This is a genomic window from Atopobium sp. oral taxon 810 str. F0209 (genome assembly GCF_000466405.1).
Classification (GTDB): Bacteria; Actinomycetota; Coriobacteriia; order Coriobacteriales; family Atopobiaceae; genus Olegusella.
The window spans coordinates 1-41123 of record NZ_KE952951.1; the positions used below are offsets into that span (position 1 = coordinate 1).

The window sequence follows — 41123 nt, forward strand, 5'->3', positions numbered from 1 at the left end:
ACTCTCCATGGTGTTTCCATATATGGGGGTGTTTTGCAAGCTGTGACATGGCCTCAATAAGCGCATCACGGGCCTCAGCATTTGCCGCTTCGGCATAAACGCGCACGTAGGAGCCTGATCGAGATGGACGCAACATCGCCCAAGAGCCATTTTTGAACTGCACGCGCAGTCCCTCAGCATGATTGACCGATATCGGTTCCATTCCCGCCAGAGTAGGCGGGTTGAGTCCCGGAAGCAGATTGCGCAGAGTTTGGGATGCGGCAGAATCCAGGCGTAAATCACGCCGTATATATGACATTGAACCCAAACGCTCGGAAAGCTCATCTACAAGTTCGGATAGAGGACGCTTCTCCTGTGCCAAAAGCTCCAACACCAAAAGACAACTCAAAAGGCCATCTCGTTCATACAGATGTGCTGGTATGCAGATGCCACCGTATTCCTCTGCAGCCATTACAACATCACCCTGGCGCACTTCAGCATAAAGGCGATCAAAACCTACGGGCACTTGAGTAACTTCTAAACCAAGGCGCTTTGCTTGTGAAACAGTACGCATAGAACTCGCCAACGTTGTAACCACACGGCCACGTAGTCCATGGTATTCAACGAGATAACTCAAGATTAAGGGAGCAAGATTGTGTGCAACAATCAGCCTTCCCTTTTCGTCAATAAGCGATGCACGATCGCCATCACCATCAAGCACAAAACCCACATCCGCGTGCTGACAGATAACCAGCTGCTCGCACTCATCTACCCAAGGCTCTACAGGTTTGGGATGCAAGCCATCAAAATCTTCACGCCGGTCCCCATGAATCTCAGTAACCGAGCAGCCCATCGTTTCAAGCGCGCTGTATAAAACCCCAGATGCTGCACCATACATGGGGTCAAGCACAATCCTTAACTGCGCTGAGCGAATCAGATCAGTGTCAAAGTAGGACAAAAGATTATCAAGATAAGGTTTTACTAAATCAGCTCGCTCAACCTCACCATAGGTGGGAAGAGGATTCGCCAGTACACGCCTCTCAACTTCACGCGCAAATGCAGAGGTCACGGGACCGCCATCTTTACCGCGAGCAATAATGCCGCCGTATTCACAGGGACTCTCAGAAGCTGTAACCATTAGTGCACCCGCAGCATGGCTATCGTTTGCCGCAGCCCATTCAACAGCCGGCAAAGGACAGGCGCCAAGGGACACCTGTGGCTGTAGTCCAAAAGCCGCAAGTGCCTTGCCTATAAGCAGTGCAAATGACTCGGCGTGGTAACGCCTGTCGTAGCCCACATACACACGGGCGTCACCATAGCGCTGAGACCAAATTGCACCAATAGCTCCAGCGACACGCGTGACATTGGCTTCGCTAAAGTCTCCGTCAAAGCGCCCCTGCCAACCGGAGGGAGCAAACCTAATGACGGGCATAATTCTGCCCCTTAGACCCTAGCTCCGCCGAGACCCTCAATGAAGGCGTCACGGATCGCGGGATTAGCAAGCGCCATACGGGCATTGGTAGCAGCCCAAGCAGCGGGAGTACCAGTATCACAGCCTTCGTTGGGATCTACTACAACAGCGTACATTTCTTCTTCTTCAAGAAGACGTGCCATTGCATCGGTAAGCTGAATCTCACCACCAGCACCAGGACCTTGAGTGCGCAAAAGCTCCATCACCCGGGCAGACAACAGGTAGCGACCAACAATAAAGAGATGGGAAGGAGCATCTTCTGGGCTAGGCTTTTCTACCAGACCACTAACCTTCCAGACAGCGCCAGGTTCCTCGTCGGCTGCGCCCTCAATACCAGAAAGGCTCTCAACACGCTCGCCAGCGATAATGCCATAGCGGCTCACCTGATCGGCGGGCACAGGCGCAACCGCAATGACAGAAGCACCGCCATGAGCCTCAGATACTTCCTGCATATGTACACACATCTGCTTTTCGGGCACAAAATAGTCGCCAAGCAGAACAAAGAAAGACTCATCGCCTGTCTCAGGAGCAGCACAAAGTACCGCATGACCCAGACCGCGCGGATCATCTTGATACGCAAAACTTACCGGTAGAGCGCCTGCTTCATGAACAAGCTCTGCTTCTTTACTTTTACCATGCGCGCGAAGATATTCCTCAAAATGCTTATCCACCGAAAAGTACTCGTTTATCTGCGGTTTTTCATGAGAGTTAACGATTACAACACCATCAACTGCAGAAGGCGCCAATGCCTCTTCTACTACGTACTGAATAACAGGTTTATCAAGCACAGGAAGAAGCTCCTTGGGCAGCGCCTTGGTAGCCGGAAGAAAACGGGTGCCAAGACCTGCGGCAGGGATGACGGCCTTCATAACAGAATCCTTTCGTTTGTGCTGCATTTTCTAGCAGATTTCTTTATGTATAAAGCAGAGCGCGAGAGTACCCCTACGAGCTACGACTCGATATTGAGAGAAACGCCCTTCTTCTCTAGGTAACTGACCCAGCGATCCATAGTGTCTGCAGAAAGATCGTGCTCCATGAGACAAGCTTCATCGTTTGCCGTCTCGTGGTCGACACCTAACTCTTGCTCAAGGAAAGCACGCAGCGTAAGGTGACGACGCCAGATATCACGACCATACTCGCGACCCTGGGGCGTAAGCTCGATACGACCATAGCGTACCTGCTCGACCATGCCAGCTTCTCTCAAGGCGGTCAACGCTTTGTTAACACTTGCTTTGGAAACATTCAGCTGATCGGCAACATCCACCGAGTGAACACCCTGATCGGGCTTATCGCTTGTCTGACTTAGCCTGTAGATAGATTCGAGGTAGTCCTCACTCGACATAGAAAGGCTATCAGCACCGTGAGTGTTGACCTTGCCTGACTTTGTAGTCATATGTAAAACCCTTCATTCGACATCAGTTGAGGCTAACTTTACCCACTGAAGCGGTTTGCCAAACATCACAATACCCGTGAACGGTCAAGCGGATAGAGATTACTCGCTATCAAAACTGGGATCGGGCAAATCAACACGGCGAATGACGGCGCCAACCGAGGTGAGCTTGGGAACAAAGCCTTCATAGCCTCGATCGATATGATGCACATCGGTAACCGTGGTATAGCCGTCAGCAACAAGACCAGCCATAACAAGTGCGGCACCACCGCGAAGATCAGGGGCCTTTACCTCGGCTCCCGAGAAACGCGAAACGCCATGCACAATAGCATGATGGCCCTTGATAACAATATCAGCACCCATACGCTGCAACTCGCTGGCAAACATAAAGCGATTCTCAAAGACATTCTCGGTTACAACACTGCTGCCATTAGCAAGTGCCAATAAGCACATAGTCTGCGCTTGCATATCGGTCGGAAAACCCGGGAAAGGTAGGGTCTGAATATCCGTCGGTTTAATAGGACCATTTTTGCGCACTACGACACCGTCAGAAAGACGCTCAATATCAAGCCCTATAAGCTCATATTTGCGCAAAACTAGGTCAAGATGCCGAGGGTCAAAGCCGCGTACGGTTAAAGGACCGCCAGCCAGCCCACCCATACCGATAAAGGTACCAGCTTCAATACGATCACCGACGGTACGATGCTCCACAGGATGAAGAGTTTCTTTGGTACCTGTAATCTCAATGACAGGAGTGCCTGCACCCTTAATGTGGGCGCCCATTTCATTAAGAAGATTGGCTAGATCGACGATCTCAGGCTCGCGAGCGGCATTGTCAATAACAGTCGTTCCGCGCGCATGCACCGACGCCATCATGAGGTTTTCGGTAGCGCCAACACTGGCAAACTCCAAGGCCACCGTCGAACCAATCAAGCCATTAGGTGTTGAAGCATGGATGTTGCCGTGATCGATATCAAAACTCACACCCAAAGCCTCAAGACCAAGAATATGCATATCGATTTTACGAGCGCCAATGTTACAGCCGCCAGGCATGGCAACCACTGCCTTGCCAAAACGACCCAAAAGAGGGCCAAGTACCGCTGTTGAGGCTCGCATCTGAGCTACTAATTGATAGGGTGTTTCCCACTTGTCAACACCTGAAGTATCAATACGGAGCGTATGCTCATCCGCGACCTCAATCTCAGCACCGAGACGCTTGAGTACCTTGCCCATCACATGCACATCGGCAATATTAGGCACATTGGTAAGTGTCGTTACACCGGAGGCCAAAATGGTAGCTGCCATAAGCTTTAGAGTGGAGTTTTTTGCACCCTCAACGATAACTTCGCCACTAAGGGGATGTCCGCCCTCGACTTGTATTGCTTCCATGAGGCCCTCTTTCGTCAGCTACTACTCTCCTACTGTAGCAGTCGCATCAGAGGAGGCGGCGTGCTTCAGTAGCAGGTTGCACCACTTAATCTTTTCGTCATAATACGCATTGCTGTGGTCATCTGCGGCAAGCTGCTCTTTTGCATCAAAAGCTTTTTGACGCGTCTGTCGCACAACATCGGGTTCAATATCATCCGAGCGACGCGCGTGGTCAGCCAAGATGATGACCGTGTCATTGCTAATTTCGGCATAGCCACCCGAAATAATAACATTCATCTGACCACCGCCCTCTTCGTCGACGGGATGCAGGCGCACCACACCGTCACCAAGAGCGCAAATTTCAGCGGCATGCCCAGGCCAGACACCTACCTCACCCGAAGGGGTGAGGAGGGTCAAATCCTTGGCGTGTCCTTCAAAGAGAAGTTTGTCTGGACGGACAAACTGGCAGGTAATAGAAGACATAGGCGTCCTACTCCCCCGCTACAGAGTTTTCTGCCATCTTGGCGGCACGAGCGCGCACATCATCAATCGAGCTTGCATAGCGGAAAGCCTGCTCGGGAAGATCGTCGCACTTGCCATCAACAATCTCTGCAAAAGAGCGAACGGTTTCTTCAATGCTGCAGTACACACCTGCATTACCTGTGAATTTTTCGGCAACATGGAAGGACTGAGACAGGAATTGCTGAATTTTACGCGCGCGAGCAACAACTAGCTGCTGCTCTTCGGAAAGTTCGTCCATACCCAAAATGGCAATAATGTCCTGCAGGTCGGAGTATTCCTGCAAAATCTCCTGGACAGCTACAGCAACACGATAATGTTCCTCGCCAACAATGCTGGCATCCAGCGCAGAGCTAGAACTTGCAAGAGGATCAACTGCAGGATAGATGCCCAGAGATGCGATAGAACGCGAAAGAACCGTCGTGGCATCCAGGTGGGTAAAGGTTGTTGCAGGTGCGGGGTCGGTCAAGTCGTCTGCAGGAACATAGACGGCCTGAACAGAGGTAATAGAACCTTGCTGTGTCGAGGTAATGCGCTCTTGCAAATCACCCATCTCGGTAGCCAGCGTAGGTTGGTAACCAACAGCAGATGGCATACGACCAAGCAACGCGGAAACCTCAGAGCCCGCCTGCGAGAAACGGAAGATGTTGTCAATAAAAAGCAGTACGTCTTGGCCTTTATCGCGGAAGTACTCAGCGGTAGTTAGACCGGCCAGGCCAACACGCAAACGCGCTCCAGGCGGCTCGTTCATCTGACCATAGACCAAGCAGGTCTTCTCCAAAACACCAGATTCTTTCATCTCAAGATAAAGGTCAGTACCCTCACGAGTACGCTCACCAACACCAGTAAAGACTGAGGTGCCACCATGCTCTTGTGCAAGGTTGTTAATGAGCTCCTGAATCAAAACAGTCTTGCCAACGCCTGCGCCACCCAAAAGACCCGTTTTGCCACCGCGAACATAGGGCTCAAGCAGGTCAATCGCCTTGATACCCGTCTCAAAAATCTCTGTCTGGGTGGTCAGTTCGTCAAAGGATGGTGCGGGATGATGGATAGGATAATACTCAACATCATCGGGTATGGGTTTGCCATCAACAGGCTGACCCATGACATTCCACACGCGACCCAAGGTAGACTGGCCAACAGGCATCATCATGGGGTGTCCGGTAGCCTTGACCTTAACGCCACGCTGCAAGCCGTCAGTCGACGACATAGCGACGGTGCGCACGACATGATTGGGCAACTGAGACTCGACTTCGAGAATAGTCGAGATGTGACCCATGGGCGTATCGGCTTCAACCGTAAGTGCGGTATAGATGCTTGGCATACGATTGCCAAACTGTACGTCTACGACAGGGCCGACGATACGAACAATAGTGCCTGTACCAGCGGTACGAGACATCTGCTGAACCGCAGCATCCTCAAGAGCACTGTGCTCTCTCGTAGTTTCCATAGACATTAGTCACTTTCCTCCAATGCGGCTGCACCACCGATAATTTCGTTGAGCTCAGTGGTAATTGAACTCTGGCGCACGCGGTTGTAGGTCCTCTCGAGACCACTCAAAACTTCCTCTGCGTTATCAGTGGCCGACTGCATAGCGCGACGACGAGCGCCGTGCTCTGCTGCAGCCGAATCGAGAAGCGCATGGTAAATCACCGTTCGGATGTAAGAAGGAATGAGATAGCCCAAAACTTCTGAAGCCGAAGGCTCAAAGGTAAAGTCCGGATAGCGTTTTACCGCTACCTCCCCCATTGCCTCGGGATCTCGTGGCGCGTTGGGCATCATGAGACTCTCGCGCGACAAGGGCAGCAGTTGCTCGGTTACAAGCTCCTGCTCCATGCGGTTTTTGGCATGCCAGTACTTGATGACAACACGGTCTACCCTGCCCGAGCTGTAAGAATCCATCACATAGGAAGCAATACGCTCTGCTTCATCGCGTGTAGGCTCGGCAGAGATCCCTACAAAGGAAAGTGCGGGAATCATCTTGCGGTAGGTAAAGTACTCAGTAGGCTTGCGACCACAAGTAATAACACTGGTTTTCTTGCCCTGAGAGGCAAGTTTTTGCATCTCACGCTCTACCTCGCGCTGAGGCACGATATTAAAACCGCCAGCAAGACCGCGGTCTGAAGCTATCAGGACAAAGAGTACGCTCTGTTCCTGCGGACGCTGAATGAGTAGCGGGTATTCAGACAGTGAACTTGCTGCAGCAACATTGGCAAGGATATTGGTAATTGCATCCTTGTACGGTCCTGCTTCCTCAGCTCTTTGAAGTGCACGCTGAATACGCGCCGTGGAGATCATCTCCATCGTGCGCGTAATCTGCATAGTGCTCCTAATGGAGGACATGCGATGCGATATTTCACGAAGATTCGCCATAGCTACCTTTACGCCTTGCCCTGCTTTTGGGAGTCATCGGTATCCTGTGCATCCTCAGAGATGCTCTCCACATCAATCTCCTCATGGTTGGGATGATTGACTAGGAACTTCTCCTTGAAGTGCGCAATATGAATCTTGAGACGCTCTGCTTGCTTGTCGCTGATCTTTCCCTTGATGATCTCACGGCGCAGGTTGTCATGACGGTCGGTCATGTACTTTGCCAGCTCGTCACGGAACACTACGACGTTCTCAAGATCAATGTCATCAAGGAAGTTTTCCTTGGCAGCAAAAATCGAGATAACCTGGTCGGCAACAGGAAGGGCTGCAAAGCGTTTTTGCTTGAGCAACTCCATCATGTGTGCGCCGTGGTTGAGCTGATAGCGGGTCGTCGCGTCAAGGTCAGAGCCAAACTGTGCAAAGGCCTGCTTTTCGCGGTAGCTTGCCAAATCCAAACGCAGCGTACCAGCAACCTGCTTCATAGCAGCAAGCTGTGCGGCACCACCAACGCGGGACACCGAAATACCCACGTCAACGGCAGGACGCTGACCCTGGAAGAAGAGGCTCGACTGCAGATAAATCTGACCGTCAGTAATCGAAATTACATTGGTCGGAATGTAAGCAGAGACATCGCCTTCCTGCGTTTCAATGATGGGGAGTGCCGTCATAGATCCGCCGCCGTTGGCGTCGCTCATCTTTACCGCACGCTCCAGCAGACGCGAATGCAGGTAGAAAATATCGCCCGGATACGCCTCGCGTCCAGGCGGACGATGTAGTGTCAGGGACATCTGACGATATGCCACCGCCTGCTTTGACAGGTCATCGTAGACAACAAGTACGTGTCCGCCGGGATGTTCAGCATCAGCAGGATTGCCATTGGCATCGTTGTACATGAAGTACTCACCAATAGCAGCGCCTGCCATAGGGGCAATGTATTGCATAGGAGCAGAGTCAGCAGCGGTAGCAGCGACAATGATTGTCTTGTTAAGAACGCCGCGCTGTGCCAGCTCCTCGCGAATGGCGGCGACAGTCGATGCCTTCTGGCCGATTGCGACGTAAATACAAATCATGTCGGTCTCGCGCTGATTGACGATGGCGTCAATAGCAATGGCAGTCTTGCCCGTTTTGCGGTCACCGATGATAAGTTCGCGCTGGCCACGTCCAATGGGCACCATAGCATCGATGGCCATAAGCCCAGTCTGCACAGGTTCGCAAACGGGCTGGCGCTCCATAATGCCCGGCGCCTTAAACTCAATAGGACGACGATGTGCCGTGTTGATGGGACCTTGCCCGTCGATGGGCTGACCCAAAGGATTCACCACACGACCAAGCATGGCATGTCCTACAGGAATATCCATAACACGACCAGTGGTATGGCACTCATCGCCCTCTTTGATGGTGTCGACCTCACCAAACAAAACCGCACCGACAGAGTCAGTATCAAGATTTTGAGCCAGACCGTAGACCGAGTGAGCGCTACGAGAGCTGGTAAACTCCAGCAGCTCACCTGCCATAGCAGTCTTGAGACCATCAATACGAGCAATACCGTCGCCTACCGACGTAACAACAGAGGCCTCATTGAGATCAACTGTTGCACCAATATGCGCCAGCTTGTCACGCAAGGCACTCATGACCTCGCTGGAGCTAATGCTATTTGTCATTGTCATCAACTCCGATAAAGGTAGTTGAGAGCTGCCTGCGGATGCTGGTGAGTTGTGCACGCACCGATGCATCAAAACGCTTGCCACGCTGCTCGAGAATAATGCCACCCAAAATCTCAGGCTCTACTCGCTCAACGAGGTAAATGGGGCAGCCGAGGTCCTTTTCAACCTTAGCCTTAACCTTGGCACGCAGTTCATCATCGAGAGGAACTGCTGTGGTCACCGTAACGTTGACCGTGTCATCGCCGCTATCAATGAGTTCTTTATATTCCTTGGAGACAGCATCAATAAGCTCCAAGTCACCTGCGCGGTGCATAGCACCCAGCGCTTCAAGAACCTCAGGTGAGAACTTTCCTGCATGCAGCCACTGCACGAGGTCAGCATTGGGACGACCCTCTGCGCGACCTGCTTCAATCAGCGCGCGAGCGTACGCCTCAACCTTCTGCCTGTCGTCGCTACTCTTCGTCATTATTCTTTCCCACTTCTGCCAGATACTTCTCAGCGAGTGCGCGCTGCTGATCTTGAGAAAGCTCATTGCCGATAATCTTGCCTGCAATTTCAACAGACAGATCAACGACAGAACCAGACAGCTCAATCATTGCCTTACGGCGCTCGCCCTCGAGAGCCTCATGGGACTTAGCGATAATGCCCGAAGCTTCTTTTTGCGCCTTAGCAAGTACCTCAGAACGCACAGACTCAGCATCCTTCTTTGCCGCAGCAACAATCTCACCAGCCTCACGCTGAGCTTGGTCAACGCGAGTAGCATATTCCTGCTTTTCCTGCTCTACCTCTGCGCGCGTGCGCTCAGCAGCATCTAGGTCGTCTTGGATCTTTGCCTGACGATCATCCAAGGTCTTGATGATTGTGGGCCAGGCGAACTTTGCCAGCAAGAACCAAATGACTAGGAAGGCAATGAGTGCAGGAATAAATTCCGCAGGCTTGGGGATCAGGATGCTCGCGCTTTCTGGCATGCTGCAACCTGCAAGCGAAACTACACTCAGTGCAGCGACACTCAACGCAGCAAACTTACGGGCGCCCTTCGGCGTCTTGTTATCCATATTGCTAGCCTCCGTCCGAAATGTCCGTGTCACCCTGTGCTTATTTAGCAATCAAGGTAACGACGAAGCCAATCAGAGCCAGAGCCTCGACAAATGCGGACGCGAGAATAAATACGGTAAACAAACGGCCCTGTACCTCAGGCTGACGCGCCATTGCGCTCGTAGCACCAAATGCAGCCAGACCAATGCCCAAACCGGCACCAATAACGCCGAGGCTGTAACCAATAACTCCCACGGTTCCTCCTTATGACTTACGAAAGACGTGCGTGTTTTTTTCTTACACGCTATGCCAAGCGGGTCTTATACCCGCGAAAGGCCAATTTATACCGCGATTTACGGTAAAAATGGTGACTAGTCGCCTTCCTCAGCAGAGTTAATATAAACGGCAGTCAAAAGCGTAAAGACATATGCCTGAATGGCTGCGACTAGCATCTCTACAAGGTAGATAATGATGAGAACGAGTACCCACGCAATTGACGCAAGACTACCTGCAGCGTTTGCAGGATTAAAAGCTGTCAGCAAGGGCTGGAAAAACATTGACGCCAAAACGGCAAAGGTACCCATAACAATATGGCCTGCGTACATATTGCAGAACAGACGAATAGCCAAAGTAATGGGACGCAAGAGAGTAGAAAAAATCTCAATAACCCACACAAGAAGAGCTAGGGGCAATGGCAAGCCTTCTGGTGCGAGACTCTTTAAATAACCCCAGCCACCCTTGGCTTTCACGCCCATCCAAATAAAGTAAATAAAAGATACAAGAGCAAGAGCTGCAGTAGTGCCAATGGTACCAGTGCCAGGATGCATACCAGGCACAATACCCACTACGTCATTTACCAAAACAAAGAAAAACAATGTTGCGATATAGGGAAAGTGCTTGCGCCACTTATCACGACCAAGCATGCCAATGCAGAGATCATCACGCACAAACTCAATAAGAAGTTCCATACCATTGACAAACTTACCTTTGGGGGCAAGCGATTTTGCCTGAGCTTTAGTGAAGACTGCCATTAAAATAAGCAACAAAATGCAGGAGAGATACAACCAGAACGAGTACTGAGTAATTCCAAAGCCTAGGTTGCCAAAAGCCGGCGTAGAATCAAAGCTCTTTACGAGCTCATCTACAACCGCTGGCAGCTTATCAAAGACTTCCACAGCAAGTCCTTTCCCCAACCCGACCCTTAGCCCTTTTGGGCATCTTGCCAGGCACGTACTGCTTCGACAGTCCAAAGACTGAGATACGCAGCTACTAACGCAATCCCAAAACTCAGCTCTTGTTTTGGTGCAACCACCCACACGAAAAAAAGAGCAAGTTCAAATACACAAAATGACACAATAACACTCAGTAGCCCTAAAGTGATACTCACTTTCTCGCGCCGTTGTATAGCGCGCTCAAACAGATATGCCTGTGGGAGAGCTCCCACTATGCCACATATAGCACCTACAACTGCTGCACTCCATGTCTCCAAGGCGCTATTCCTTACCGTAAATCAAACCAGACGGCAGTATAGTTCTCGTAAATTGTACTCTATCTGAGCTATGCACGAACTTACGCCTTCATCACATAAGTCTGAAACTCTTTTATGAATTCCTTGCTTACCTTATCATCAAGATTGGGCGCAGATAATAGTAGGCTACCCGAGAACAGGACTTCTTATGCTGCATTGCACAGACTGCGAGTTTGGCAAATTCGAGCGCAACGAGCACTCTGGCCGCTGGCGTGGAACCTGCATGCGTGGCTATGTTTTGGCAAATCCCCATATAGCTGAGGGTCCCGATCATTATTTTGCCGATAGCCCTGAGGAGCTAGTACCCATCACCGACCCGCGCGGCCGTGAATACTTGCGCACCAAGGCCATTTGTGACAAGTATGTGCATATCTCTGAGGTTGATAAAGCACAGGACGGCCGTGGTGGCATCCTGCGCTTTCTCAAAACCAAATCGCGTAAAAAAGGCCAATAAGGCTTGTCGCCTTATTTACTTGGTGCCATAAATGCGGTCGCCTGCGTCGCCTAGGCCAGGAAGAATGTAAGCGGCATCATTGAGCTGGCGATCGAGAGCACAGGTGTACAGACGAACCTCAGGGTCAAAGTCGAGAACAGTCTTGACGCCCTCTGGAGCCGATACAAGGGTCAAAGCGCGGATATCTTTGACTCCTGCATCACGTAGGAACTGAATAGCTGCGGTAAGTGAGCCACCGGTTGCAAGCATGGGATCCACTATCAGGCAGGTACGGTTCTCGATATCCTGAGGGAACTTGCAGTAGTACTGATGTGGCTCGTGAGTCTCAGGGTCACGGTACATGCCAACATGGCCAACGCGAGCAGAGGGGACAAGGGATAGGATGCCATCGACCATGCCCAGGCCTGCACGCAAGATGGGAATAATAGCAACCTTTTTACCCGAGAGACGCTTGCATACGGCAGTTTCAAGCGGAGTCTCAACCTCAACGTCCTCTAGCGGGAAATCGCGCATAGCCTCATAACCCTCAAAAATTGCTAGCTCGCTAACAAGCTCACGGAACTGCTTTGTAGGGGTGTTCTTGTCGCGCAGAATATGCAATTTGTGCTGTACGAGGGGGTGATCAATGATGGTAAGACGGCTCTCGTCAAACTCGATTGCCATGGGCGATCCTTTCTTTCGCGTGAACTGCAACACACCTGATGGGTTCTTGCAGTCCCCTGATACCTCCCAAATTCTAGCGCAGGACAGCATATACATGACACATTCGATAGAAATGGCAGATAGAAATAGCCATGGTCTGGGCCTCTTAGAGCGAAGAGGGGCATGAACGAACTACCTTAATATCCAAGATGAGCCATAAGGTTTATCTACAGATGGTTCAAGCTTCGGTCTATCCATCCACAAAACAGCTGGTCAGTATTTATGAAAACTCGAAGGATGAACCATCTGTGCTGATGGATACCGAAAAATGAACCATCTGAAATGTTGGGGCTAAGTCTCATCATAACTACCCGCATAGCGGATGAACTTCTTGTCTTGCGCATAAAACGCGCGAGACTGGGTTGATGACACGTATAAAAACGGACGCTGTCATGAAACAGCGTCCGTTTTCTGCGCAGTGATGATTTTGCTTTTAATTTGCTGGCACTTCAACATCATTAATCAATTTAAATAATTTATCTTTATGTCCAAGTAAGAAATTGACGATGTTATTGCATGAAAAAACTTGGATATCACGCATTGATGAGGTTGAGTAAAACGCTGCATGGGGAGTAATAATAACGTTATCCCTACCTACGAGCGGATGATGAGCAAGGTCGGGAGTCTCGTCATACAAAACATCGGCACCAAAGGCACGGATTTGACCCGAATCAAGCGCCGCGACTAAAGCTGGTTCGTCAACGCTAAGACCTCGACCCAAATTAATTAAAATAGGCTGTCGTCTCATTAAAGAAAATGCTGCTGCATCAAAGAAGCCTCTGTTGCCTTCATTTAGACTCATATGGCATACGATTGCATCTGCTTTTTCATATAATTCCTCGACAGTTTTTGCTTGGGTGACGCTACGCGCCATGAATTCCACCTCATCGACGTAGGGGTCATATGCAATAATGTCATGCACTAAATTTTGTGCTTTGCCCGCCGTACAGCGACCTATCTTTCCAAATCCCACAATGCCAAGCGTTTGGTCTTGCAAACGCGGATATTGAGGAGCAGCAGCAAAATCCCAAACATGATTTTCTTCAATTTGTTTGGAATAAAACTTGAGATGTTTGTTGAGAGCAAAAAGATACGCGATGGCACTTTCCGAAACATCCCAGGTGCAATACTCCCCTATAGGGCATATACCAATCCCCTGTTTCGTAGCAGCCTCTACATCTATATTGTCCCAACCAGTTGCATTAATGCCAATAACTTTCAACTTGGGAGCATGCTTACAAGCCTCTTTATTCATGGGGATAAAGGCGGTAAGCAACGCATCCACATTGGAAAGTTTTTCGTAAAACTCCGTTCGCGTTTCATCGGTATACGGAAAAACTTCTATTTCTAGGTCTTCACCAAGACCTTCTCTTAACGTTTTGATTTCGAGAGAATGCTCAGGCATCATGCTTTCAAAATAATCACTGATAAGCACTTTCATGGTAGCCCACCTCCTCAAAAAAGGATGCCCGCCCACACAGGCGAGCATCCAAGAAACTACGACTAATCTAAGGGCGCTCAATGGGCTGAGTAAGGCAGTGAGGTCCACCACCAGCATGCAAAATCTGATCAAACGGCACATCAATGACCTCAATACCCAAGGCACGCATCTTGTCATTAATGTGTTTGTTCTTCTCGATTGCGATGACCTTGTTGTTGCCGATGCACTGCACATTGCAGCCATGTTTGTACATGTCTTCGCTTGCAACGGGGATAAGCTCAAAATTACGACGCTTGAGCATTTGAAGGAAGTTATATGGCAATTGATCAATGCAAGCCAGCGCCACCTGAGGAGCCACAATATTAAAAATCATATCGAGGTGCAAATTCTGCGGCGGGCAAGGTACACCTACAACGGTGTAGCCAAACTTTTCAAGCTGATGGCGCAGGCTTGCGACGCCCTGATCGTCGGTTCTGTCAACCATACCAAAGGCGAGCGTATGCTCATCAAGCATCCAGAAGTCGCCACCTTCCATGCAACCTGCATTGACACGCGCAATGATAGGGACGCCCATCTCTTTTAGCTTTGCCTCATACTGTTGAGCCTCAACCTGGCGAACAGGATGGCGGAAGTGTCCCATAATGGCGCCTTCCCTCACCATGCAGCCATAATCACGGGCAAAAGTCATCACCTGAAACTCGGGTTTTGCTTCGACTTCTACAACCTCAATTCCGTTGTCATGGTAGGCATCCACCAAGGTCTGCCACTCAGCGACCATAACATCGTTTTTCTCGGTATCGCCCTTCTTCATCCACTCAGAAGTGATGACGTTAATACCGTTGAAGGTGTAATACTTGGGTGAGCAAACCATAACTTTCTTCAGCGGGTTTGTAGCATTGGAGACATAGACTTTCTCTTCAGACATTTCTTTCCCTTCCTGCTCAATTACAAATCTCTAACAAGTCGCGCGCCTTGGTATGCACCTATCCGAGAGTCACGCCAATTACGAGCGTTATGCAGCAGATGACAAAAATCATTCCAATAATGGGGAGGATTTTCTTAATCCAGTCGGCATAGCTAATATGTGCCGCAGAAGTACAGGTCATAACAATGACTGAGGTTGGTGTCACCATCTTTGCCATACCTAGAGCCATGCACATGATCGTGACCATCAGATGCACAGGTACATTGGCAAAACGAGCCAATGCGGCCATGATTGCCATAGTTGCAGCAGCCAAACCTGTAGAACTAGGAATAAAGAATGCAATTGCAAAGTAAAACACCAGAGACACGATGACAAAGACAATGGGAGGCAATGACGAAAGGGTCATCTCACCAAAGTGAAGAATGGTGGGAGTAATTTGGCCTGCATCCATGACCACCTGAATGCCTCGAGCCATAGGAACTACAAAGGCTGTCGACACCAGAGCAGATGCGCCCTTCATAACAATACCGATGATTTTTTCGATGTCATAACCCATGACAAAGCCAATAACGATAGTCATAACAAAGACAAGCGTGGTGAGCTCATTGAAATACCAGCTACCAAAGGGGGTGATGTCTTTACCAATGACAGTGCCAAGCACAGGAACCTCTGCAATGGCTTTTGCAAAATCATCAAAGAAGGTCCAAGATGGATTAATTGATGTCCAGGGAATAAAACCAAAAATCATAATGGTAAAAACCAAAACAAAAAGAATCAGAGCTGTACGCTGCTTGCTTGTTAACTCTTCGGCAGCACCATCATCAGTACCGGCAAATTCTGCCAAGTCTTTTTCACGACGGAAGAACTGGGTAGAAAGTTCAGGGTGCGTCTTAATTTTGTCTGCATAGCGGCAAATCACAAACGAAGCGAGGGCAACAAGTACAATCAACAGGATTGCACGCAGAGCCAAGCCCTCACCACTGGAAACACCAGCAATACCTGAGGCAACACCAACTGAAAATGGATTTACCGTTGAGGCAAGGCAACCTACCTGGGTTCCAATAACAACAATCATGACCGCAACAACGGTGTCTAATCCCAAAGATAAGATGACAGGAACAAACATCATGTAATACACAATGCCTTCCTCATAAGCACCTTCAAGAGTGCCAAAGAAAGCCATGATAGCAACCAGAGCAATGATCAATACATGCATATTGCCCTGACTCTTGGAAGTCACCTGACCCAAAAAGGACTTAATAGCGCCGGTGTTATCCATCATCTCGAGGAAGCTACCAAATGCCATGATGGTTAGCGAAATGGCAATGGCAGCAGATGTACGAGCAGAACCAACCATACCGATAATGGGTGCAAGAAAAACATCCCAAATACCTTGGGGATTTGCATCTACCGCATGATACGTACCAGAAATTGCCTGACCAGCTTCATTGAGATCATAGGCACCTCCTGGAATGAACCATGATAAAGCTGCGATTCCTAATGTGACAAAGAACAAAATGACATAGGTATTGGGACTCTTAAGCTTGCGAGGTTTTTTCTCCTCAGCTTGCTGCGTAGTAAGTTCAGCCACGGCAAACCTCCTCCCTTGGCCCATCTTCTGACGAGCCATCTTGATAAAAAATTTGATTTACTGGCACTTCGCCCCTCGAGGTCGGCGAAGTTAAAGACAAGACTTAGCTAGACAGAGGGGATATATAGATTCCCCAGCGTTGCAGCCATAATCGCCTTAATCGTGTGCATGCGATTTTCTGCCTCTTCGAATTGATGTGCATGCCCTGAATAAAAAACATCGTCGGTAACTTCCATAGCAGAGATACCGAACTCCTGTTTGATCTTGTCAGCATATTCGGTCTCAGCATTATGGAAGGCAGGTAAGCAGTGCAGGAAAATCCAATCTGGATTTTTAACATGGGAAACAAGTTCTGCATTCACCTGATAGGGACTCATTTGCCGCACACGCTCTGCAAACTTGGACTCCTCACCCATAGCCGCCCATACGTTGGTATAGATGGCATCAGCATCAACAACTGCTTCGATAGGGTCGTTCGTAACGCGAATGGTGGCTCCACTTTCCTTGGCAAACTGCTGGGCAGTTGCAACAATCTCGGGGTCAGGCTCGAGCTCAGCTGGTGTCGCATTGGTGTAATTCACGCCAAGAATTGCAGACGTAATCATCAAAGAATTCTGAACGTTGTTGCGACCCTGACCACAATAGGTAAGGTTAATACCCTCAAGTTTGCCAAAATGCTCTTTGATGGTCATGAAGTCTGCCAGCATCTGCGTGGGATGCTCACGGTCAGTAAGACCGTTCCACACAACAACACCAGAGTACTCTGCCAACTGCTCAACATGCTCCTGCTTGAAACCACGGAACTCGATACCGTCAAACATCGATCCCAAAACTTTAGCGGTATCCAAAACTGTTTCTTTGTTACCTAGCTGAATATCGTTTTTCCCAAGGTATTCTGGATGAGCGCCCAAATCAATCGAGGCGGTAGTAAAAGCTGCACGGGTACGTGTTGAAGTCTTCTCAAAAAGCAAAGCGATGTTTTTCCCCTCAAGATAATGATGGGGAATACTGCGTTTCTTCAAATCTTTGAGATGCTCCGCAAAGCCAATAAGCCATTCAAGTTCGGCACGGCTGAAATCCCTTGTTGAGAGTAGGTGACGACCTTGAAAAATAGATGTAGACAAAACAAGCCCCTTTCGACTTGGCTAGAGCCCGTCTCTTTCCCGACGGACATCACCCAAGACAAAAGGCGACCCCTCCTGGCAGACCGAGAACATCTCCCGCCATTGCTGACAGACCGTCCCGAAAACCAGCATGTGCTCACGCACATGTGACACAAGCAATTCCAGATTGCTTGTAGCAGAGTCTAAGTGCAAGCCTAGGAGCTCAGCAATGGAGGAACTACATATAAAGCCATCAAGGTCTTGTTGCTTCTTACAAATATGCTGGTAATTGCTGCGATTTTGATAGCAGAATTCATTTGAAGGGCGAGGTTAAAGACCGCTTAACACTATCTTAGCTACCGCTCACAGAGAGGGGCAGTAAAGCTATCGAAAGCACGGTCGCCAAGAACCTATCCGACTCGTCTTCCATATTCAGCAAAGCTTTTAGCTTTTTGAGTCGATAACGAATAGTGTTGGGATGCTGCCGCAAAGCATATGCGGTTTGAGAAATACTTCCTTGATAAGAAAGGAAAATCCTGAGTGTTTTTATCAGCTCTCCATCGGCATCCCCAGCTTCAATTCGGCGAAGCCACGTCTTTGCTTCGCGCTGATACAGAGAATCCGAATTTGCAATCAAAGCAAACTTGTCTGCACCAATTTCACTCCAAAATGCAAGAGGTTGGCGCTTGATTTCAGCATAGTTTGCTGCAAAAATCGCCGTTTTCAACACTAAGCAAAAATCTGATGCATCGAAGGCTGTTCCCACTCCACAAGGACTCATAAATAGAGCATGCAACTGTTTTGCAAGTTCTTTTGCCTCATATTCCAGCTTTGCGTTAATGCCATCACGATTTGGCGCACAAATGAGCACGAGCGCATAACCATCGAACCGCTGAGCAATATATTTACATTTTTCTACATCAGTCCGACTCATTGCAATGCGATTGCGGATGTCGCTCAACATAATTCTCGCTTGAGAAAAGTCTTCTGGCAGCGACAATGCAAGACATATAAGCTGTCCCCCTACCACTCCGCTTATTGATGTCAGCGCAGCGCTAACTTCTTTGGAGCTCCGTGGACCAATCAATGCACGCAAAGTGTCTTCGCGTGCTTCCTCTTGTTGATCCTCATGTATGAGTTTCAGCGCATCAAACACAACTGCTTCGTGATAGCGACCTTCATAAAGATAAACAGGTACGCCGCTTTCGCTGCTTTTCTTTTTTACTGCCTCCCCAATATGGGGTCTATATACCGTCTTTACGCCAATCCCCGCTACACCACGATCAATCATTGCAAGCAGGGCACGGTCAGATTCAAGCTCATCGCCGTTTGTAAAACCAAGGTTCGTAAGGATAAACTCCCCCGGCATATACGCGCTATATCCATTAAATTCTGGCCCTATATCAAGAATACCAACATTAATGACCGTACGGGATTCTGCTTTTTCACAAGGAGCAACAAGGCGCGCATTGTAAATTGATGGAAGAGAAATAATATCCGCAACGGTAGCCATGTCACATCCTTCCACTACTAGGCAGAATAAAGGGCTAGCCAATAACTTGATGCCAAAAAAGCGACGCAAAATCTGCAACTACTCTACACCGGGGAAGGCGGGATCATCTTCGCGCATAATTTTGGCCACGCGCTCTGCATGACGACCGCCAGCGTGCTCTGTAGTCAAGAATGTCTCGACAATGGCACAATTGTCCATCAGGCTCACAAAGCGGCCAGACAGGCAAATGATATTTGCATCATTGTGCTCACGAGCAAGGCGCGCAAAGGTTGTATCCTGCACGGGCACAGCACGAATACCCGCAACCTTATCAGCAGCAATTGCCATACCCAAACCAGTGCCGCAAATCAAAACACCGTACTCCGCCTCACCAGAGGTGACCTTACGGGCAACCTTATCAGCATAGTCAGGATAATCTACCCTACCGTCACTATCAGGCCCTAGATCCAGCACTTCATGGCCCATACTCTGAATGAACTCAATGACGGGTTTTTTCTGCAGAAAACCTGCATGATCAGAAGCAATTGCAACACGCATGAACATATCCTCTCTTATATTTGCATCATTGGCTATGCATCATAACTACGACGCAAGACCACAATTGATCTAACCCAATTCGGGATACAGCGGATGAGCGGCAAGCAAAGCGTGAACTTCAGCAGCTATATTAGTCGCTAATTTTTCGTCTTCAAGAGCACTCAACACTTCGCCAATCATCTCTCCCACACGATGACATTCTTGCTCAGTGAAGCCACGCGTTGTAATGGCAGGCGACCCGACACGCAGGCCAGATGTCTTGAAGGGGCTACGCTTCTCACCTGGAATAGTGTTCTTATTTGCCGTAATGCCCACCTTATCAAGCGCAAGCTCGGCATCACGACCAGTAACTTCACCTAAGGGAGTTAAATCTACCAACTGCAAATGATTATCAGAACCACCCGATACAAGCGCAAGCCCGCGGTCAACCATGCCTTGTCCTAAGGCCTGACAGTTAAGAAGCACCTGATCGATGTAGGTTGTGAACTCAGGCTTGAGTGCCTCGCCCAAAGCAACTGCCTTACCCGCAATAACATGCATCAACGGCCCACCCTGTGTACCAGGAAACACCGCCGAGTTTATCTTTTTGTAAAGCTCTTCATCGTTGGTGAGAATCATGCCCCCGCGCGTACCGCGCAGAGTCTTGTGCGTCGTTGTAGTAACTACGTCGGCATAGGGGAAGGGACTGGGATGACGACCCGCAGCTACAAGACCTGCGATATGTGCCATATCCACCATCAGATATGCCCCGACCGAATGCGCAATTTCAGCAAAGCGTTCAAAGTCAATAATGCGTGGATATGCTGAAGCGCCCGCAATAATTAGCTTTGGTTTGCATTCCTTGGCAAGGTCTTCTACCTGGTCATAATCAATACGTCCATCAATGAAATCTACCCCATAAGGCACATCACAATAGAGTTTGCCCGAAAAATTTGCAGGCGAGCCATGCGTCAGGTGACCACCTTCAGAAAGATTCATACCCATAAAGGTATCGCCTGGCTGCATAAGCGCAGCTTCGGCTGCGTAGTTTGCCTGAGCGCCCGAATGTGGCTGTACATTTGCAAATTTGCAGCCAAAGAGCTGACATGCACGCTCACGCGCCAGTTCCTCTACCTTATCAACGGCCCAGCAGCCACCATAAAAGCGATGTCCAGGGTAGCCCTCTGCGTACTTGTTGGTAAGAACAGAGCCCACGGCTTCCATTACCGGCAGTGAAACGAGATTTTCAGAAGCAATCAGCTCAATAGAATCACGCTGCCGCCCAAGCTCTTCCGTGATAATGTCTGCGACTTCAGGGTCTGCCTGACTCAAATATCTAAAGTTCATATGCAGTTCCTCTCCCCCACCTATCCCACATGCAACCTTTTTGCAATTAAGCAGAGCTCACACCCAAAGCGACCCGCATAATATCTGTCGCAGGAATGGCTCCTTCGCGCAAAATAACTGGCTCTGTCCCCATACAAGCAACAATTGTAGACGCGATGGCTAGTGGAGCAGGACCTGAGTCAAGTGTCAAATCCGCTAATGTAACAATGCGCCCCTCGACTGATGTACCAGAGATAGCCGCATCTGCTCCGTGGGTGTTAGCTGAAGTAACCGCTAGCGGTCCAACTCGACGTGCGAGTTCACGTACCAACATAGAATCGGGAACGCGCAGGGCAATGGTGCCACTATCCATACGCTGGTATTCGCTTGGTACCTGCACAGACGCATTAACAACAAGAGTAAGCGCACCTGGCCAGAACTCTTGCGCCAATGCAGTAGCCCAAGCAGGAATATCAACGCCCAAACGTCCGAGTTCAGATGCATCCGAAACAAGCCATGGCAGAGTCATATCCGCTGGGCGCTTTTTGATTTCAAAAACCCTCGCACGGGCAGGGTTGCCAGGCGTCGCAAGACAGCCAATGCCATATACCGAATCCGTCGGCATCACCAGCACGCCCTCACGTAACAAGACTTCACAGGCGCGTGTCAACACTTCTGCAGACGGACATTGTTGATCTACTTCAATCATTGCGCCCATATTGTTCTCCCTGCAACAGGCAAACTATCAGTATGCTTTTCTATGCACGCACCGCAACCAAAAAACGCGGGCGATGCGTGTAATCCTCGTGCACTTCAATCGACTGCCAAATACCCTGCTCGCAAGCGAGCTGTGCTGCTGCCTCAAGTGTCGTCTCGAATAACTCCACCGCAAAGACGCCTCCAGGAAGCAGCGCGCGCTGAGCAAGCTCCAGCAGACGACGATAGATGTCGAGCCCGTCGGCTCCCCCATCAAGTGCCAGATGTGGCTCAAAACCCGACACCTCATAAGGCAGCTCGTCAACAACGGCGGAAGGAATATAGGGAGGATTCGATACCAGCGCATCAAAGTGCCCTAGTAGTCTCTCGTCAACGCCTGTCGCGAGGTCGCATCCTACGACGTCAACAAGCGCCGTAAGTCCAAGCTTGTCGCGATTATGACGCGCAAGCGCCACGGCATCTGGTGATATGTCAGTAGTAACAACATGTGTCTTTGCCCGCTCACGTGCCAGCGAGCATGCAACGCAGCCAGTGCCACAGCCCACCTCCAGTACCAGCGCAGGATACTGGTTGTGATCAGCTGACAAATGATTAAGCACTTCTTCAACAAGCAGTTCCGTCTCAGGACGCGGAATCAACACACCACTTTTGCAATTGACTACGATATGTCGAAAGGCGGTCTCTCCCGTGACATACTGCAGCGGCTCTCCTTCTACACGGCGCTCAATAGCAGCATGCATCGCAGCAAGCTCCGAGCTGTCAAGTGGTCTATCAAAGTTGGTATAAAGCTCAATGCGAGAAAGCCCCAATACACCAGAAAGCAGCCACTCTGCAGAAAGGCGGGGATGCTCATCTCCCTTGCGCTCTAGATACTCACTTGTCCAATCGAGTATGGCCTTACAGGTCCACTCGTTTTTTGTCATTGCAATCCTCCAGTAGGCACACAGACCCTCTCAAGAAATTTCACGACATCGGCTCGCACATCTTGACGGCAACGTTCATTGTGCAGTTCGTGGCGAGCGTTAGGATAAAGCTTGAATGTTACGTCCAAAAGGCCAGCCTTACGTAAAGCTGCAGCACAGGCGCGTGGACCCTTACCGTTTTCGCCTACGGGATCTTGCTCACCCGACAAGATCAGCACTGGCAGTTCATGTGGAACACGCATCAAAGCCTCGGGGCGTTCTGCTTCCTCAAGAAGCTGAGCAATAACGTAATAGCCCGAAACAGAAAACATCCAGCCGCAATCTGGGTCAGCCGCATAACTAATCGGACGCGCAGGATCTGAACTGAGCCATTCGTAACCTGTATTGGCGCCCGTACCCTCAAAGCTCTTGTTATAACTTCCCGTACCCATACTGTCTACAAAAGCAGAGCGATAGCTCCAGCCATGGAAGCGCGCAATAATTGAGGTAATAAACTTTGGAGCGCTGACATTTGCCATCCATGCTGTGCCCATGATAATGGCACCAGCAAGTCCCTCGCCATGGCGAGCTATATAGCAGCGCACCACAAAAGAACCCATCGAATGTCCCAACATCATATAAGGCAGTTTGGGGAAACGCCCAGAGACAAGCTGCCTGAGCACATGTTGATCTTCAATGAGATAATCCGCACCATGCTTTGGGTCATACACCCCGCGCTGAGCTACATTAGGCGTCGTTCGCCCATGCCCTAGCTGATCGATGCCACAGACGACATAGCCCGCAGATGTCAGCGCTTCAGCAACCTTGTCATAACAGCGGAAATGCTCAACCATGCCATGCACAATTTGCACGATACCCCGCTGTTCACCTGCTGGCAACCACAAATCTCCAATGCAGGTTGTTTTGCCATCAGCTGAACGTAGCTTGATATCTTCGTGGGTCATAACCGCCTCCTGCAGACCTGCCATACACACACCCATTACATAGACCCAAACAAAAAACACCTCTAGCTCCATTCAAGCCAGAGGTGTCAGACAAATGCTAGTTTAGACAGCCTGTGTGAGCTTCTCTGCTCGGTCAGCGGCGGCAAGAGCCTCGATCACCGAAGGTAGCGTATCGCCCAATAGCACGCCATTGTATGTGCCATTAAAACCTATGCGATGATCCGTCACGCGATCCTGAGGTTGGTTGTAGGTACGAATCTTTTCAGATCGATTGCCATGACCAATCTGCGCCAAACGGCTGGCACCCGCCTCTGCCTGCTGCTTTTCAAGCTCCATCTCATAGAGACGTGCACGCAGCATCTGCATACAAGCTTCGCGGTTTTGAATCTGCGAACGCTGATCTTGTGAAGTAACAACGGTATTGGTGGGCAAGTGAGTAATACGTACAGCCGAATAGGTCGTATTGACGCCCTGGCCACCAGGACCCGACGAACAATAGGTATCGATACGAATATCCTCGGGTGCGATCTGAACATCAATCTCATCTGCTTCGGGCAATACAGCAACCGTTGCCGTCGAAGTCTGGATACGACCCTGACTCTCGGTCTTGGGAACACGCTGCACGCGATGGACACCACTCTCGTACTTCATTACGGAGTAGACCTTGTCGCCCATAACCTTAAACTCGATGGTTTTGAAACCACCAGCCGTGCCCTCATTAGAACTCAGTACTTCAATCTTCCACCCTTTAGAAGCAGCAAAACGCTGGTACATAGCAAAAAGGTCACCAGCAAAAATACTTGCCTCATCGCCACCAACGCCCGCACGAATCTCAACGATGGTGTCCTTCTCATCGTTGGGATCGCCTGGAATGAGCATGATTTTGATCTCATCCTCAAGACCGGGAAGTTTTGCTTCATTGTCAGCAATATCTGCTTGAAGCATTTCTTTATCCTCAGCATCCGAGGTCTCGCGCAGCATTTCCTTTGCCGCATTGATGTCATCGAGCGCCGTAAGGTACTCGCGTGCCTTTTCCACCAAGTCAGACTGGTTTGAGTGCTCCTTGGCAAGACGCGCGTATTCTTTAGGATCCGACACAACCTCAGGATCCATGAGTTTCTTTTCCAGCTCAAGATAGGCTGCAATGAGTTTTTCGAGCTTGTCCCGCATGATGGCTCCTCAACGCTTTGCTCACGCAGTCAAGACTGCGTTTATTTCTCAACTCTCAAATAATACCACCGAGGTGGCAAGGCTAAACATTACAGCCCTGCCACCTCGAAACCTATCTATTTCTGAGTTCTCTCAGAACTCTAGAATGTAGCTAATTGAACTTGTCGTGATAAACGATATCAAATAGCCATTGTAGGTTTATCCAAGGCTTTGACTGCGCATCTATGAGAGGCTGTACGCTTTTGTAGATGTCCTTTTTGATGTCTTGTTCGTTGAAATTTTTTATGTCTAGGTCTTTATAGCCCCTATCTGAATCAAAAGCACTTAACAGTTTAAATTTGTTATTAAATTCAAAACCTAAGTTTTTGTTAATAAACCTATATCCTCTAGTGCCATCTAAATTGAATGTCGAAAGATATCCCAACTGTTTTCCGTTTTTATCGTAAGTCAAAATTGCTGGCTTACCATCAAAATCGTAGCCAATTGTCTTGAGATCGTCAGGAGTATAGATGTCTTCGAGATTGTCAATCAGCATCATGAGTACGGGTTCCGTACCCTTCTTATGAGGGGTGTATTGCGCGTAATATACTGAATGCGATTTAAGGTTGAAGGAGATATATCCAAGTACTACCGACAAAAGCAGCAACCATAGCAGCAGTCTCTTTACAACACCTTTTATCTTTTTAAGCATGACTAGTTAAACCTATCGTGATAAACAAGATCAAATAGCCATTGTAGGTTTATCCAAGGCTTTGACTGCGCATCTATGAGAGGCTGTACGCTTTTGTAGATGTCCTTTTTGATGTCTTGTTCGTTGAAACCTTTCATATCTATTTTTTTATAACCTTTGTTTGCATCACGTATGTTCTTCAGTTGAAAACTTTCAGTGAAGTGGAAGATTAGATTCTCATTATCAACCATATACCCTCCATCACTATCTGGCGTCAGAAAACCTAACTGCTTACCCTCTTTATCGTATGTAAGGATTGCAGGTTTACCATCGAAGTCGTAGCCAATGGTCTTGAGATCATCGGGAGTATAGATGTCTCCAAGATTATCGATAAGCATCATGAGTACGGGTTCGGTACCCTTCTTATGAGGGGTGTGTTGTGCGTAATATACTGAGTTCGATTTGAGGTTGTAGTTGATACATCCAGGTATGGCTGAGAGCATCAGTAGCCACACTAATAGCCCGAAACAGCCTTTTACTACGTTCTTTATCTTTTTAAGCATAACCATCTGTCTCGTTTCTATTTCCAGAATCTTTTGAAGAACTTGCCTATCGGTTTGGCTACCTTGTTTTTTACAAATCTGGCAACTGGTTTTATTACTTTCTTTTTGATGAACTTCGCCGTTGGCTTTATTACCTTGCGATAGAGAGGTTTCACAGCAGGTTTTATCACCTTGTTGTAGAGAGGCTTAATAACTTTTCTATGCACAGGTTTTATAAGCTTGTTATGTACAAACTTTGCAGCTGGTTTGATTACCTTTTTCGAAATAGGCTTGATGATTTTGTTGCTTACAAATTTGGCTACAGGTTTTACTACTTTGTTTTTAATGGGACGGATGATTTTGTTCTTAACAAACTTTGCTGCAGGCTTGACTAGCTTTTGTACAACTGGTCTCAGTACCTTTTTCTCTACGACGGAAAGCGCTGGTTTTATGAGCTTTTGATAAGCTGGTTGAACTAGAGATGTACCTACGGGTTGAAGTATATGTTTGCCAATAGAGGTAGCTGCAGGTCTCAGTACATGAAGATATACCTTCTTACCAAGTGAAGATGCTATCTTGGCTCCGTAAACTACTGCGTTAGAAGCTAGGTTACTCAAAGTCCCCAAAGCTACCCCTACAAGGGTAAGGGGCGTCGTTGCAATCGCAATGATGCCGGGGCCAATCTTTGAAAGGAAATTTTTAATATAGCTAACAGGATTATCCTTGAATTTCTTAGCTTCTTTTTTCAACTTATTTTTCAGTGCAAGCAAGATTAATAGCATGCCGCTCAAAGTCAGTGTTGCACCTAGGATATTGTTCCGTTCTTGCACCTCTATGCTAGCACCACTTTTTGATTGAAGTGCAAGCACCTCTTTGTAGAGACGTTGACGCTCTACCTCAAGGTTTTCTGTGCTGTAATAGCGTTTGATGCATTCATCTAAGGTGAGATTTTTGAAGTCAGGATGATAGTGAAAGATGATTGCATCTATATCTGTTCTGCGATCTTTGGCATTGATGTTGGTGAGGGTATCTCCTGTTAGAGAGTTGAGTTGAAAGAAGTTGTCTTCGGGAGAATGTCCAAAAAGATTGCTGATAGATAGCCCAGCCAACCATTTGAGGATTTCTTTTTTTGGGCCACTGTCTTCTGCGGTGGCAAGGGTGGTGGCAAGATGGGGGAAGTCGGCTAAATAGTGTCCTTTTTGATGTATACGATCCAACAGATCCTTAATGTCACTATAGTTCTCAACTTCAGGTTTCTTCCCAAAATCATTAGTAAGCGATTGCAGAAAATCTTCGGCATACACGGGATAGGCAATCGCATTTGCTATCGCATGATTGATTTTGTTTTTGTCTTTGCCGTACTTTTTCTTTGCTTGGCGAGTAACTTCATCTATGTAGTCTAAAAACTGTTTCTTCTCTTCTGCAGTCATGTTGGTATTGATCAAAAAGGGATCGATTGCAGCTTTGGGAGGGGTTGGTTTTGTAGGAGTGTTTGTAGGACTGCTTTTATGTGGGACCTGCGATGAGGTGGTTTGAGTTGTCTGCCCTGTATGAAATGTATTGTTCTTACTGTCATGCTGAGTGGTATTTTTGCCTGCATTTTTATGTTCATGTGTAGGACGGGCTATCTTCTTATATACAAAGACATGCTCTAGATCACGGGTAATGATTGCTTGGTAGGTGTTAGGGACTATATAGCCCTCTATTGATTCAGGTTTATATGAGAGCTGCTTTCCTTCTAATACGCTGTACTGTCTGTCTTTTGCTAGTTTCTTCCCTGCTTCATCGACAAAGCTAAACTTGACTCTGTATTCTGGTGAATATACAAACGTGATAACGGGATAGTTACTATCACTCTCATCTTTTTTGATATCCACGAGTTGATAGCTGGGAATCAAAAGAGAACTTATTCGGTAGCTTTCATCGGTAAAGCCCCTATAGAACTCTTTTGCCTTTATATCATTTCCTGTGGTATCGACATATTGAACGAGAATATGCTGGCTGATTCTGGCTTGTAACTTAGCTTGCAAGCTACTACCAAAAATGTCGTATCTAACTGCCGTAGGATAGGCATAGGAATCATGCGCTCTTGCGGGTGCTGGAGAATAGAAAATATAGCTAAAGTGAGACAGAAATCCTGCTCCTAGATATCCCCCTCTAGGCAAATCAGCTGATCCATTAAGATTAAGGGCGCCTTTTGTAGTGTCGTAAATGATGCCATTCTTTTTTGTGAGGTGAGACTCTTTAGGGATTATTTCAACAATATTCGCGAGATCAGTTTTGACTCCCTGGGCAGAGTCAATATCGGTTGAAATAAAGCTCACAACTACCAGCTGCTCTTCGGTAGTGGCGTGTTTTACTATTCTGTAGTTCAATCCAAGCCGACTGGCATTGTTGTATAAGACAACAATTGAATTACCACGAGCACCATCGAAAAATTGCTCGCCAATAAATCCTAGACCTTTAATTCGGTGGTCATTGTATCCAGAATGGGCTGCCCAGTCCTCTTTATCAGAACTAATGACTGTCCAGATGAGGTCCAAATCTATGCCAGATTTAGTCTTGCCTACATAGGTGATTCTTCCTGAGTCCCCATTATTGATACTAAAAGTCTTTACCCGGGCGTGTGGTCTCGCACCAGAAAAATTCGAGAAATCATAGTTGCCGAGTTCTTTTCCCTTTATTGACTCAACAGTAGTTTTCTCTGACCAATGCAAGCCTTCTTTGGTAAGGAAATGTGCATCTGTAAGGTTTTCTCCAACTATTGAAATCGTGATATTTCTAAAGTACTCAACACCCTTTTTGCTCGTATCAAGCTCACCTAATACCGTCGCTTCTTTTACCGTAGGTGTTGTATCCTTTTCAGGCTCTTCTTCTTTAGTAGGAACTTTTGCTTCTGATCCCGTATCACCAATTTCTACTGCGGGCTCCTGAGCTGACACGTTTTCTTTGGTATCAACTTTTGCTTTGGTATCTAAATCTTCATTAGTATTATCGTTTGGTGTAGCGGTAGTGACTTCTTTTGTATCACTACCTGCATCATCCTCGCTAGTTTCTTTGTCGTCGGGCTCTTCTTGTATATTTTCTATAGTCTCTTTTGAAGCTGGAGGAATTTCTTCAGCATAGGCAAGAGGTAATCGTAAAAAGAGGGCCAGCAATAGGAACATGGGTGTCAAGGCTAACGCTCGTGTCATATGAGCAACAGAGCTTGAGAGCTTCTTTTCCACGGTATTTTCCCCGAAATAAGCAGCATATGACTTTTTTATAGTAGTCCTTGCAACCGAGTCATATAGGATGCAAAACGCATCTTTTTTAATAGATGGTTCATTCTTCGGACTTTTGAAAAAACTTACCTGCCCATTTATGCTTGCTTACTTCGAAACTTGAACCATTTGCGGTTATTTAGAAGAGCTTTGAGGTGGCAAGGCTAAACATTACAGCCCTGCCACCTCGAAACCTATCTATTTTGTTAGCTATTCGATGCCAGTCAAATCATAAGACTCAAGCCATTTGCTTGCATGCTCGCAAACACTGCGCAAGCATGCTTCATCAAAGGGCGAGACAAGCTCGGCCCCAGCCACAAGATCAGTAAATGCTTTGGTGCCACCTTGACGGGTGTATGCCATGTAATGTTTCCAAGCATTGGCAAAGTCCTCTTGAGAGAGCTCCCAAATCTCAAGCGCCACAGTCTGTGCCAAGCAATAATCGATGTAATACAGCGGCCACTCGTAAATGTGTATCTGGCGCTGCCAACCCATGCCGTCACCATAGAAAGGAATATCGCCATCAACAGATATCCAAGGCATATAGATTGCCAGCAAGCGACGCCAAGTAGCATGGCGCTCGGCAGGAGTCAGCTCGGGCTGCTCGTACATCAGGTGCTGGAAGTGATCGACCATCGTGCCATAAGGAATGAAGGTAAGGGCACCCGCCAAATGTGCATAGCGATATTTACGTGCATCCTTGCCAAAAAATCCCTCAATCCAAGGCCACGCGAGGAACTCCATACTCATAGAGTGAACCTCACAAGCTTCTGAACTAGGCATTGCAAGCGAGCCGGGCACACGCTGAGTATTCATGTAATAACTAAAGGCATGACCCGCCTCATGGGTCATCACGTCAACATCGCCTTGAGTACCGTTGAAATTAGCGAAGATGAACGGGACTTTATGATCAGGAATTTCGGTCATGTAGCCGCCAGCAGCCTTTCCCTTTGTGGAAAGCAAATCCATTAGCTGGCCATTGAGCATGGTCTCAAAGAATTCCTTAGTCTCGGGGCTAAGCTCACTGTAGAAGGTACGTGCAGCCGCCACAATGTCATCGGGCGTGCCTTCGGGCAGAGGATTTCCTGAACGGAAGGTCAGACCCTCATCTGCAAAAGAGAGGGGATACGGGCGGCCAATACGCTTTGCTTGCTCAAGAAAAACTCTATTGGCCACAGGCACCACATAGGTACGAACAGCCTTGCGGAAACGCTCAACATCTTCGCGGTTGTAGCTCAAGCGCTCCATGCGGTCGTAGCCTAAAGGAAGATAGTTGTCGTAGCCAAGTTTTTTGCCCATAGCATCACGGACATGTACCAGTTCGTCGTAAATGCGATCCAGCTCGGATTGGTTGTCTTTGTACCATGAGCCTTCAGCTTTCCATGCAGCAAGGCGGCGCGCGTCGTCTTTATCGTGTTTCATGGGAGTAAGCTGAGAGAGAGTATACGTACCACCCTCAAACTCAATCTGAGCAGAGGCGATAAGCTTTTCGTACTCTTGGACCAAGGCGTTTTCGCGCTTCATCTCATCCATAATTGCAGGAGAGAAACAACGGCGCGCCTGCTCGGCTTTGTCAAAAATAAGCGTGCCATACTTTGCCTCAAACTCAGGACGGAAGGGCGAGGCAAGCAAGGCTGCACTCCAAGCATCATCAGCTTCCTCAATCTCAGGAGATGCATCATTCCAGAACTGCTGCTCTTTATCGTAAAACTCGTCAAGCGTGTTAATAGAGTGGCGAATCTCAACAAGGGTATTTAAGGTCGAAATGTGCGCTGCGAGTCGATCTCTTTCTAGGAAGACTTTCTCTGCTTCCTCAAAGCTACTAGCTTTGGCGAAGCGTTCTGTCAATGCGCTGATATCTGCCTTGACCTTTGCCAAATCGGGACGCTCATAGGGCATATCCTGAAACTTCATGGATGGCTCCTTTGTTTTGCTTGTTATGCGACAGTACTACGCTAGCAAATTTTTACCTTTGAAAGATTAGCGCCGCATCTTCGCGATAAGAAATACCCTTTTACAGCGCAAATCAGTCCGTCATGAAATAACTCCTTTGCGCGTCTTTGCTCCACCAGCGGCCCCCTCAACGCCCACCTCCACAGGCGGTTCAATATGCACCCTTTCACCCGTACTTTCCCTGCAGGCGGTTCACGTTGCACCCTTTTCCCACATCGGGTTCAATAAGCACCCCCATTCTTCAGCCGTTTGGTACGCTTTTGAACCGCCTGCGGAAAAGTGACTACAACGGGTTCATAAAGCACCCTTTTTACCTGCAGGCGGTTCAATAAACGCCCTTTTCCCTGCAGAGGGTTCAAGAGGCGCCCTCGGAAGAAAATTTACCTGCCCTTTCTCGAGCCGTTTGGTACGATTTTGAACCCTCTGCATTAAATGGAAGGCATCGGGTTCAATAAACACCCTCGTGGAAATTTTTATCAGGGCTTTGTGGAAGCAGAGCGACGGTTTTGAACCGTTTGCGGGGACGTGGGACGGTATTGAACCGCCTGTGGAGGGTTGAGGGCGATGCGGCGCTGTTTGTGTGGGTTGCGACGCTCTTTGAACTGCTTACGGAGGGCCTGAAGGAGCTTTCGAACCGGCTACAGGAATTGGGGTGTACTGAAACCACCTGCGGTGGATTGCCCATAAAAGCCATAGCCAAGCAGTTGGGCGCGGTGGCACAGATGCGTAGCAAGCTCCATAATGGGTAGGGGCTTTGGTTACAATAGCAAGCGACACTACGCAATTTTAGGGATAATGATGAGCAAAGACGGACTTCATAACGATACAAGTCTGCCTTCTACTGCAGCAACCACTGAGGAGCACAGCGCTACATCAGATATCCTTGAAAAGACTGAAATTACAGCTACGCGCCTTCAAAATCGCGATTTCCTCAATAAGGGGCCAGAGCAGAGCTCAGAGCCAGCTCCAGATACCTCGCCAAAATCGAAATTAGAGCGTCATCCCTGGCTGCAAGCTCATCTACGTAGCCTAGTAGTACTGGGAATAGCTGCGGTCATTCTTCTGTCGATGATCACAATTTCATCAATTCGTGCAACAGACAAGCCATCGCTCAATCAGGTGAGCAGCGACATTGCCAACCTGTCCGAGGCTCCTGCCTATGACCCTGGCGATTTTGGTCGTGATACGACGCTAACCCTAGATTCTGTGGACTATAGCGAGGTCATCCGCGATGAGGACCACTGCAATGCAACAGGTGCTGTCATTTACGCAGGCGATGGGATTGCTGCACGCGAGAAGGTTAGCCTTCTATATGACCGCCATGGCCACGGCAAGTGGTCTACAGCTGGAAATCTCATCATCCAAGAAGTGAGCTGGTCTGCCAGCAAAGGACCCGATACGGATAAAGTGCTTACACAAGCACGCGTTTTTTTGCAGCGTGCAGATATTGCAGAACGTAAATCTGCCAAGACAGACGAAAAATCTAACCAGACAAACACTTCTTCTACGGAGCAAGACTCTCTTTATTCTCTCTACCGCGATGCTGACTGCACCGTATTCCAAGAAGAATTCGACTCCGAGACCAACAATGCCACAGTTGTGCTGGCTTTTTCCAACAAGGACAGTTTTTCCGAGCGCAAGTGCAAGCTCACAATCAAGTTTCATCTCTCATCACAAACAGGTCAGTGGGACATCAAATCCTGCACGCCAGATGCAGATGCACGAAAGACAAGCTACGCCCCGCTTGTAGGCACATGGACAGGCAGCTATCAATCACAGAAAAATGACGGCCACGGCTGCTATGGTGCAAACTCTTCGCCGCTCAAAATCACTATCGGTAGCACGCAAACCGGCGATGATGGCGTTACTCAGTTAACGGGGACATTTTCGGGCCTTGTACACCATCATGGGGCTGTATCCAAGGATACGGATTCAAGCGAAGGCGACGTACGCATTGAGAACGTCTCGTTTACCAGTACGCTTGAAACAAATACAAGTGGGGCCTTGGTATTAAAGTACACAACACCCAAATCTGCTGAGGGCACCATCGAGCTTATGCTGGTTTTTGGTGGAAGCAAAACTCCCAATGCCGCAACTGCAACACTAACAACCCATTATGAAAACGAGCAAAACTTCTTAGTCATCCCCTACACCGTCAGAGGCGAATTTGCCGATAGCTATTCACTTAGCAAAGACGGTGCAGACTAAATCGTCTGCCACGGCAAGCGAATCTACAATCACACTCAGCAAGAAGTTACTCTTCGTCGTCACTTTCTTCAGTAAGGCGGATTGGGTGCTCATCCAACCAAGCGTTAAAACCTTCTGCAGCAGGCATGCTCTTGAGTTTGCGCTTCACCTGGCGAAGTGCCTGAGAATAACTGTTGGTAAATCCCCCAAAATACAGCGTGGCAGCAAGACATAAAAACGCAGTTGCAACAAATACGGCAACGGGCTGACGCGATGCCATAGCAGCAAGCGCTGCAATTGCTGCCATCACAACAAAAAACTCCGAGCCTTGATTTGCTTTTTTGCGTTCGTCTTTACTAATCATATGCAAAAGATCATTTTTGTAGAGCAGATAAAACAGCTGTTCATCACCAATATGATCTTCTCGAGCAACCCGAGCAAGGTCACGACGCCCAGAGGAATCAAGCGCAGAGTAAGTCCTTGTACTTTTAAAATCGGGAATCTTTTCCAATGCCTTGGCCACGGGTCTCTACCTTCCGATTAGGTATTGCTTAAGTACGCGGGCGCACTCTTCCTCATCTGGACCATCAACCTCAAGCTCGACAAGCTGATTTTGCCATACATCCGCAGCGAGTAATTGGGTGGGGCGCTTTGCATTACAAAATTTTCCACTTACACTGGCATTACGCAAATAAACGTCACTTTGGAACTGCTGTGCAAGAGCGGTAAACTCTGCTGCGGGGCGAGCATGTAAACCCCCCGGAATACCACAGCTAACATGCATCGTAATCATAAACGCCCCTAATCTTATTTAGTCAGTTTCATCAACACGAGTGCCGCCACTTCACAAGCAATACCTGCTACGGTAAAAGCCGTAAGTGCCTGTCCCAAAAATACTGCTCCAAGCACTGCTGCCGCCACAGGCTCATTTGTCGCAATAATTGATGCTTGCGTGACCGGCATCCGCTTAATTGCCGCATTAAACAGCATCAATGCAAGAACGCTATCAAAAAGACCAAAGCCAATATTGACCACTAATGCAACAGGGTTCGCGATATAAATTGCCAAAAAATCCAAACTCGTTTCGGTAATCAATAAGTAGACAAAAGCGCACGCCGTAGCGAGGGCAATATTGTAAAAAACCACTGTTGATGTGGGGTATCGTCTACCAAGAGAAGTCTGAAGCACATTTTGAAGTGAGTAACACAGCGCTGCGGCAAGGCCAATAATAATTCCAACGACTTCAAGCTGTGCTCCCCCGCCCCACATACCAGAAACAAGGGAACACCCTAAAAGTGAAAGTCCCAATGAGACAATCCGACCAAAAGTTAGATACTCTCTTCCTCGCATAACCTCCCACACCGTCACAAGGCTCGGCATCAGATATAACAGCACTGCCGCTGTAGCCATACCTGTAATCGAGATTGCGTAGTTATACAGCAGAACAAACGCAAACGAACCCACCGTACCCAAAAGAAGAAATCGTGGCCAATCTGCACGCTCCACATGAGCGAGGCCACCGTGGCGCATGGCAAGCAAGACACTCATTGCAAGCAAAGCAGTAACAAGACGAACTACCGTCATCTCTGGATTTGTTAAACCAAAACCCTCAAGCGCACTTACAAAAAGACCGCCTGAACCCCAAAGCACAGAAGCAGCAAATACCATAAGGGCTGGCACAGCACCACCCAAGATGGAGGCGCCGTGCCGAGAAGATCTTTTAGTCAAGTTCATGCCCATTTGATACAGTAACCTTGCGATACCAGTCATAGCTATCTTTTTTAATGCGCCTACCCGTACCAGCTCCCGTGTTGTCATAATCAACATAGATGAAGCCGTAGCGTTTCTCAATTTCTGAGCTTGAACAACTCACAATATCAAGAGGTCCCCAAGGATAGTAACCACGCAAATCAACACCATCTTTTACTGCCTCAATCATCTGCTTGATGTGAGCACGCAGATAGTCAACACGATAGGGGTCATGAATAGAGCCGTCTTCTTCCACCTTATCATAGGCACCAATACCGTTTTCGGTGATATAAAGTGGCAGTTGGTAGCGATCCCAATACTCATTAAGGGCAATACGCAGGCCAATGGGATCTATTGCCCAACCCCAAGCGCTTTCAGGAAGCTCAGGATTGGGAACCTGCCCAAGATCGGTATGCAGATAGGGCTCCTCACCAGAGAGACGTGTGTAGTAGTAGGACAGCGACACAAAGTCGACGGTACCTTCGGCTAATGCCTGCTTGTCACCTTCGGCAAAGTCGATGTTCACACCACGCTCATCAAACCAACGAAGGGCATAACCAGGATAGCTACCACGCACCATCACATCACCTACGAAATATTCCATTTGGTTGTGGCGCATGTTCCAGAATTGGTCTTCAGGACGAATGGAGCAGGGATAGGTAAGATTCGAGCAGAACATCATACCGATTTGGTTTTCGGGGTAGTTATCGTGGCTGTACTTGGTAGCCATAGCGCAGGCAACCATCTCGTTGTGAAGCCCTTGATATTTAGCTTCAAGCAGATTGCCAAAGCGGTCAGACAGGATACCTAGATGGTTGTAACTCTCATGAATCACAAGGTTAATCTGGTTGACCACAATCCATTTGTGGACGCGATCACCAAAGTGGTCAAACAACACCTTGCAATAGCGCACAAAGCAATCTATAGTCTCTCGCCCATACCAACCGTTGTATTTGAGCGATAAATTGAGGGGCATCTCGTAGTGGCTGATGGTAATCATGGGATCCATACCATCAGCGATGACCTCATCAATTAGCTTGTCATAAAAAGCAAGACCTTCTGCGTTGGGTTCTGCATCATCTCCATTAGGGAAGATACGCGCCCAGTTAATAGAGGTACGGAAGGCATTCATACCAGTACCTGCAAGAAGTTTGAGATCTTCTGGATAGGTATGGTAAAAATCGATACCACGGCGTTTGGGATACATCGCATCGTCTTCTGCCATTGCACGCTCAACATAGGCGGAGTCAATTTCCATGTTGTAGCGCTGCTCGGGAGGCAGGTCATACTGAGCGCGATTTACATCTGCCAAACACCAGCCTTTACCGCCCTCTTGCCAAGCACCTTCCATCTGATTTGCAGCAAAGGCGCCACCCCACAAAAAGTCATCAGGCAACCAATTTTGCTTTGCCATGGTCATGTTATGGTCTCCTTTCCGCCTAACCCTAGGCGGCAATTCATCAATCCTAATTTGCGAGCTTGTCTTCTAATGCCTGCAAGCGAGTTGCGTAAGCCTCTGCCTGTTTGAGCATGCTCTTGGTGAGATTGATTTCAACCTGAATAGTCATCAACGTATCCTGAGCATGAGCAAAAAGAACATGATAGCCAAGCTTCTCATCTCCGCCGCGAATATCACCTTGAATCATCGCAGTCTGGATATTGTGTCCTTCAACTTGGGTTTTGTCTGCACGCTTCAATAAATCTCGTGCATCATCAAAGCGGCTCTCAGCAATTGCGTCACGAGCCTGTGCTGCAAGAGTACGTGCGTCACCCGAAGCCATGATGATGCCCATAGCCTGCTCAACGATGTACTCCGTCTTTTCTGCCTCGGACATCCCCAGCATCGGGTTTTCTTCTTCCTCCAGCATGGAGTTCGCCTTTCTAGAAGGGCCGCCCCGCTTTTGGAGCGACCCTGCGTGAATCGGTCGTACAAAAAACTTTACATCTATGCCTTTGCAGCTTCGAGCTCAGCTTGCTCCTTCTTGTTTTCCTGATCCTCATACGCCTTGAAGAAGGGATACCAGATAAGACCAGATACGAGGAAGGTCACGATAGCAAAGATAACGCCCGTAATAGATCCTTGCGTCGAGATGAAGGTCGAGATGGGATATGGGCAATACCACAGTTCAAACTGAATGCGAGGAATCGGTGCGAAGGGAATAACCTTGGTAAAGAGAATTGTCAGAATAGGAAGAATAATACCCTGCAGCCACATGGGAAGCATCAGCAGAGGATTCCAAGCAATCGCACCAAAGACAACAGGCTCGTTGATATTGAAGATACCGGGAACAAGGCATGCACGCCCGAGAGCCTTAATTCCGCTGTTCTTGGACAGACACATCAAAACAACCAAAGAAAGCGTAGCACCAACGCCGCCAATCCAAAGATAGGTTGTGTAGATAAAGGTCTCAGTAAAGATATGCAAAGTAGAAACCGTAGCGGTACCAGCAGCAACCATAGCGAGGTTATCAGCAATGAGCGCAAGCTTCACAGGCTCAGTAACAGGGGTAAGTACCCAAGTCGAAATGCCCATAGAGTAAATCACGCAGTACAAGAACAACGTCACAACCATGCCACCAGGCGTATCGAGAATATTCTGCAGTGGCATAAAGACAGTAACGATGATGTTGTAGATATCAAAACCAGCTACATCCACAAGCAACCAGAAAGCAGAAATGGTCAGCATAATGGGAAGCAGTGCATCAAACCACTGACGCACAAAATCGGGGATTGCAGAATCTTCCTTAAAGAAGGAGAACTTATTGAAAGCACCAAAAATAAGACCTACTGCAATACCAGCAATAATGGCAGCAAACATGCCACCTGCACCGTAAGCGCTGTGTCCCTGACCAAAGGTGCCAGCTGCATTGTCAGCAACAATCTCAGGCTCAACCATAATCATAAAGACCATCAAGCCCGTGATACCTGCAATAATGCGCTGCTTACGATAACGTTTCTTTTCGCAATAGTTAAAGGGTACAAGGAAGGCAACCATCAGCGAAAGTTTGCTCATGGTCCATCCAAAAGGCGTCCAAAAACTCGGTAGCCAAGGAATATAGTCATTCAGAATTGCCAAGCAGCAGAACAGCGAACCCGCCAGAATGAACGGTAGAATCTGCATCAAGGAATCCTTGATTACCACGACCCACTGGAGGTTGGCGACCTTCTGCAGGCGCGGCGCGAAGGAGTTCTCGAGCCAGCCAATCAACTTCTCCATGTCTTCTCCTCTAGTTCAAACTTGCATTACAGCCTGCTTACCAAGCAGGCGAATTGCCTTTGCTACTCACCAAAAATCTCATGAATATGAGCCAGTGCTTTCTCACCATCAAGATGGGAGTAATACTCAGGTTTCATCACAACGACATGAATGGGATAGCCTTCGCACACTTCTTCGAGGCCTTCCTTGGTTGATGCAAGATGGGGCCCAATCATGAGGCAATCGATTTCTTCGACATAGTCCTCAACAGCAGACTCGCTCACTGCCTTAACGGAGATTTCTTCACCCGCCTTTTTTGCTGCCTTACGAATGTTTGCAGCCATAAAGCCTGAGGAAGCACCAGAGCCGCATACCAGAAGAACGTTGTGCTTTGCCATTTCATGTTCCCTTCGCCCGTGCGTCAAATAATCAGCCGCAGTCTTTTGGTATGGCTCACTATCCTCCTGTCTCTTTCATGGCTCCACCATATTCCCTGCCGCCTAAGCGGCAATAGAAAAGCTTCCGCTTAGGCGGAAAGTTAGCAGGCAAAGTGCTAATTGGCGGAAAATTTTCCGCCAGCCACCCTATACTTCATGCATTAACAAAAAGCTGAAGAAAGCTGGCTAACGGGAGCTCCTATGAAGGAAGACCGTATTGGACGACTGTTAGATATGTTGCGTGATGCGGACTCATGGGTCCCCGCATCTGCTATTTCACGGCGCTTGGGTACCAGCGAGCGCACAGTACGTACCTATGTTAAAGATATCAACCGCCAAGGGTTTGCAAGTATCGACTCATCTCGTCTGGGCTATCGCCTTGCGGAACGTAAGAAGCTTCCTGATACTGTTCATTCAGATTCTGCAAGCACGGATACAAAGCTTCCCACTCCAGGACAACGAGTTGCCTATATATTAGCTCGTCTTGTAAATGCGCCCGACCCTGTCTCTATCTTTGACCTGGCTGATGAAATGGGTGTTAGTGAGAGCACCGTACAAAACACCGTAATGCCCAAACTCAGAAGACTTCTTGCCCGCTTTGATCTTGAACTTGATGTTCATGACTTTTCCTTAGAGCTGACTGGCAACGAAGTCGATCTCCGCCATCTTATCGGTCATGCTGCCATGCAGGGCGGCAATGGTTACTTCAGCTCGCCAGAGATTCTCGAGGCAATGTTTCCCAATTACGACGTACAGTCCATGCTCGAACAACTAACGAGCATTTGCCAACAGTCGGGGCTCTTTCTCAACAACTACGCCCTCAGCAACCTGCTCATGCACTTAGCTGTCATCATGATTCGTCTACAGTCACCTAATACCTTGACAGCAACTCTAACTTCCACAATGCACACTGCTCAAATAGTGGAAAATCTTACACATGCAGATGCTATTCGACGTTGTGCAGATGAGATTCAAGCATATGCATCCCAGGCATTTGGCGTTCATATTGGTAAAGAAGATTATCGCCAAATTATTGTCTTGCTTGCCCTCTCTACCGAAACATATTCCTACGATGAGTTGTCGCGTGACCGCCTAGTACGTCTCGTTGGTGCTGGCTTTTTTGAAAAGTATATTGGCATGGTGCAATCCTTGCGCGACCAATATGACCTCGTTGAGTTTGATGAAACGTTCTTATTGCAATTTGCCCTGCACGTACATAACGCATATCAGCGCACGATCTACGGCGCGTCATGCCCCAATCCGATTGCAAACCAACTCAAGCAGGACTATGCAGCGGTTTACGATATGGGTGTCTATTTTGCGCATCTCGTCCGGCTTGAACTGGGGATTAGCTTTTCTGATGACGAAATTGGTTTTCTTGCCTTCCACCTAGGTGCATATATTGAACAGCACAAGAAAAATGAGGAAACCGCATCCTGTATTGTTATTTTTGAGCGCTATCACGACTACGCAAGCAATTTTTTGCAGACACTCGAAGAAAAAACGCATGGTGAACTCAGTGTTATTGGCGTACTCAACGCTCAGGAGTATCTTGCAGCCCAACCCAGTTGTGACCTTGTCATCACGACCATCGGATTCCCACGCCAACACCCTCATACAGTGCTTGTAAGTCCGCTGCTCTCTGCGCGTAATGTTCGAAAAATTCGCGATGAACTCGATGAAATTGCACATGAGCGCCGGGCAAATGAGGCACGGACGCACCTACAAGAGGTCATGAGTCCTGAGCTCTACCTACGCAATCTTCATGTTTCCAGCGCTACCGACTGTATTCAACGCTTAGGAGACCACTGCATAGCAGAGGGCGTGGCTACACCTGAACTCATTGATGACATTCTGACGCGCGAGCATCTCTCAAATACAGCATTTACCGATCTGCTTGCCGTGCCCCACCCAATTACAGTATCCGCGCAGCGCTCGTTTGCCTGCATGCTTCACAATGATGAGCCAATCCCTTGGAATGGCTCTCGTAAGGTCAATTTTGTTGTAATGATAGGCATGACAAAAGGAGACACACCCTTCTTCCAAGATATACTTGACCTCGTTATTGATTTGTTTCTCTCGCCAGAAAAAAGCCAGGCAGCTCTACGCACCGACAGCTACGAGGAATTTGTGCGCATATTAACAACCTGACTGCAAATGGTCGGATATGGGCAAAAGGTGCCTGGGGCACTTCTGTCTGGGGTACTTCTTCCCTATATTCCTATACAAGTAACGCAATCGGGCGCTTGTTCGCCTATACGCTCCGTGCGCCGCCCTAAACACAAGCTCTGGAGGTTGCCAGCCACCAAGTTTCGTTTCACATCCGATGCCAGCCGCCACACATCTTTTCACACGAGCATTCAAAAGCCACGTTCTGCTTCACTCTGGGTACCAAACGCCACAAACTATTTCAGCAATAGCGTCCTTGTTTGCCAAAAGCCACGTTCTGAGTCACGTCCGTAAAATGGTGTAAAAGA

At 48.4% G+C, this 41123-nt stretch carries 38 protein-coding genes; 3 read left to right on the forward strand and 35 right to left on the reverse strand.

Going from position 1 to position 41123, the window contains the following annotated elements:
- From HMPREF9069_RS05695 to atpB, 12 genes are all read right to left on the reverse strand, one after another.
- Nucleotides 1–1411 (reverse strand): phosphohexomutase domain-containing protein (locus tag HMPREF9069_RS05695; protein ID WP_021626226.1); only part of this gene is annotated, 1411 nt, incomplete at its 3' end.
- Between the two features lie 11 nt (nt 1412–1422).
- A complete protein-coding gene (locus HMPREF9069_RS05700) occupies nt 1423–2319 on the reverse strand; it encodes a UTP--glucose-1-phosphate uridylyltransferase (protein ID WP_035438630.1) in 897 nt (298 codons plus the stop codon).
- A gap of 80 nt (nt 2320–2399) precedes the next feature.
- The gene (locus HMPREF9069_RS05705; protein WP_021626228.1) at nt 2400–2843 is read right to left on the reverse strand and encodes a metal-dependent transcriptional regulator; all 444 of its coding nucleotides are present in this window, start codon (nt 2841–2843) and stop codon (nt 2400–2402) included.
- 99 nt (nt 2844–2942) lie between these two features.
- Nucleotides 2943–4229, reverse strand: coding sequence for a UDP-N-acetylglucosamine 1-carboxyvinyltransferase (murA, locus tag HMPREF9069_RS05710; protein WP_021626229.1), 1287 nt, complete (start codon nt 4227–4229; stop codon nt 2943–2945).
- 21 nt (nt 4230–4250) lie between these two features.
- Nucleotides 4251–4691, reverse strand: a complete 441-nt coding sequence (gene atpC / locus HMPREF9069_RS05715; protein ID WP_021626230.1) for an ATP synthase F1 subunit epsilon — start codon at nt 4689–4691, stop codon at nt 4251–4253.
- A 7-nt stretch (nt 4692–4698) separates the two neighbouring features.
- Nucleotides 4699–6177: a F0F1 ATP synthase subunit beta gene (gene atpD, locus HMPREF9069_RS05720; protein WP_035438642.1), complete on the reverse strand. Its 1479-nt coding sequence runs from the start codon at nt 6175–6177 to the stop codon at nt 4699–4701.
- Between the two features lie 5 nt (nt 6178–6182).
- Nucleotides 6183–7100, reverse strand: a complete 918-nt coding sequence (atpG, locus tag HMPREF9069_RS05725; RefSeq protein WP_035438631.1) for an ATP synthase F1 subunit gamma — start codon at nt 7098–7100, stop codon at nt 6183–6185.
- A gap of 8 nt (nt 7101–7108) precedes the next feature.
- Entirely contained in the window at nt 7109–8758 is a 1650-nt protein-coding gene (atpA, locus tag HMPREF9069_RS05730; RefSeq protein WP_021626233.1) for a F0F1 ATP synthase subunit alpha, read from the reverse strand.
- A complete protein-coding gene (locus HMPREF9069_RS05735) occupies nt 8748–9227 on the reverse strand; it encodes a F0F1 ATP synthase subunit delta (RefSeq protein ID WP_021626234.1) in 480 nt (159 codons plus the stop codon). The genes atpA and HMPREF9069_RS05735 overlap by 11 nt, the downstream gene beginning before the upstream one ends.
- Nucleotides 9214–9816, reverse strand: a complete 603-nt coding sequence (gene atpF / locus HMPREF9069_RS05740; RefSeq protein WP_021626235.1) for a F0F1 ATP synthase subunit B — start codon at nt 9814–9816, stop codon at nt 9214–9216. Before atpF ends, HMPREF9069_RS05735 begins: the two co-directional genes overlap by 14 nt.
- A gap of 40 nt (nt 9817–9856) precedes the next feature.
- Complete coding sequence (locus HMPREF9069_RS05745) at nt 9857–10051, reverse strand: ATP synthase subunit C-like protein (RefSeq protein WP_021626236.1); 195 nt, start codon at nt 10049–10051, stop codon at nt 9857–9859.
- A gap of 116 nt (nt 10052–10167) precedes the next feature.
- Nucleotides 10168–10971 (reverse strand): F0F1 ATP synthase subunit A, encoded by an 804-nt coding sequence (gene atpB / locus HMPREF9069_RS05750; RefSeq protein WP_035438632.1) that lies wholly within the window; start codon nt 10969–10971, stop codon nt 10168–10170.
- A gap of 501 nt (nt 10972–11472) precedes the next feature.
- On the opposite strand from atpB, the gene HMPREF9069_RS05760 reads away from it, so the two are divergent.
- On the forward strand, nt 11473–11778 hold the full coding sequence (locus tag HMPREF9069_RS05760) for a hypothetical protein (RefSeq protein ID WP_021626239.1): 306 nt from the start codon (nt 11473–11475) through the stop codon (nt 11776–11778).
- A 15-nt stretch (nt 11779–11793) separates the two neighbouring features.
- Here HMPREF9069_RS05760 and upp read toward each other — a convergent pair whose 3' ends face one another.
- The 16 genes from upp to HMPREF9069_RS05840 form a co-directional block, all read right to left on the reverse strand.
- On the reverse strand, nt 11794–12441 hold the full coding sequence (upp, locus tag HMPREF9069_RS05765; protein ID WP_198009730.1) for a uracil phosphoribosyltransferase: 648 nt from the start codon (nt 12439–12441) through the stop codon (nt 11794–11796).
- A gap of 472 nt (nt 12442–12913) precedes the next feature.
- Nucleotides 12914–13921: an NAD(P)-dependent oxidoreductase gene (locus HMPREF9069_RS05770; RefSeq protein ID WP_035438634.1), complete on the reverse strand. Its 1008-nt coding sequence runs from the start codon at nt 13919–13921 to the stop codon at nt 12914–12916.
- A 67-nt stretch (nt 13922–13988) separates the two neighbouring features.
- Nucleotides 13989–14846, reverse strand: a complete 858-nt coding sequence (locus tag HMPREF9069_RS05775) for a dimethylarginine dimethylaminohydrolase family protein (RefSeq protein ID WP_021626243.1) — start codon at nt 14844–14846, stop codon at nt 13989–13991.
- Between the two features lie 58 nt (nt 14847–14904).
- Nucleotides 14905–16437 carry a YfcC family protein gene (locus tag HMPREF9069_RS05780; RefSeq protein WP_035438636.1) on the reverse strand — a complete coding sequence of 511 codons (1533 nt, stop codon included), beginning with the start codon at nt 16435–16437 and terminating at the stop codon, nt 14905–14907.
- A 107-nt stretch (nt 16438–16544) separates the two neighbouring features.
- The gene (argF, locus tag HMPREF9069_RS05785; RefSeq protein ID WP_021626245.1) at nt 16545–17561 is read right to left on the reverse strand and encodes an ornithine carbamoyltransferase; all 1017 of its coding nucleotides are present in this window, start codon (nt 17559–17561) and stop codon (nt 16545–16547) included.
- Nucleotides 17562–17892: 331 nt separating this feature from the next.
- The gene (locus HMPREF9069_RS05790) at nt 17893–19053 is read right to left on the reverse strand and encodes a helix-turn-helix domain-containing protein (RefSeq protein ID WP_021626247.1); all 1161 of its coding nucleotides are present in this window, start codon (nt 19051–19053) and stop codon (nt 17893–17895) included.
- 78 nt (nt 19054–19131) lie between these two features.
- The gene (rpiB, locus tag HMPREF9069_RS05795) at nt 19132–19590 is read right to left on the reverse strand and encodes a ribose 5-phosphate isomerase B (protein ID WP_035438638.1); all 459 of its coding nucleotides are present in this window, start codon (nt 19588–19590) and stop codon (nt 19132–19134) included.
- A 69-nt stretch (nt 19591–19659) separates the two neighbouring features.
- Nucleotides 19660–20916 carry a serine hydroxymethyltransferase gene (glyA, locus tag HMPREF9069_RS05800; RefSeq protein WP_021626249.1) on the reverse strand — a complete coding sequence of 419 codons (1257 nt, stop codon included), beginning with the start codon at nt 20914–20916 and terminating at the stop codon, nt 19660–19662.
- Nucleotides 20917–20962: 46 nt separating this feature from the next.
- Nucleotides 20963–21613 carry an L-threonylcarbamoyladenylate synthase gene (locus HMPREF9069_RS05805; RefSeq protein ID WP_021626250.1) on the reverse strand — a complete coding sequence of 217 codons (651 nt, stop codon included), beginning with the start codon at nt 21611–21613 and terminating at the stop codon, nt 20963–20965.
- Nucleotides 21614–21653: 40 nt separating this feature from the next.
- A complete protein-coding gene (gene prmC / locus HMPREF9069_RS05810) occupies nt 21654–22535 on the reverse strand; it encodes a peptide chain release factor N(5)-glutamine methyltransferase (RefSeq protein WP_021626251.1) in 882 nt (293 codons plus the stop codon).
- Nucleotides 22532–23479: an alpha/beta fold hydrolase gene (locus HMPREF9069_RS05815; protein ID WP_035438647.1), complete on the reverse strand. Its 948-nt coding sequence runs from the start codon at nt 23477–23479 to the stop codon at nt 22532–22534. Before HMPREF9069_RS05815 ends, prmC begins: the two co-directional genes overlap by 4 nt.
- Nucleotides 23480–23581: 102 nt before the next feature.
- Complete coding sequence (prfA, locus tag HMPREF9069_RS05820; protein WP_021626253.1) at nt 23582–24649, reverse strand: peptide chain release factor 1; 1068 nt, start codon at nt 24647–24649, stop codon at nt 23582–23584.
- Nucleotides 24650–24800: 151 nt separating this feature from the next.
- Complete coding sequence (locus HMPREF9069_RS05825) at nt 24801–25340, reverse strand: hypothetical protein (protein ID WP_021626255.1); 540 nt, start codon at nt 25338–25340, stop codon at nt 24801–24803.
- 2 nt (nt 25341–25342) lie between these two features.
- Nucleotides 25343–25882, reverse strand: coding sequence for a hypothetical protein (locus HMPREF9069_RS05830; RefSeq protein WP_035438648.1), 540 nt, complete (start codon nt 25880–25882; stop codon nt 25343–25345).
- A 17-nt stretch (nt 25883–25899) separates the two neighbouring features.
- Nucleotides 25900–29088, reverse strand: coding sequence for a MucBP domain-containing protein (locus tag HMPREF9069_RS08895; protein WP_051317805.1), 3189 nt, complete (start codon nt 29086–29088; stop codon nt 25900–25902).
- Between the two features lie 246 nt (nt 29089–29334).
- Nucleotides 29335–31038: a M3 family oligoendopeptidase gene (locus tag HMPREF9069_RS05840; RefSeq protein WP_021626258.1), complete on the reverse strand. Its 1704-nt coding sequence runs from the start codon at nt 31036–31038 to the stop codon at nt 29335–29337.
- Between the two features lie 837 nt (nt 31039–31875).
- Here HMPREF9069_RS05840 and HMPREF9069_RS05850 point away from each other — a divergent pair.
- Nucleotides 31876–33285 (forward strand): hypothetical protein, encoded by a 1410-nt coding sequence (locus HMPREF9069_RS05850; RefSeq protein ID WP_156894175.1) that lies wholly within the window; start codon nt 31876–31878, stop codon nt 33283–33285.
- 46 nt (nt 33286–33331) lie between these two features.
- Here HMPREF9069_RS05850 and HMPREF9069_RS05855 read toward each other — a convergent pair whose 3' ends face one another.
- The 7 genes from HMPREF9069_RS05855 to HMPREF9069_RS05885 all read right to left on the reverse strand — a co-directional run bounded on the left by HMPREF9069_RS05855 (nt 33332) and on the right by HMPREF9069_RS05885 (nt 38607).
- The gene (locus tag HMPREF9069_RS05855) at nt 33332–33787 is read right to left on the reverse strand and encodes a hypothetical protein (RefSeq protein ID WP_021626262.1); all 456 of its coding nucleotides are present in this window, start codon (nt 33785–33787) and stop codon (nt 33332–33334) included.
- A gap of 6 nt (nt 33788–33793) precedes the next feature.
- Entirely contained in the window at nt 33794–34057 is a 264-nt protein-coding gene (locus tag HMPREF9069_RS05860; RefSeq protein ID WP_021626263.1) for an HPr family phosphocarrier protein, read from the reverse strand.
- Between the two features lie 14 nt (nt 34058–34071).
- Nucleotides 34072–34944 carry a DMT family transporter gene (locus HMPREF9069_RS05865; RefSeq protein WP_198009731.1) on the reverse strand — a complete coding sequence of 291 codons (873 nt, stop codon included), beginning with the start codon at nt 34942–34944 and terminating at the stop codon, nt 34072–34074.
- A 40-nt stretch (nt 34945–34984) separates the two neighbouring features.
- Complete coding sequence (locus tag HMPREF9069_RS05870; RefSeq protein ID WP_035438654.1) at nt 34985–36427, reverse strand: glycoside hydrolase family 1 protein; 1443 nt, start codon at nt 36425–36427, stop codon at nt 34985–34987.
- Nucleotides 36428–36479: 52 nt separating this feature from the next.
- The gene (locus tag HMPREF9069_RS05875; RefSeq protein WP_021626266.1) at nt 36480–36881 is read right to left on the reverse strand and encodes a PTS lactose/cellobiose transporter subunit IIA; all 402 of its coding nucleotides are present in this window, start codon (nt 36879–36881) and stop codon (nt 36480–36482) included.
- Nucleotides 36882–36958: 77 nt separating this feature from the next.
- Nucleotides 36959–38230, reverse strand: a complete 1272-nt coding sequence (locus tag HMPREF9069_RS05880) for a PTS sugar transporter subunit IIC (protein ID WP_021626267.1) — start codon at nt 38228–38230, stop codon at nt 36959–36961.
- A 62-nt stretch (nt 38231–38292) separates the two neighbouring features.
- A complete protein-coding gene (locus HMPREF9069_RS05885; RefSeq protein ID WP_021626268.1) occupies nt 38293–38607 on the reverse strand; it encodes a PTS sugar transporter subunit IIB in 315 nt (104 codons plus the stop codon).
- Nucleotides 38608–38847: 240 nt separating this feature from the next.
- On the opposite strand from HMPREF9069_RS05885, the gene HMPREF9069_RS05890 reads away from it, so the two are divergent.
- A complete protein-coding gene (locus HMPREF9069_RS05890) occupies nt 38848–40797 on the forward strand; it encodes a BglG family transcription antiterminator (protein ID WP_021626269.1) in 1950 nt (649 codons plus the stop codon).
- The last annotated feature ends 326 nt before the right edge of the window (nt 40798–41123 follow it).

Excerpts from the sequence above, each read along its gene's own strand:
- HMPREF9069_RS05735 (WP_021626234.1), bottom strand. The coding sequence starts at position 9,227 with ATGACGAAGAGTAGCGACGACAGGCAGAAGGTTGAGGCGTACGCTCGC.
- atpG (WP_035438631.1), bottom strand. The coding sequence starts at position 7,100 with ATGGCGAATCTTCGTGAAATATCGCATCGCATGTCCTCCATTAGGAGC.
- HMPREF9069_RS05815 (WP_035438647.1), bottom strand. The coding sequence starts at position 23,479 with ATGACCCACGAAGATATCAAGCTACGTTCAGCTGATGGCAAAACAACC.
- HMPREF9069_RS05880 (WP_021626267.1), bottom strand. The coding sequence starts at position 38,230 with ATGGAGAAGTTGATTGGCTGGCTCGAGAACTCCTTCGCGCCGCGCCTG.
- rpiB (WP_035438638.1), bottom strand. The coding sequence starts at position 19,590 with ATGCGTGTTGCAATTGCTTCTGATCATGCAGGTTTTCTGCAGAAAAAA.
- prfA (WP_021626253.1), bottom strand. The coding sequence starts at position 24,649 with ATGCGGGACAAGCTCGAAAAACTCATTGCAGCCTATCTTGAGCTGGAA.
- HMPREF9069_RS05790 (WP_021626247.1), bottom strand. The coding sequence starts at position 19,053 with ATGGCTACCGTTGCGGATATTATTTCTCTTCCATCAATTTACAATGCG.
- HMPREF9069_RS05870 (WP_035438654.1), bottom strand. The coding sequence starts at position 36,427 with ATGGCAAAGCAAAATTGGTTGCCTGATGACTTTTTGTGGGGTGGCGCC.
- HMPREF9069_RS05860 (WP_021626263.1), bottom strand. The coding sequence starts at position 34,057 with ATGATTACGATGCATGTTAGCTGTGGTATTCCGGGGGGTTTACATGCT.
- HMPREF9069_RS05875 (WP_021626266.1), bottom strand. The coding sequence starts at position 36,881 with ATGCTGGAGGAAGAAGAAAACCCGATGCTGGGGATGTCCGAGGCAGAA.
- atpC (WP_021626230.1), bottom strand. The coding sequence starts at position 4,691 with ATGTCTTCTATTACCTGCCAGTTTGTCCGTCCAGACAAACTTCTCTTT.
- HMPREF9069_RS05705 (WP_021626228.1), bottom strand. The coding sequence starts at position 2,843 with ATGACTACAAAGTCAGGCAAGGTCAACACTCACGGTGCTGATAGCCTT.
- HMPREF9069_RS05850 (WP_156894175.1), top strand. The coding sequence starts at position 31,876 with ATGAGCAAAGACGGACTTCATAACGATACAAGTCTGCCTTCTACTGCA.
- HMPREF9069_RS05890 (WP_021626269.1), top strand. The coding sequence starts at position 38,848 with ATGAAGGAAGACCGTATTGGACGACTGTTAGATATGTTGCGTGATGCG.
- HMPREF9069_RS05760 (WP_021626239.1), top strand. The coding sequence starts at position 11,473 with ATGCTGCATTGCACAGACTGCGAGTTTGGCAAATTCGAGCGCAACGAG.
- murA (WP_021626229.1), bottom strand. The coding sequence starts at position 4,229 with ATGGAAGCAATACAAGTCGAGGGCGGACATCCCCTTAGTGGCGAAGTT.
- atpD (WP_035438642.1), bottom strand. The coding sequence starts at position 6,177 with ATGGAAACTACGAGAGAGCACAGTGCTCTTGAGGATGCTGCGGTTCAG.
- HMPREF9069_RS05770 (WP_035438634.1), bottom strand. The coding sequence starts at position 13,921 with ATGAAAGTGCTTATCAGTGATTATTTTGAAAGCATGATGCCTGAGCAT.
- HMPREF9069_RS05775 (WP_021626243.1), bottom strand. The coding sequence starts at position 14,846 with ATGTCTGAAGAGAAAGTCTATGTCTCCAATGCTACAAACCCGCTGAAG.
- HMPREF9069_RS05805 (WP_021626250.1), bottom strand. The coding sequence starts at position 21,613 with ATGGGCGCAATGATTGAAGTAGATCAACAATGTCCGTCTGCAGAAGTG.
- upp (WP_198009730.1), bottom strand. The coding sequence starts at position 12,441 with ATGGCAATCGAGTTTGACGAGAGCCGTCTTACCATCATTGATCACCCC.
- HMPREF9069_RS05700 (WP_035438630.1), bottom strand. The coding sequence starts at position 2,319 with ATGAAGGCCGTCATCCCTGCCGCAGGTCTTGGCACCCGTTTTCTTCCG.
- prmC (WP_021626251.1), bottom strand. The coding sequence starts at position 22,535 with ATGACAAAAAACGAGTGGACCTGTAAGGCCATACTCGATTGGACAAGT.
- atpF (WP_021626235.1), bottom strand. The coding sequence starts at position 9,816 with ATGGATAACAAGACGCCGAAGGGCGCCCGTAAGTTTGCTGCGTTGAGT.
- HMPREF9069_RS05825 (WP_021626255.1), bottom strand. The coding sequence starts at position 25,340 with ATGCTTAAAAAGATAAAAGGTGTTGTAAAGAGACTGCTGCTATGGTTG.
- atpA (WP_021626233.1), bottom strand. The coding sequence starts at position 8,758 with ATGACAAATAGCATTAGCTCCAGCGAGGTCATGAGTGCCTTGCGTGAC.
- HMPREF9069_RS05830 (WP_035438648.1), bottom strand. The coding sequence starts at position 25,882 with ATGCTTAAAAAGATAAAGAACGTAGTAAAAGGCTGTTTCGGGCTATTA.
- HMPREF9069_RS05840 (WP_021626258.1), bottom strand. The coding sequence starts at position 31,038 with ATGAAGTTTCAGGATATGCCCTATGAGCGTCCCGATTTGGCAAAGGTC.
- HMPREF9069_RS05885 (WP_021626268.1), bottom strand. The coding sequence starts at position 38,607 with ATGGCAAAGCACAACGTTCTTCTGGTATGCGGCTCTGGTGCTTCCTCA.
- glyA (WP_021626249.1), bottom strand. The coding sequence starts at position 20,916 with ATGAACTTTAGATATTTGAGTCAGGCAGACCCTGAAGTCGCAGACATT.